Raw genomic sequence first — 57,245 nt, 5'->3', positions numbered from 1 at the left:
GCGTGGAGCGCCGATTGGATCGAATTCCAAAGCCCCGCGATCTGGCCCGGTCGGCAGGTTTTGCGCTTTGCTGATACCCCACAGCGGTTATCGTACTACGACCAGACGGCCACCATTGAAGCCAGTGACCTGCAAGCCGAGTTGCAATTGCAGCCCGGTGTGGCGTTGGAACTGGAAAAGATGGCGTTAACCGCTGGACCGTGGGCGATCACCGACGACACCGAGGCTCTGGCAGGCGGTGACACGTTAGCTCTTGTGATGGAACAAACGGACAATTCCGAGGCATATGTGATTAGCGCCCTGGCGGACGGCTTCACTCCCGGCGACGATCTGCGAGAGTTGATGCGTTCGGCCACTACGCTGCCGCAGGCGTTTGAGACGCTGGAACTGGACATGACGGTCACCTTCGACAAGGCTTGGGATCGGTCAGCCCTGGAACAGAGCAGGCCCCAACCGGTAAAGATTGATCTGCGGCTGGCCGAGATGAAATGGGGCGCATTGCGCCTGTTCGCAGCCGGAGAGTTGGACGTTGATCCGCAAGGGATTCCTACTGGCGAGATCGCGATCCGGGCCGAGAACTGGCGGGACATGATAGCCATGGCCAATGCCGCAGGTGCTCTGCCTGATCAGGCCGTAGACACTGTGACGAAGGCGCTGAACTTTATGGCGGGTCTGGGCGGCAATCCGAATGCACTGGATCTGCAACTCAATCTCCGCGATGGATTTGTGGCGCTAGGCCCGTTGCCTATTGGCCCCGCACCACGCCTGATCCTGCGTTAACGGCAGTATGGCCCGCGTCGGTGTCGTGCCGTGTCCAGATGGAAATGATCCCGGTGATACCGATCCGCATTTGGCCCCAACACCGTGCCGAACGGGCCGCACGCTCCACGCCATACCTTGGTCAGTTGACGCTTTGACGGATTCTTGCGCCAGCCGTTCAGGACTGTCACGACCTCTCCATCCGCCATTTTAAAGCCCGAGATATCAATCGCCCGGCCTTTGCCGTGCTCTGAAATACGTGCGCCCTTTTGGTTATTGCGAGTGCGGCAGGCATAGTGGGCCGCGACCTTCATCTCGACCACCGGGCCACGTCGTTTGAACGTGGGCTTGACCGTCTTGTCGACCCATTTGTTGAGCGCAATTGCGGTGCCACAATCCATCGTCGACGGACGGCTGAGCACCACACCTGAAACCGAGGTAACCTGCACTGCATCCTTGATCCCGCATGCCTTGATCCTACCCGGTACGTTGCCCACAGGTTTACCCTGTATGTCGATATCTCCGCAGACCGAACCTTTGCGCAGCTTGCGTTTCTTGAACAGCGCCTCTTGCTCCAATGCTTTCGGCCGCAAGTAGGGCATCAGAGAGGTATCAGGTCCCAGCAACGGCAACTCTGATGGACGTGCGGCGAATGCCATTACTTGCGGCGATACCGGGCGCAACTCGGGCCGGATCTCTGCATTGGGCACCGGCGCAACGAACGCCAACATGGGCGCTGCTGAGGGTCGCGCAACAGGAACCAGTGACTGTTCCAGAGGGGCAGCATTGGACAGAGTGGCACCAAAGGCCACGCATCCAATCATCAGTGCCCTCCAGCCGTGCCTCATGGGTTCGCTTTCCCCCGCCCGAAATCGGGTGCGTCCGTATCCTGCCCCGCGTCGATGATGCCACGCCGGATCGCACGCGTACGGGTGAAGTAGTCAAACAGATGCTCGCCATCACCAGTACGGATGGCGCGTTGCAGGGCGAACAGTTCTTCGGTGAAGCGACCCAGAATTTCCAGCGTCGCGTCTTTGTTGGTCAGGAACACGTCGCGCCACATGGTCGGATCCGAGGCAGCAATGCGGGTAAAGTCCCGGAATCCGGCGGCGGAATACTTGATAACCTCGCTATCGGTCACCCGGCGTAGGTCGTCTGCCACCCCGACCATCGTGTAAGCGATCAGGTGCGGCGCATGTGAAGTGACAGCCAGAACCAAATCGTGGTGATCCGCATCCATCTCATCCACGTTCGAGCCCATGCCCTCCCAAAGCGCGCGCAGGCGGGCAATTGCATCCGGATCAGAGCCTTCGACCGGGACCAACAGGCACCAGCGGTTGTCAAACAGCTCGGCAAAGCCTGAGTCAGGACCGGAATGTTCGGTCCCCGCCAGCGGGTGCGCGGGTATGAAATGCACACCTTCGGGAATATGCGGGGACACAGCTTGGATAACATGCCGCTTAACCGAACCCACATCGGTGACCGTTGCCCTAGGTTTCAACGCCGACGCGATATCTGCGGCCACGGCCCCCATCGCGCCCACGGGAACACAAAGTACGACGAGGTCAGCGCCCTCGACTGCCTCTTTCGCGGTGTCACAGACGCGGTCGCACAGACCAATCCGGCGGGCAGTGTCGCGGGTCGCCTCGGAGCGGGCATAGCCTGTGACCTCACCCGCAAGGCCCGAGCGTTTAATGGCCCAGAACATGGACGAAGCGATCAGGCCCAGCCCAATCAGCGCGACGCGGTCGTATATCTGGGTCATGTCGCACCCCCTTTGAACGCGGTGATGGCCACAACGACACGGCGACAGGCCTCTTCATCACCCACGGTGATCCGCAGGGCGTTTGGCAGGTTGTAGCCCGCCACACGGCGCACAATCAAACCCTGGGTCTTCAGGTAGTCATCACAGGCCTCGGCCTCGGCCTGATCGGCAAAGCGGGCGAGGATGAAATTGGTGCAGGACGCATCCGACGGCACGCCGATCTTGGCCAGTTCTTCTGACAGCCATACCCGTAGGCGGGCGTTTTCAGCCTGACAGAAAGACAAGAAATCTACATCTTTCACTGCAGCCTCTGCTGCCGCCAAAGCGGTCAGAGACAGGTTGAACGGTTGGCGCACGCGATTCAACACATCGATGATCGACTGCGCCGCATAGCCCCAGCCGACCCGCATCCCGCCCAAACCGTATACCTTGGAAAACGTCCGGGTCATGATCACGTTCTCGAACCGATCCACCAGCGATGCACCGCCGTCGAATCCGTCGACGAACTCGGCATAAGCCCCGTCGATCACCATCAGGCACGTCTGCGGCAGAGCCTCGGCCAGCCGCACCAGTTCCGCCTCGGGGATCATGGTCGAGGTCGGATTGCCCGGATTGGTCACAAACACGATCCGGGTCTGCGCGGTCACCGCGGCAAGGATGTTGTCGACTTCGACGTGTCGGTCCCGCTCGGGCACCATCACAGGCGTCGCGCCAGCCATGCGGGCGATGATCGGGTACATTGAAAACCCGTGCTCGGTATAGATGACCTCATCACCAGGCCCTGCATAGGCCTGAGCGATGAATTGCAGCACTTCGTCACTGCCCACGCCGCAAATGATCCGCTCAGGGCTCAACCCGTGGCGGCCCCCAATCGCCGCGCGCAAGCTGGCGTGGTCAGTGCTGGGATAGCGATGCAAGGTTTCGGCACTGTCGCGCACCGCCTCAATCGCCTTGGGGCTGGGGCCGAACGGGTTTTCGTTCGAGCTGAGTTTGATCACATGCTCGACCCCGGCCACATGCGACTGGCCGCCCTGATAGAGCGCGATGTCCATAATGCCGGGTTGAGGGGTGATCTTGTTCATAAGAGGCTCCGTTGATTGGGGCCTCTCATACCTGTCTCAACGCGTTGAGAAAAGCGGCAATTCCGTTACGCCGCTTTGAAGCGGGCCGTCGCCGGGTCCGCGCTGTAGAATGGCACGAATTCCTCGGTTCGGCGTGACAGGTCGTTGACGCTGTCGATGATGAACTGAACGGTCTCCTCGCTCATCAGATATGAGAAGTTCAGACGCACCCAGCCGGGTTTCTTCATCTCTTCCCCCGCAGACAGTGCCGCGTGCAATTCATCCGACGTTGCGCGATCGATGCCCAGCAAACGATGTGCATACGGCCCGGCGCAGGCACAACCGCCTCGCGCCTGAATGCCATAGATGTCACTGAGCATCCGTGTGAAAAGTTGCTGATGCACCGGCTGGCCGGAATTGTCCCGTACGAGAAAGGAATAGATCGGCAGGCGATGTGGATTGTCAGTGCCCAATAGAGTCAGGTTGGGGTTGTCGCCCCACCCCTGCAGCGCCATGTGATTGTACTTGGCCTCCAGGCGGGCAATTTCGTCGGTGCCTACGACATCTTTGATGATAAATGCCAGCGCTGCACGGATATCACCGATCACATTGGGGGTGCCGGCCTCTTCCCGCGTCGCCAGATCCTCGCTGTAATCGTGCCGCCAGGGCGAGACAAAACTGACCGTGCCGCCGCCGGGCCAACTGGGGCATGTACGCTTCACCGCATTCTGGTTGACGATCAAAACGCCCGACGCGCCCGGCCCACCCGGAAACTTGTGCGGAGACACAACGATCGCATCCTTGCGGGCGTCCTCCGGCCCCATATCCATTGGCAAGTAAGGCCCGCCACCCGCGTAATCCCAGACTGAAACCGCCCGATGCGCCTTGAGCAATCGCGCGATCGGGTCCGGGTCCGTTATGATGCCTGTCACATTGGATGCCGCTGAAAAGGAACCGATGATCAAATCGGACGCAGCATGGTCCACCAACATCCGCTCTAGCACGACAAGATCAACACCACCCTCGGGCGCCTCGGGAATTTCGATCACACGCGCCTTGCTTTCCCGCCACGGCAGGATGTTCGAATGATGCTCATACGGCCCGATCAAAACAACCGGCCGGTCAGCGGCATCCACACCTAACAAGCTGACCAGCCGGTTCAAACCCGCAGTGGCGCCAGACCCGGTAAAGATCACCGCGTCCTCTCCCCTCGCACCAACGATGCGGGCAATCTCAGCGCGCGCCTCGCCGCGCAGACGCGTCATGTAAGAACCGCAATAGGAGGCCTCGGTGTGGCTGTTGGCATAGAAGGGCAGCACCTGTTCGGCGACAAAATCCTCAACCTGCCGCAGCGCACGGCCCGAGGCGACGTAATCCGCGTAAACCAGCGGTACGTCCCCGTGCAGACCCGGGATCAGAACATTCTCTCCGATCAACCCCTCGCGCAGGCTTGAATTGCGAGTGGTGGTTTGGATGTCTGCGCGAAATTTGGACAGGGTCATGGCGAAGGCTCCGTATTGCCCATCCAATATGATTGATTACCAATGCATAAACTTTACTTTTCTTTGCTGTTTTTTGCCAAATATTGTGTCATATGACTTAGTATGTCAGAAAAATTAGATCAAATTGACACGCACATCCTGAAAGAGCTTCAAAAAGACGCCACCCTGTCACAACGCGAGCTGGCGGACCGGGTTGGTTTGTCCCAGAATGCCTGCTGGCGGCGGCTAAAAGCGTTGAACGACAACGGCGTGCTGCTCGGCTCTACAGCACGGATCGAACGGGAAAAGCTTGGGCTAAGCCTTGTGGTCTTTGTCATGCTGCGGACCCGGCATCATTCGGCCGAATGGTTGCAGGCCTTCCGCAGCCACGTTCTGACGATCCCCGAGGTAGTGGATTTTCATAGGATCGGTGGCGACTATGACTATCAGCTGAAAGTGGTCACGCAGGACATGGCGTCATACGACAAGGTCTATCAGCGCCTGATCGAAAAGGTCGAGCTGGACAGTGTCACATCCTATTTCGCAATGGAGGCGATCGCCGAGGGGCGGCCTTTGCCTCTCTGATCAACTCTCCATCTGGCCAAAAATACCTCGGGGGAGTCGCGGCCTGCCGCGATGGGGCAGCATCCCCCTATAAACAAAAAAAGACCGCGCCAGATGGCGCGGTCTTTCGGAATTCGATGCAGGCGAAGATTAGTTTTTCGCGTAGAATTCGACGACCAGGTTCGGTTCCATCATGACCGGGTAAGGCACATCGCTCAGGCCCGGTGCGCGAACGAAGGTCGCGGTCATTTTCGAATGGTCGGCGTCGATGTAGTCAGGCACATCACGCTCGGCCAGTGCAACAGCTTCCAGAACAACAGCCAGTTGCTTGGACTTATCACGTACTTCGATCACGTCACCTTCTTTGACGCGGTAGCTGGGGATGTTGACCCGCTTGCCGTTCACTTTGACGTGGCCGTGGTTCACGAACTGACGTGCAGCGAAGACGGTCGGTACGAACTTTGCGCGGTAAACAACAGCGTCCAGGCGGCGCTCCAGCAGACCGATCAGGTTTTCACCGGTGTCGCCTTTTACACGCTCGGCTTCGGCGTAGATGCGGCGGAACTGCTTCTCGGTCAGGTCGCCATAGTAACCTTTCAGCTTCTGCTTGGCGCGAAGCTGCAGACCGAAGTCCGACAGTTTGCCCTTGCGGCGCTGACCGTGCTGGCCGGGGCCATATTCACGACGGTTGATCGGGGATTTCGGACGACCCCAGATGTTTTCGCCCATCCGGCGGTCGATTTTGTACTTGGCAGACGTGCGTTTGGTCACGGCTGATCTCCTTCTTTAGGTCGAAGCCCGAATGGGCCACTATGAAGGGCGTTGTCCTCTTGAGGTTTCCCCCATGACAGGCATCCCCTTGCGGGGGCCACCAACACCAATGAAGCCGCGCTTATATCCGCGAAAACAGCAGAGTCAACACACCGTACAGCTTTGCTTTGGTATTTCCGTCAAAAGTTGATGAGCAGTTGAAGCGTCAGTCGGTCCTACGTCCGGCAGAGACCACCCGCCGTTGACCCTGATCGCCCAACTCCAACTGTGTTCGAGGCGGAAACGCGACAACCGTGTCACCCATTCCAGCCACTTCGCCACTTTTGGAATCAGTTTCAGTGTATTCGCTGACCCAAAACTCTTGATCCCGCGCCGGACAGTCGCCTTCGAAAACCAGAACTGGAGCGAACTCACCACTAACTTGGAGCAAACTTGCCGTGAAGGTTTGCGCGCCGTTGGTCAACACAAGCACACCGCTCGCTGCATCCGGATAAATCTGATCCAGTTCTTCATGACCCAGTGTCAAAGTCGTGCTTTCAAGAGGGCTTCCGGCGCGTTCCAGCGCCTGCTCTCTCGATTCGATCAGAAACCGTACTTGCCCTCGCCAAGACCAGGCCGCTCCGACGCGAAGAAAAGACTGAGGCGCCGCCTCCAATCCGTCAATTTCCGTTTGACCCCATTTTATGGCTACACGACCGCTTTTTCCGGCTCTCATTTTACCGCCTGCACCTTCAACCCATCACTGCTAACTGCGACCGTCATATCAACGTAAAATAAGGCGGAAAAGAGACGTTAATGCAGCGTTCACGGAAATGTTGCTCAAGAGATTCAACTATTCCCGTCTGGCGGGTACTATCCCAGCCAAACTAAACCCAGAACTGCAAGATTACGTCATTGACACCTATCCACACTTGGAATGACCGCAGCTGCGGCAAGTCATGCACCCTTCGATCATCACCATGTCGAACTGGCCACAGGACGGGCAGGCTTTGCCGCGCGGTGCGTCCATATTGACTACCTGCGCTTGCGGATCGGACTTCAACCCCATGCCTTCGCCTTCCAGAAATCCGATATTGATCAGGTGTTGTTCGATCACGCCTCCAATCGCGGCGAGAATTGAAGGAATGTACTTACCTTGCACCCATGCTCCACCACGCGGATCAAATACGGCTTTAAGCTCCTCGACCACAAAGGACACATCTCCGCCCCGACGGAATACGGCAGAAATCATCCGCGTCAGCGCCAGCGTCCAAGCATAGTGCTCCATGTTTTTCGAGTTGATGAACACCTCGAATGGACGGCGGCGACCACCAATGACAATGTCGTTGATGGTCAGATAGATCGCGTGCTCGCTGTCGGGCCATTTCAGCTTATAGGTCGAGCCTTCAAGCGATTGAGGACGGTCGAGCGGTTCGGACATGTAAACCACCTCACCCCCATCGACCTCATGCGGGGCGGTGGCGCTTTCGCCGGGTGCTTTGTCGTCGCTTTCGGAGACGGTCAGCACCGATCCGGTCACATCATTGGGGCGATAGGTCGTGCAACCCTTACAGCCCTGATCCCAGGCTTGCATGTAAACGTCCTTAAAGGCGTCAAAGCTGATATCTTCGGGACAGTTGATCGTCTTAGAGATTGAGCTGTCGATCCATTTTTGCGCCGCCGCCTGCATTTTGACGTGATCGGACGGAGACAAGGTCTGCGCGTTGACGAAATAATCCGGTAGGTCCTTTTCGCCAAATTTGTCGCGCCACATTTGCACGGCGTAGTCGACGACCTCTTCCTCGGTCCGCGAGCCATCCTTCTGCAGCACCTTACGCGTATAGGCATAGGCGAAGACCGGCTCAATCCCCGAGGATACGTTTCCGGCGTAGAGAGAGATCGTTCCGGTCGGCGCAATCGAGGTCAGCAGCGCGTTGCGGATGCCGTGTTCGCGAATTGCATCGCGCACGTCTTCATCCATCTGCTGCATCGTGCCGCTCGCCAGATACTTCTCGGCATCAAACAAGGGGAATGCGCCTTTTTCCTTCGCCAAGTCGACCGACGCCAGATACGCGGCGCGGGCGATCGCGTGCAACCAGCGCTCGGTCTGACGCGCCGCCTCGTCCGAACCATAGCGCAGGCCCAGCATCAACAGAGCGTCCGCCAGTCCTGTCACACCCAGTCCGATACGGCGCTTAGCTTGAGCTTCGGCGGCCTGCTCGGGCAGCGGGAATTTCGACGCATCCACCACGTTGTCCATCATCCGAACGGCCGTCGCGACCAATTCCTGCATGGCCGCCTCGTCCAGGTGGGCTTTCTTTTCGAATGGCTCAGCCACCAGACGCGCCAGATTAATCGAACCCAACAAACACGCACCATAAGGCGGCAGGGGTTGCTCACCACAGGGGTTTGTCGCAGCAATGGTTTCAACATAGCTGAGGTTGTTGGCCAGATTGATCCGGTCGATGAAAATCACGCCCGGCTCGGCATAATCATAGGTGGCCTGCATGATCTTGTTCCAAAGATCACGCGCCTGAACGGTGTGATAGACCTTATCGTCGAAGACCAACTCCCACGGTCCGTCAGCCTTGACCGCTTCCATGAAGGGGTCGGTAACCAGCACCGACATATTGAACATCCGCAGCCGCGCCGGGTCGGATTTGGCAGTAATGAATTGTTCGATATCCGGATGGTCACACCGCATCGTCGCCATCATAGCCCCGCGACGCGAGCCTGCGGACATGATGGTGCGGCACATCGCATCCCACACATCCATGAAGCTCAAAGGTCCCGAGGCATCGGCGGCCACCCCATGCACATCCGCGCCGCGAGGACGGATGGTCGAGAAATCATACCCAATACCCCCACCCTGCTGCATGGTCAGCGCAGCCTCTTTCAGCATGTCAAAGATACCGCCCATGCTGTCCGGCACGGTCCCCATGACAAAACAGTTGAACAGGGTCACCTGCCGCGCAGTGCCCGCACCAGCCGTGATACGTCCCGCAGGCAGGTATTTGAAATCCTCGAGCGCTTCATAAAATTTTTCTTCCCAAAGCGCCTGGTCTTTCTCGACCCTCGCCAGATCGCGGGCGATGCGCCGCCAGCTGTCCTCGACCGTTTGGTCGATGGGCGTGCCATCCGCCTTTTTGAAACGGTATTTCATGTCCCAGATCTGCTCGGCGATGGGGGCGGCAAAGCGGCTCATTGGTGATTCCCTGTTCTGAAAGAGGTATCCAGACTACCCTAAATCACATCTAGACCACAACACCTTGATGACAACCGATACCAAGCTACAATATAAAGATAGGCCTCGGGACGACTCTGTGGGGAAACTGTGGATAAGTACGTAAACCTCATAAAACTTTCCGTCGGATCGGAAAGCGTCGACACGCTGATCGCGTGGCAGGACAGCCGAAAACCGCTCTATGAGGACGGTTGCCCGCGCCATGTCACACGCATGTGGCCGAAACGCGAAGCCGAGATTCTGAACGGCGGATCAATCTATTGGGTGATCAAGGGCGTGATCCAATGCCGACAGCGCATTCTGCGGCTAGACGAGGTGCGTGGAGAAGACGGCATCCGCCGCTGCGCCATCGTTCTGGACCCAGAGGTTCACCGCACCCAGAACGCTCTGAAACGCCCGTTCCAGGGGTGGCGATATCTGAAGCCCGAGGATACGCCCGCCGACCTGCCCAAAGGACGCGAGCAGGACGATGCCCTGCCCGACGATCTGAATCGCGCGCTGGCCGAGATTGGCGTGCTTTAACTCAAGCGGTCCAGCAAATCAGACAAAACTGCTTTGTCTGCTTCGTCGTATTTCGCAACCCGGCTCCGCCATAGTGTCGCCTGTGATTGCAGGATCAACCCGTCCGACAGAATCTTCAGGTGGTTTGCCCGCAGGGTTTCTCCGGTCGAAGTGATATCGGCAATCGCCTCTGCCGTTTCGTTCATCACAGTGCCCTCGGTTGCACCCTGACTGTCGACCAGAGTGTAATCGGCCACGCCCGCATCGGTCAGGAACTCACGCACCAGACGGTGATACTTGGTTGCAATCCGCAACCGGTGGCCGTGGGTCTTGCGAAAAGCAGCCGCAGCCGCATCCAGATCATCCAGCGAGTCCACGTCGACCCAGCAGGCCGGAGTGGCAATTATCAGGTCGGCCTTTCCGAAACCCAACTGCGAAATCTCTTCCACCTGCTGTTCCCAGCGTGGCAGTTTTTCCTGCACGAGGTCGATCCCGGTGACACCCAGATGAATGCGCCCAGCGGCCAGTTCACGCGGGATTTCTCCGGCAGACAGCAGGATCAGCGAGACTCCGTCGATCCCTTCAACCTTTCCGGCATACTCTCTGTCCGAACCGCTGCGCGACAAAGTGATGCCGCGTTTTTCGAACCAACCGAAGGTTTTCTCCATCAACCGGCCCTTGGAGGGCACGCCCAGTTTCAGGCTCATTGTGCGGCCTCCTCGATTTCCAGCATCAGGTCGGGGCGTAAAACACCACCCACCGCAGGGATCTCAGCACCATTGCCCAATTGCCGGGTCAGCGCGTCATAGCGCCCACCGGTGGCAATCGGAGGCAGATCAGGGCGACCCTCGGCATAAAAACCAAAGACGAATCCGTCATAGTACTCCATTGAGGTTCGGCCATAAGCGGCCTCGAAATCCAGCCGCTCCACGTCGACGCCACGCGCCTGCAACGAGGCCACTCGCTCCTCAAGCCGATCCAATGCCGGGGTGATCTGCGGCAAATCAACCGCCACATCCCGCAACTGTTCCAGCGCGAAAGGCATCGTTTCGCGTACGTTGAGGAGCGTTTCCAGCCCGGCCAGTTCGTTGTCGGAAATCGGCGGTGTATCGCGATCTTCGCGCAGGGCTTCGATCCGAGCTTCAATCTCAGATGCGCGGCGTTTGCCGATCATGGGGGCATCCACGTTCAGGGGGTCTTTGCCATCCAGCAACGTGTCGCGCCCCTCGGGACCGGGTTTGCGACCGGCAAAACGCTCCAGCAATATGCGGAAACGACGCGGGCGCCACAGGTGACGCATCAGCGCCGCTTTTCGGCGATCCGTAGTCTTCAGACCCTGAACCGCAGCGGTCAGAATCCCGATATCGCCGGTTGCTGCGCGCAGCGGCAGGCCACGCAGTTGCAGCGCAAAGAGCGAAAACACCTCGGCATCAGCGCCAGAGGGATCGTCGCGGTCAAAAACCTCATACCCGACCTGAATATACTCGTTGGAACGTTCGGGATCGTGTTCCTGGCGTCGGAAGACCTCACCGGAATAGGTATATCGTGCCGGCTCGGCGCCTTCGGACATGTGCATCTGCACAACGGGCAGAGTGAAATCCGGGCGCAGCATCTGCTCACCACGCAGCGCGTCCGAGGTCACATAGGCGCGGGCACGGATATCCTCTCCATAGAGATCCAGCAGCGTTTCTGCCGATTGCAGCAGCGGCGGATCGACAACCTGCGCACCTGCGGCCTCGAACCGGACGCGCATCATCGCGGCGCGGGCCTGTATCTGGGAACGGTTGGGCATGGCTCAGTCCTGACTGTCCAGAATTTCGCGCACCTTGGCGACCAGATCGCCGCGCGGCACTTCGAACTGGCTGGGGCGTTCTTTCCATTCCTCCAGCGTGGCGCTTTCGGCGATCTTTGCGCCAAGGATCAGGTCCTTGATCTGCACAATCCCATTGGCCTTTTCATCGCCGCCCTCGATCACCGCAATCGGTGAGTTCCGCTTGTCCGCATATTTCAACTGATTGCCAAAGTTCTTGGGGTTGCCCAGATAGACCTCGGCCCGGATGCCCGCATTGCGTAGTTCGGCCACCATCGCCTGATAGTCGGCCATCCGGTCACGATCCATGACGGTAACAACCACAGGGCCTGTCGCTTGAGCGGCGATCCGGCCCTTTTCGCGCAGAGCGGCCAGCAGGCGGTCAACCCCAATGGAGATGCCGGTCGCGGGCACTTCCTGCCCGGTGAAGCGTTTGACCAGATCGTCATAGCGCCCACCGCCCGAGACTGACCCGAACTGCCGCTTGCGGCCTTTCTCGTCAAAAATCTCAAAGGTCAGTTCAGCCTCATAAACCGGCCCGGTGTAGTAACCCAAACCACGAACGACCGAGGGGTCGATCTCAATCCGGTCCGCGCCGTAACCACCCGCATCCAGCAGCGCACCAATCTGTTCCAGCTCTGCAATCCCGTCCGCACCGATCTTGCTGTTACCAACTGCAGCGCGCAAGTTGGCCAACGTCCCGGCGGTATCCGCAGCCTTGGACGTCAGGAACGCGATAACCGGCTCGGCCTGATCATCGCTCAGGCCCACACCGTCGATGAACGCACCCGACGCATCCAAACGACCACTGGTCAGAAGCTCACGCACACCGGCTTCGCCGACCTTGTCGAACTTATCTATGGTCCGCAGAACGTTGTCGCGGGCGGTTACATCCTCGCCCAAGCCCATCGCCTCCAGCACACCGTTCAGAACCTTGCGGTTGTTTACGCGCACCAGATAGTCGCCGCGGGGGATGCCCACGGTTTCCAACGTATCCGACAGCATCGCGCAGATCTCGGCATCGGCGGCCATCGAGGCCGTACCGACCGTATCCGCATCACATTGATAGAACTGGCGATACCGCCCCGGCCCCGGCTTTTCGTTCCGCCAGACCGGACCCATCGCATAGCGACGATAAGGCGTTGGTAGATCGTTGCGATGCTGCGCATAGACGCGGGCCAAAGGCGCGGTCAGATCATAGCGCAGCGCCATCCAATCGCCATTGCCGCCTTCGTCGAATTCCTGCCATGCGAACACCCCCTCATTGGGGCGGTCCACATCGGGAAGGAACTTGCCCAGCGCCTCGACAGTTTCTACTGCGCTGCTTTCCAAGGCATCAAACCCGTAACGATGATAAACGCCCGCGATCGTCCGCAGCATCTCGGTGCGCTGCGTGACTTCCTCGCCGAAATAGTCACGGAACCCTTTCGGCGTAATTGCCTTGGGGCGGGGCTGTTTCTTGGGCTTGGCCATGTGGGGCGTCCTTGGGAGTATCCTTGTTCCGCGCGCGGTCTATCCCATGCCCCGCATCTGGGCAAGGCGCGCTTTCGCTGGCCTTGGCGTCACAGGGTCGCTATGACCGGCACAGAAGGAGACCCCCATGCAGCATCTGGAAGAACAGATCGCCCATCTGACCCGCACGGTCGAAGAACTGAACGCGGTCGTCACCCGCCAGCAGTCCGAGATCGACCGCCTGACACGCCGCGTCGAGATGCTACTGCAGCGCGAGGCCGAACGGGCGCAGGAAGGATCAGGCGGGGTTGTGTTCGGAGACGAACGCCCGCCGCATTATTGAGGTTTGGCCAATGGTAAATGACGTGGACGGCGACCTCTGCGCGTGGATTTCCACAACAGTGAATAATATCAATGCCATACAAGCTGTACTCCGCAAGGAGTACAGCGACTGGCGCTTGAGGCAAACTCCAGAAGTGGTCGAATGGTCCAAGAGGATGGTCAGCGAGTCGGATCTCGGCTGGAAGCGCGGAGAAATCCTGACCAATGAGCAGGTCGGCGACCTTTGGTATTTCAACACACATCCCGAATATTCCCCACCTCCGTTTATCAGTGGAGGCGGCTACCCTCTGGTTTCCGAGTCCGCAAAGGCTGTTCTTGAACGGTTCGATCTGGGAGAAACAGTGTTTCACTCGCTTACACTCATGGACTCAGAAGAAATGCGGCTATCAACAACCGAGCCTTATTTCTTGCTGAATGTGGGCAACAAACGGTCGATGGGCAACTATGAGGCGCTGGGTCCAGAGGGCGGGATCAACACACCTCTCGTTAGTGTCGCCGAAGGGGTTGTCTATTTACCTAATCACCACAAGGAAGACCAACTTGTCATAGCCCCAGAAGCCCTCAACGGCCCGGATATCTGGCTGGACCCGAAAGTCCCTAAACTGCTGTTCCTGTCCGACCGCCTCGTCACTGGCCTAAAATCCACCGGGATGGACAAAGGTTGGGGGCTGGTCCGCTGCGCGGTGGGCATGCTGTAACGCGACCAACCCGCACCCCATCACAACCCCAGCGTCGTTTTCACCGCATTGTCGACCACGCCGCCCAGCAAGGCATCCTTATCCGCGGCGCATCCCTCTGACAGAGCCGCAATGAAGGCTTCGCGCAGCTGGGCTTTTTCCTCGTCCGTGGTCGCATGGTCTTCGATGTTGACCTGACGATTATAGAGCGACAGGGCTGTCATCTTCCCAACAACCTCCACAACAAAGGCTTCGTCCCCATCCGCCTCTTCGGCGATCGAGGCGCAGGTATAATGCATCACAGGCAATGCGTCCTGTACCATCTGTTCAGCCGCGTCATCGGCCATCACTACGCAAGGAGCCGCCAGGACTGCGGCGCAAACGGACATTCTGAGTCTAAAATACCGCATCACCATCACTTCCAGTTGTGACCAATTATGGCACCGGCTACGCCGCCGATCGCAGCACCCTTGCCGTCACCGATCAGCGCGCCGACACCAGCCCCGATCAAAGCGCCTTCAATCGTCTGCTTTTTCTTTTTGTCGTCCTTGTCATCCGCCCATCCGGCAGATGCCAAAGCCAACGACGTCGTTACCGCAATGGCCAGAGTTTTGAATCCAATAGTTGAAATTGCCATAGCTGTGCCCTCCTGTGACACGCCCTAAAACTGGGCATGCACTCAGCCTAGCGATGCAAAAACTCTGTGGCAACAAATGGGAGGGTCAGATTTCCTCGACCAGGGTCACGCCATCCAGGGACTTTATCGCGCCCTTGATCTGCGGGTTGATCGGGAAGTCCTGACCCAGATCCATCTCGACATCGCCCGGCAGGCCAGGATCCAGCAGACAAACGTAAATCGGCCCTTTCGAGGCCCGTTTGGCCGCTCCGGCGGCATCCTCAAGCACCTTGGCGACCGTCGGCAGCACTTCGGGCACATCCACGAAGATGCGCAAACCTGTCGCGCCCGCCTCGGCCACGACTGAATCCACAGGTCCCACCGAGCGGGCCAGCAGTTTCAACTGGTCCGACTCCATCGTTGCCTCGGCAGACAGAACCACCTGCGCGCCGGTTTCCAAAAATTCACGCGATTTCTCCAGCGTTTCCGAAAACAGCGTGACTTCATACGCTCCGGACGGGTCGGACAATTGCGCAAAGGCAAAACGGTTGCCCTTGGCCGATTTCCGTTCCTGCCGCCCCGAGACAACACCGGCCATCTTGGCGATGAACGGACCCGAGCGCGCCTTTTCCGTCACCTCATCCAGCGTCATGACTTTCTTGCGCTTCAACGCAGGCATGTAGTCATCCAGTGGGTGGCCAGAAAGATAGAAGCCTATGGCTTTGAATTCTTCGCTCAGGCGTTCGGCGGGTAGCCAGTCGGGCGTGGGCGACAAACGGGGTTCGGGCAGATCATCCCCTGCCTCACCAAACAGCGACACCTGGTTCGAGTTCTTCTGGTCGTGGATCGCCGCAGAATATTGCACCAAAGGATCAAGGCTTTCGAACACGCGGCGGCGGTTCTTGTCGAGCTGATCAAACGCCCCGGCACGGGCCAGCATTTCCAGCGGGCGCTTGCCGACCTTCTTCAGGTCGACACGACGAGCAAAATCAAAGAGGTTTACGAACGGCTTATCCCCGCGCCCCTCAACCACAAGGTTCATCGCCTCGGCGCCCACGTTTTTCAGCGCGCCCAGCGCATAGACCAACTCGCCGTTCACAACGTCGAAGGTTGCCAGTGAACGGTTCACACAAGGCGGCACATAGGGCAATTCAAGTCCCTTGCGCACCTCTTCGAAATAGACGGCCAGCTTGTCAGTCAGGTGGATATCGCAGTTCATGACGCCAGCCATAAACTCAACCGGGTGGTTCGCCTTCAGCCAACCGGTTTGATAGCTGACAACCGCATAAGCAGCCGCGTGGGATTTGTTGAAGCCGTAGTTGGCGAATTTCTCCAGCAAGTCGAAGACTTCGCTGGCCTTCCTGGCATCTACGCCATTCTCGCCCGCGCCCTTTTCGAATTTGGGGCGCTCGGCGTCCATCGCCTCTTTGATCTTCTTACCCATCGCGCGGCGCAGCAGGTCAGCGCCACCAAGGCTGTACCCAGCCATCACCTGCGCGATCTGCATCACCTGTTCCTGATAGACGATGATGCCCTGCGTTTCCTCAAGGATATGGTCGATCAGAGGGTGGACCGAGGTGATTTTGCGCAACCCGTTCTTGACCTCGCAATAGGTCGGGATGTTTTCCATCGGGCCGGGGCGATAGAGCGCCACGAGGGCAACGATATCCTCGATACACGTCGGCTTCATCCGCTTGAGCGCATCCATCATGCCCGACGATTCCACCTGGAACACGGCCACGGTCTTGGCCGCCGAGTAGAGTTTATACGTCGCCTCATCATCCAGCGGGATGGCGTTGATCTGATTTTCGGCCCCGTCAGCGGGTTCATAAAGCTCGGTGCCATCCGCCGCGATATGAAGCGACCTGCCGGATTTGAAAATAAGGTCCATCGCGTTCTGGATAACGGTCAGGGTCTTTAGGCCGAGAAAGTCGAACTTGACCAGCCCAGCCTGCTCCACCCACTTCATATTGAACTGGGTTGCAGGCATGTCGGAACGAGGGTCCTGATACAGCGGAACCAGCGCATCCAACGGACGATCCCCGATCACAACCCCCGCTGCATGGGTTGACGCGTTCCGCAGCAACCCCTCAACCTGTTGGCCGTAGGTTAACAGACGATCGACGACCTCCTCATTGCGGGCCTCTTCGCGCAGACGTGGCTCATCTTTCAGCGCCTTTTCGATGGAGACGGGTTTCACACCCTCCACCGGGATCATCTTGGACAGACGGTCCACCTGCCCGTATGGCATCTGCAGAACGCGCCCAATATCGCGCACCGCGGCCTTCGACAGCAAGGCACCGAAGGTGATGATCTGCCCCACCTTATCGCGGCCGTATTTCTGTTGCACGTAGCGGATCACCTCTTCGCGGCGATCCATGCAGAAGTCGATATCGAAGTCAGGCATCGAGACCCGCTCGGGGTTCAGGAACCGTTCGAACAGCAGCGAATAGCGTAGCGGGTCAAGGTCGGTGATCGTCAGAGCGTAGGCCACCAGCGAGCCCGCACCCGAACCCCGCCCCGGCCCCACTGGAATGTCGTGGTCCTTAGCCCATTGGATAAAGTCGGCAACGATCAGGAAATAGCCGGGGAAGCCCATACCTTCGATGATGCCCAGCTCGAAATCCAACCGTTCCTGATATTCCTCCGGCGTCACCGCATGCGGGATCACGGCCAGTCGTTTCTGCAAACCCTCATTGGCGATCCGGCGCAGTTCGGCGACCTCATCATCCGCAAATTTCGGCAGAATCGGATCACGGCGATAGGCCATGAAAGCGCAGCGCTTGGCGATCTCGACTGTGTTCTCGATAGCCTCAGGCAGGTCCGCGAACAGGGTCGCCATCTCTTGCTGCGACTTGAAGAAATGTTGCGCGGTCAGGCGGCGGCGGCCATCCTGCTGGTCAACATAGGCACCCTCGGCGATACAGATCAGCGCGTCGTGGGCCTCATACATATCAGAGGTCGGGAAATAGACGTCATTGGTTGCAACCAGCGGCAGGTTCTTGGCGTAGGCCATCTCGACATGGCCGCGTTCGGTCAGGCGTTCCGCCTCGGGTTGACCGCCCTCACCCGGATGGCGTTGCAATTCGACATAGAGGCGGTCTGGGAACATCCCTACCAGCCGATCTACCAGAGCCTCCGCCGCCGGGCGTTGCCCCTGCTGCAAAAGCATCCCAACCGGTCCATCCGGCCCGCCGGTCAGGCAGATTAGGCCGTCCGATCGGTCCGCAAGTTCTTCCAGTGTGACCTGCGGTAGCTGCCCACCTTTGTCGACGTAAAGGCAGGAACTGAGCTTCATCAGGTTCTCGTACCCCACTTCGGACTGCGCCAGCAAAACAAGCGGCGCGGGCATTTTGGGCTTTTCTCCCGGTTGCGCCTTTACATAGGTCAGGTCGACCTGACAGCCCATGATCGGCTGCACCCCGGCCCCGCTGGCGGTCACGGAAAATTCCAAGGCCGAGAACATGCTGTTGGTGTCGGTAACGGCGACGGCGGGCATCTCCATCTTCTCACAAAGACCCGGCAGCTTTTTCAGCCGCACGGCGCCTTCCAGCAAAGAATATTCGGTATGAACGCGGAGGTGAATGAATCGAGGAGTACTGCTCATGCCGCCTACGCTATCTCAGCCAGCAGCGCGGCAAAAGCGGGAACCGACGCTTTTGGATGCTTAAAAAATCAGCTTTGATTATTCGGTTTTTCCAGAAGGTGCTTCGGGGTCGACGGCCAAGCGCCAGAAGAAAACTGTTTAATTTCAATTGTCTGAGCGCTATTATGAACCGGTGTTTTCGCGCCATTCGGATGTAATGATACATCATGTAGGCAGTTTTTCTTGCCAGAGAACCCGCCCAGTTTCTAACATCTGAAGGCAAGCTATTCGCCCGCCACTCTTTCTACGTCGCATCGAAGGAGGGCCACAGGGGCGCAACTAGGTAAGGCGACGGGTTTCTCGAATGAACATCACGTTTCTTCTGAACGGAGAGACAGTAGAGCTGGAGGGTGTGGATCCGACAGCGACCCTACTGGACTGGCTGCGCGAAGATCGTGGACTGTCCGGCACCAAAGAAGGCTGTAACGAGGGCGATTGCGGGGCCTGTACCGTTATGGTGACCGATGACGGCGGGGCCAAAGCCCTGAACTCCTGCATCTTGTTCCTGCCGCAATTGCATGGCAAGGCCGTCCGCACCGTCGAAGGGGCAAGTGGCCCGAATGGCGAAGCGCATCCTGTGCAACAAGCCATGGTTGACCTGCACGGTTCGCAATGCGGTTTCTGCACCCCCGGTTTTGTGATGTCGATGGTGGCCAGTCATGCCAATGGTGCCAGGGACCATGACACCCAGCTTGCGGGCAACCTATGTCGTTGTACCGGCTACGCACCGATTATCCGTGCGGCAAAAGCCGCCGAAGAACAGCCTGTGCCTGCTTGGGTGAAAGACAAGCCGATCGCCGCACAGGCCTCGCCGATGTTGCCCGACTCTTCCGACGAACTGGCCAAATTGTACGCGAAGTACCCCAAAGCTACTCTGATCGCAGGAGCAACCGATGTAGGTCTATGGGTTACAAAGCAGCTGCGCGACCTCGACCCGGTGATTTTCCTAAACCGTTGCGACGACTTGAAAGAGATCACGATCACCGATGACGAACTCCGTTTCGGTGCCATGGTTGATATGAACCGCATGGGAGAAGCGCTAACCGACCTCCATCCCTCATACGCAGAAATGATCCGCCGCTATGCCAGCGTTCAGGTGCGCCATGCGGCCACGGTCGGCGGCAACATCGCCAACGGCTCGCCCATCGGAGACAATCCGCCCGCGCTAATCGCGTTGGACGCGACCTTGCACTTGCGCAAAGGCGACGCGCGGCGGTCTATCCCGCTTGAAGATTTCTTCATCGACTACGGCAAGCAAGACCGCGCACCCGGCGAATTCGTCGAGGCCGTCAGTTTCCCGCGTCAGGCAGACCGGCTAAAGGCATACAAGCTCAGCAAACGCTTCGATCAGGATATCTCGGCCGTCTGCGGATGTTTCAACATCACGATCTCGAATGGCACCGTTTCTCAGGCACGCATCGCCTTTGGCGGCATGGCAGGTATCCCGAAACGGGCTTCAAACGTTGAGGCCGCTCTGAACGGCAAACCATGGACACGCGAGACCGTTGATGCAGCACTGCCAGCTTTTGCAGACGACTTCACCCCAATGACGGACATGCGCGCCTCGGCCACGTACCGGTTGGAGACGGCCAAAGCGATGCTGGAACGCTACTTCTTTGAGGATCAGGGCGAGGTCACCAACGTGCTGGAGGTGTCAGCATGAGCGTGACCAAACCCCTACCCCACGACGCAGCACCCCTGCATGTGTCAGGCACTGCCCGCTATGTCGACGACATCCCGACGCCAAAAGGCACGTTGCATCTGGCCTTCGGCCTGAGCCCGATTGCCAAAGGCAAGATCAACGAGATGGACTTGTCGGCTGTGAAGGCCGCCGAAGGCGTCGTCATGGTAATGACCGCGGACGACCTGCCCTTTGCTAACGATGTCTCGCCCTCGATCCATGACGAGCCACTGCTGTCCGACGGCACGGTTCACTATATCGGCCAGCCCGTGTTTTTGGTTGTCGCCACCAGTCATCTGGCCGCACGCAAAGCAGTGCGTCTGGGCAAGATCGACTACGTCGAAGAGACTCCGATCCTGACGGTCGAAGAGGCGCTCGCCGCTGACAGCCGGTTCGAGGACGGCCCCCGCATCTATGCCAAGGGCGACGCGGACGCTGCGATCAAGAGTTCGGCCCATGTTATCGAAGGTACGTTCGAGCTTGGCGGGCAGGAGCATTTCTATCTGGAAGGTCAGGCCGCACTGGCTGTGCCGAACGAAGGTGCGGACATGTTAGTGCACAGCTCGACTCAGCACCCAACTGAAATTCAGCACAAGGTGGCGGATGCTTTGGGCGTTCCCATGCACGCCGTACGGGTCGAAACCCGCCGGATGGGCGGCGGCTTTGGCGGTAAGGAAAGCCAAGGTAACGCTCTGGCAGTCAGCTGCGCCATCGCTGCGCGTGCAACCGGCAAGGCCTGCAAGATGCGCTATGACCGCGACGATGACATGATCATCACCGGCAAGCGCCATGCATTCCGCATTTCATACAAGGCCGGTTTCGACGAAAACGGCCACATTCAGGGCGTCTCGTTCCACCAGTACGCGATCTGCGGTTGGGCGCAGGACCTGTCCCTGCCTGTGGCGGACCGCGCAATGCTGCATTCGGACAATGCCTATCTGCTGCCAAACGCACGGATAGAAAGCCACCGGCTTAAGACCAATACCCAATCCGCCACTGCCTATCGCGGTTTTGGCGGCCCGCAGGGTATGGTCGGTATCGAACGTGTGATGGACCATGCAGCCTACGAACTGGGATTGGACCCAGTCGAGCTGCGCCGCCGCAATTACTATGAACCCGCGCATAAAGTTGCCGAGGCTGAACCGGCAGAGAAGCCGCTGGGCCACCCTGATCCGCATGAAGACCTCACCAGCCGGGGCGCGGTTGAGACCGGCAACGCCCCTGTGCGCCCCTTGCCCGCAGGTGGCAATACCACCCCTTACGGCATGGAGGTCAGCGATTTCGAACTGCACGGCATGACCGAAGCACTCCTGAAATCGAGCGATTATGCCGCGCGCAAGGCGGCGATCAAAATATGGAATGCCGAGAACAAAGTGGTCAAGAAAGGCATCGCCTTCTCTCCGGTCAAGTTCGGCATTTCCTTCACGCTGACCCACCTCAATCAGGCGGGTGCGCTGGTGCATGTGTATCAGGACGGCTCGGTCCACCTGAACCACGGTGGCACCGAGATGGGCCAGGGTCTGTTCCAGAAGGTTGCGCAGGTTGCGGCCTCTCGCTTTGGTATCCCGCTGGAGATGGTGAAGATCACCGCGACCGATACGGCCAAGGTGCCGAATACATCGGCCACTGCGGCGTCCTCTGGCAGTGATCTGAACGGCATGGCGGTGAAAGCCGCTTGCGACACGATCCGCGACCGGATGGCCGACTATTTGGCCGAACGGCACCAGGCCGACCCGTCGTCCGTCACTTTCTCGGATGGCCATGTCTCGGTCGGAGAAGAACGATACACATTCGCCGAGGCCGCCGCGCTGGCCTATCAGGGCCGGATCAGCCTGTCGGCCACAGGGTTCTATAAGACTCCCAAGATCGAATGGGATCGGATCAAAGGCCGGGGCCGTCCTTTCTTCTATTTCGCCTATGGCGTATCGATCACCGAAGTCGCCGTAGATACCCTGACCGGCGAGAACCGTATCCTGCGCACAGATATCCTGCACGATGCAGGTGCCTCGCTGAACCCGGCGCTGGATATCGGGCAAGTCGAAGGTGGTTACGTGCAAGGCGCAGGCTGGCTGACGACCGAAGAATTGGTTTGGGACGGCAAAGGTAATCTGCTTACACACGCGCCCTCGACCTACAAGATTCCCGCGTGTTCGGACCGGCCCGACATCTTCAACGTCGCGCTCTGGGACGGCGAGAACCGAGAGGACACGATCTATCGCTCGAAAGCGGTGGGCGAGCCGCCCTTCATGCTGGGCATCTCGGCATGGCTCGCCCTGTCTAATGCCGTGGCGGCCTGTGGCGACAGCTATCCGGCGCTGGATGCACCCGCCACAGCCGAGGAAATCTGGAACGGCATCCAAAGGGTAAAGGGAGGAACCTGATGGGATTTGATCGAGAGGCTTTGAGGGAGGCGGTCAAAACCCACGGTAAAGTCACCCGGGTGGTCATCGCTGCGATCAAGGGGTCGTCCCCGCGCGAGGTCGGCGCGGCGATGATGGTTTGGAAGGACGGGCAAAGCGGCACAATTGGAGGCGGCACGCTGGAATATCAGGCGGCTGAGGCCGCGCGATCTCAGACCATGCCATCCCGCCTGACACATCACGCTCTTGGACCTGACATGGGGCAGTGCTGCGGCGGCGCGGTCTCGCTATTTAGCGAGGTCTATGACCAAAAAGCCATCGACGCGCTGGACGATACCCTCATCGCACGTCCGACTGCCGGCGAAGATATGCCCCTGTCAGTCAAACGCCTGCTGGCAGCCGCGCGTGGTCAGGGCATCGCGCCCGAACCGCAACTGGTCGACGGCTGGATGGTAGAGCCGGTGCATAAACCTACCCGCAACTTGTGGATCTGGGGCGCGGGCCATGTTGGTCGCGCATTGGTGGATGTTCTCTCTCCGCTGCCCGATTTTGCAATCACCTGGGTCGATACTGGTCCTGCACGGTTTCCGAATTCGGTTCCAGCCGGCGTGACAACAGTTCCAACCGCCAAGCCGGCCGAACTGGTACGCCATGCTCCACCCGATGCCGAGCATCTTGTGCTTACTTATTCACACAATCTGGATTTAGAACTGTGCAACCGGCTGCTTTCGCACGATTTCCGCTTTGCTGGCCTGATCGGCTCGGCTACGAAATGGGCGCGATTCCGGTCGCGGCTGGCGGCCTTTGGGTATTCTCCCGAACGGATTAGCCGGATCACCTGTCCAATCGGCGATCCGTCGCTGGGCAAACACCCGCAGATGATCGCCGTTGGCGTCGCCGCGCATCTCTTGCGCCCGGCCCGGCAGAACGACTTGAAGAAGGACCTGAGCGCGTGACCACTCCACTACTAAGCTTGCAAGGGCTGACCAAAGCCTATCCCGGCGTCGTGGCCAATGATCAGGTGTCCTTTGACATTGGCGAAGGCGAAGTTCACGCCCTGCTGGGCGAAAACGGCGCGGGGAAATCCACGCTGGTGAAAATGATTTACGGGCTGGTGAAACCCGACAGCGGCACGATGTTGCTGCGCGGCCAGTCCTTTGCACCACCCGAACCGCGCGCCGCGCGGGCTGATGGGATCGCAATGGTTTTCCAACACTTCTCGCTGTTCGACGCGCTGAACGTGGCCGAGAACATCGCTTTGGGGATGGAGAACCCGCCCCCGATGGGTGATTTGGCCTCGCGCATTCGGGAAGTGTCCGAGACCTACGGCCTGCCGCTGGATCCTTTTCGAACAGTCGGTGATCTGTCTGCCGGTGAGCGCCAACGGGTCGAGATCATTAGATGCCTGTTGCAGGACCCCAAGCTGTTGATCATGGACGAGCCGACCTCGGTTCTGACACCGCAAGAAGTCGATATCCTATTTGAAACGCTGAATAAATTACGGTCCGAGGGCACCTCGATCCTGTATATCTCGCACAAACTGGAAGAAATCCGAACCCTCTGCGACCATGCTACGATCCTGCGCCTGGGCAAGAATGTTGGCGAATGCGTGCCCGCCGAGACCTCGGCACGGGACATGGCTGAGATGATGGTGGGCTCGACCCTGCAAACGCCAGAACGTTCGGGCCGTGAGTTCGGTGAGGTCGCTCTAGATGTCAGTGGTCTGTCGGTACCGTCGCCATCGGAATTCGGGACTGCCTTAAAGAACGTCCACATGGCCGTCCGCAAGGGCGAGGTTCTGGGCATCGGAGGCGTGGCAGGGAATGGTCAGGACGAATTGCTGGGCGTTTTGTCAGGCGAAATTCCGACGGCTGCGGACGCGATCAAGTTCAACGGCCAAGCGATTGGCAAACTCGGCCCGACAGCGCGCCGCAAGCTTGGCGTGCTGACCGCGCCCGAGGAACGGTTGGGCCATGCTGCGGCCCCCGATATGAGCCTGACCGAAAACGCGTTGCTGACCGGTTCGGTCCGCGAAGGGTTGGAAAACAACGGCTTTCTAAAATGGTCGGAAACCAAAAACTTTGCCGAGAAGATCATCAGCGCATTCGACGTCCGCACACCAGGGCCTGAGAATGCTGCACGGTCGCTGTCGGGTGGCAACCTGCAGAAATTCGTGATTGGACGCGAGGTGCTGCAGAATCCGGATGTTCTGGTGGTCAACCAGCCCACATGGGGCGTCGATGCGGCTGCGGCGGCCTCGATCCGGCAGGCTATTCTGGATCTTGCGGCCAAGGGAACTGCGGTCGTCTGCATCAGCCAGGACTTGGACGAGTTGATGGAAATCTCGGACAGTTTTGCGGCCCTGAACGAAGGGCGGCTAAGTGCGCCGCGCCCAACCATTGGCCTGACGGTTGACGAGATCGGTCTGATGATGGGCGGCGCCCATGGCATGGAGGTGGCGCATGTGTAATCCGTCGCGTCGCCTTCGGCGAAAGTGTTTACAAAAAGATGAAGACCTTGGGGGGATGAGCAGATGATTGTGTTGGAGAAACGGCCGCAGCCGTCCAAGGCGTGGTCTTATGCGACCCCTTTGGTCGCAGTTGTGGCTACGATGGTATTTGGCGGCATCTTGTTCGCCATTTTGGGCAAAAACCCGGTTGAAGCTATCGGCACCATCTTCTGGGAGCCCCTGTTCGGTGAGTTCGCCTTCTATTACCGCCCGCAACTGCTGGTGAAGGGCGCGCCGTTGGTGCTGATCGCAATCGGTCTGTCCCTGGGTTTTCGCGCTGGCATCTGGAACATCGGTGCCGAAGGGCAGTACATTATGGGGGCCATTTTCGGTGCGGGTGCCGGTCTGGCCTTCTATCCTCTGGATGCATGGTACATCTTTCCGATCATGGTCATCGCTGGAGCATTCGGCGGTTGGCTCTGGGCCATGATCCCTGCCTTTCTGAAGGTGCGCTTCGGCACCAACGAAATCCTTGTGTCGCTGATGCTGGTCTACGTGGCCGAGCAAATGCTGGCCTCGGTTTCGCTGGGCCTGTTGAAGAACCCCGAAGGGTTCGGCTTTCCCGGCTCGCGCAACCTGCAGTCCTATGAAAGCGCGCATAATGCCGAGCTGATCGCAGGATCGGGGATGCACTGGGGTGTGGTGACGGCGCTGATTGCTGTGATCTTTGCTTATGTGCTGCTAAATCGGCACATGCTGGGCTTCCACATCCGACTGACCGGCGAAGCGCCACGTGCAGCGAAATTTGCTGGTGTGAACCCGGCGCGGCTGATCCTGTTCTGTCTGGGCCTGTCCGGTGCATTGGCCGGTCTGGCCGGGATGTTCGAAGTCTCCGGCCCTTCGGGCGTGGTCAGCATCGACTTTAACGTGGGTTACGGCTTTACCGCGATCATCGTGGCCTTCTTGGGGCGCCTGCATCCAGTGGGTATCCTGCTGGCCGGTGGCCTGATGGCGCTGACCTACATCGGCGGTGAAATCGCTCAGTCTCAACTCGGCCTGCCTGCCGCAGCCATTCAGGTATTTCAGGGAATGTTGCTGTTCTTCCTGCTGGCTTTCGATCTTCTGACAAACTACCGCATCCGAGCGGCCCGTAGCGAGGTGGCGTGACCCATGGACCTAGGTGAAATTAACCCCGTATTGTTGCTCGCCTCGCTTATGGTGGCTGCAACGCCCCTGCTTCTGGCCGCGATCGGTGAACTGGTCGTCGAAAAGGCAGGTGTTTTGAACCTTGGTGTTGAAGGCATGATGATCGTCGGCGCGATCAGCGGATTCGCGATCTCGGTCGAAACAGGCTCACCCTGGCTGGGCTTTGTCGCAGCGGCCATTGGTGGTGCAGTTCTGTCCCTGCTGTTTGTGCTGCTGACACAGTTTGCGTTGGCCAACCAAGTCGCCAGTGGCCTTGCCCTAACCCTGTTTGGTTTAGGCTTCAGCGCCCTTCTGGGCCAAAGCTATGTAGGGATCAAACCACCCAGCATGGGTGACATCCACATCCCAGTGATCAGCGATATCCCGGTCATCGGTCCGATCCTGTTCCAGCATGATCCTATCCTCTATGTCGGCATCGCTTTGACGGCAGCGGTCTGGGCCACGCTGAAATACACCCGTGTTGGTCTGATCCTGCGTGCGGTAGGTGAAAACCACGATGCGGCGCACGCCCTTGGCTACAAAGTCATCAAGATCCGCATCATGGCAATCCTGTTTGGCGGTGCGTGTGCCGGCCTAGGCGGAGCTTATATCAGCCTGATCCGCGTGCCGCAGTGGACCGAGGGCATGACCGCCGGTGTCGGCTGGATCGCTCTGGCTCTGGTGGTGTTCGCCAGCTGGAAGCCATGGCGTGCCTTGCTGGGTGCCTATTTGTTCGGCGGTATCACCGTGTTGCAGCTTAATTTGCAGGCGGCGGGCGTTGCCATTCCTGTCGAGTATCTGGCAATGTCGCCCTATATCATCACGATCCTTGTGCTTGTGATCCTTTCGGCCGACAAGAGCAGCGCACCTGCCTCACTGGGCCGGACCTTCCATGCCTCGCACTAGACGAGGCCAACTGAACCAACTTGGGGAGTAACACATGAAATTCACTACACTTTTGGCAAGTGCCGCCATGGCACTGGGTCTGGCCTCGGGGGCCATGGCCGAAGACAAGACCAAAGTCGGTTTCGTCTATGTCGGCCCTGTGGGCGACGGCGGCTGGACCTATGAGCACAACAAGGGCCGTCTGGCGGTTGAAGAGCATTTTGGCGACAAGGTCGAAACCGTCTTCGTTGAGTCCGTTCCCGAAGGCCCAGACGCCGAGCGGGTGATGACCCAGATGGCGCTGGAAGGCGCTGACCTGATCTTCACCACTTCGTTCGGTTACATGGACCCGACCATCAACGTGGCCAAGAAATTCCCGAACGTGAAGTTCGAGCACGCGACCGGCTACAAGACCGCTGACAACGTCTCGGTCTATTCGGCCCGTTTTTACGAAGGTCGTGCCGTTCAGGGCCACATCGCGGGCAAGATGACCGAGTCTGACATCATCGGCTATATCGGTTCGTACCCGATCCCCGAAGTGATCCGCGGCATCAACTCGGCTTACGTCCACGCCAAAAAAGTGAACCCGGATGTCGAGTTCAAGATCGTCTGGGCCTACACTTGGTTCGATCCGGCGAAAGAAGCTGACGCCGCCACCGTCCTGATCGAACAGGGCGCCGACGTGATCCTGCAGCACACCGACTCGACCGCGCCGCAAGCAGCCGCGCAAGAGGCGGGCAACGTGATCACCTTTGGTCAGGCATCGGACATGAGCGAGTACGCACCGCACCCGCGCGTATCGTCGATCATCGACAACTGGGCGCCCTACTACATCGCGCGCACTCAGGCCGTCATGGACGGCTCGTGGGCAACCGTGAACACTTGGGACGGAATCGCCGAGGGCATGGTTGAGATCGGTGAGATTTCTGACTCCGTTCCGGCCGATGTGAAAGAAGAAGCACTGGCGCTTAAGGCCGCTATGGCCGCAGGTGAGTATCACCCCTTCACCGGTCCGCTGAAAAAGCAAGACGGCAGCGACTGGTTGGCTGAGGGCGAGACCGCCGATGACGGCACGCTGGCGGGCATGAACTTCTATGTCGAAGGGCTGGAAGGCGAAATTCCGCAATAAACCTATCTGCATAGGCACTGAAGGGCTGGCCGTTTGGCTGGCCCTTTTTAGTTGCGCGGGGGCACACCCTCAGCCTTGACGAACAAAGCCAGGCGGGCCCTGATAGGATCAGCTGTCCACGGATCGGAACAATAAAATGCAGACCAAGGCACAAGACCGCAGTCGCTGGTGGATCCTTGGCGCGATGGGGGCGATCCTTGGGGTCATTCTGCTGGATGAAACGGTGGTCAGCGTTGCGTTGCCTACCATCCGGGATGAACTGCATCTCTCGCGGCTGGATGCGCATTGGGTAGTGAATATCTACCTGCTTGTGCTGGCTTGTTTCGCCGGGGCGGCAGGGCGTCTGGGTGACATTCTGGGCGTCCGAATACTTCTGAGTGCGGGCCTGCTGATCTTTGGTCTGTCCTCGGCGCTTGGAGGATTTGCAGAGGACGGTTTCGCACTGCTGACCGCCCGCGCGGTTCAAGGCATCGGCGCTGCCCTGATCTTTCCCTTGTCGATGGTGATACTGATCCAATCCTTTGACGAAAAGGAACGCGGCCTTGCCTTAGGTCTCTATGGCGGGATCGGTACGGTTTTTTTGTCATTGGGACCGCTGGTCGGAGGAGTGCTGACCGAATTTCTGTCCTGGCGCTGGATTTTTTGGGTCAACCCGCCAGTCGTGCTGGCTGTCGCCGCGATTACCTGGACCTTTTGGCGTGACCCGCCACACCTTTCGGAGCGTGGGTTCGACTGGAAGGGGCTTGTGCTGCTGGTGCCCGGCTTGGCCGCGCTGGTTTTTGGGATCATGGAAGGTCCGGACCGAGGTTGGGTCCAACCCGAAGTGCTTGCGGCGTTAATCGCAGGCCTTGCGGCGCTCACGCTATTTGTCCGGATTGAGCGACGCATCCCAACGCCCTTGATCGCGGTGACTCTGTTTGCCAACCCCGGCTTTGCGGCGGCAAACATGATCCTGTTTACTGCGCAGTTCGGCAAGATCGCTTTATTTGTATTCGGGGCGTCCTACTTTCAAACCAAGCTTGGCTTTTCCCCGCTGGCCGCCGGAGCCGCACTATTGCCTATCGCATTCCCGCAAATCTTCGTGGCGCCGATGGCGGGCAAGGTCGCCGACAAGTTCGGAACACGCGGTCCATCGCTGACGGGCACAGCACTGGGGACAGTCGCCATCCTGTTGATTGCGCTGGGAATGCATCAGGACGTCACGGCGCTGATTTATACGGGTTACATCCTGTGGGGATGCTGCGTGCCGTTTCTGTTCGTTCCGCCCCGGCGCGCCATTATGTCCTCCGTATCACAAGATCTGCACGGTCAGGCAAGCGGGATATCCATGACGTTTCAACTGTTGGGCGGCACGGTCGGCATGGCGCTTGGAAGTTCAGTCTTTGCGATAACCAACTCCTACCCTCTGGTCTTTTGCTTCGTCGCGGGTTTCGCAGCCTGCGTTCTGGCTTATTCTTTCGCCTCGCTAGCTGAGGCTAGACCATCTGGCCGCGCCTCTGGCTGAAGCACGGCCGAAGCCCCATTTAGTGGCCGGTCAGAACCAGTGTATTCACCGGCATCAGGATCAATCGCAGGCGCAGGCCGGCCGCGTGGACAACACCAATCGTGTCGATCACATGCAGGGCCGCAGACTGCCAAAATCCCAGATCCTCATGCTCAAGCCGCTCATGATTGTCGGTATAGACATTGGCCAGACAGTTGCTGCCCGGCGGAATGTCATCCGCCATGTTTTTGTACAGCGGCTCCATATAGACCAAGATCGAGCCCGGCACATTATTGGCCTGCACATCCCGCAACTCGTCCGAGGGGCGAATTTGGCCAGATGGGATCACGTCCTGCACCTCGACCACAACCATCGGGATCACTGTGAAGGGCTTGGTCATGCAGCCCAACTCTCCGATCATGCCGGGCTTGATGACCTGCGCCGACATCTGGTTGAACGCGGCCTGGAACCGATTGTGGCCCGAAGATGAGGGCACCAGAATACCCGCCGGGCGCAGCAGAGGGCTGACATAGTCGCCAACCTGGAGGCCAAACTGTTCAATCCGACCGGTGACGCCGGCGTTGATCACTGTCTTGTCCAACTCGGTCAGAGCGGCGTCCAGTTGCGCATTGGCGCTGGCCAGTTGGGCGGGGATCAGTTCCTCGATCTGTTGTATGACGGCTGCGCGTTGGGACTCAGCGGCCCGCAATTGAGCCTCGCGTTCAGCGACCAGATTTTCCAACCGGTCGATCTCGGCCAGCCGCACAGCGCTGGACCCTTCGTCGCGCAGTGTGGTGTTGCGCTCCAGGTCTTCCAGAGACTGATCCAGCGCGGCTCGCGCACCGGCGATTCCAGCCTCAGCTTCTGCCAAATCGGTCTCGGCCACTTTCAGCGAGGCCTGAACCTGTGCGATCTCGGCATGGGCCGCTTCGACCATGGCGGTTTGGGTGAAATCTTCGATCCGGAAGATCGGCTGCCCGGCAGCAACCTGCTGGTTGTTGGTGACATAGACCTCGGACACGCGCCCGCCCAGTTGAGGCAGGATGGTCACGGTGCGAAAATATGAGGCTGCCGTCTTGCTGGCCGGATGGAAGTAGAACAGCGTGGTGATCACGGTCAGCGCCAGAATGGCACAGGTTGTCAGGCCCCAGCGCAGTTCATACCACATAGTAAACAGCGTGATCTCATGCCCGATCCGCTTACCCTGCACATAACGGCGGAACAGATAGTCAGGCAGCACTGTCACCAGAGCGCACATCAATGTCTCAAGCATGTCTTACTGCTCCTGTTGCGCGGTAGGTTCGGTGGGTGGCGTTGGAGTGGGTTCGTCCGGTCGGGGGTTGCCCAAAGATCGGATCGCGTCAGCAATAGCCCTCAGCGGCGCGGCCACGTCGGGGAACTGGAACCCAGCCACCAGAATGGCAGCAACCCAGAACAACCCATTGTGGGTAAACAGCGCCAAAAGGGCCAGAATGCCGACCAGCTGGAACTGAGGATGGTTGGATTCATGTGCGATTTTTTCGGGGATCGAATGCAGGGTGAAATATCCGACCCCGATCAGAATGATCACCACAACGGTAAAAACAAACATGAACGTCAAAAGAAAATCACTGCCGTCCGCTTGGGTCACGTAGGACGGAATATGCCCTGTGGCCATCGGGTGTAAATCTGCGGTGCTCACCCTGCCCTCCTGTTTATGCTTGTTCCTCTTTGGATGGGTTGATGCGTAAATTCAAGCCTGCTTAAAGTTGCCGACAGAGTTCCGGCACTTTCGCCTGGCCGGCATTCGCGGCCCGGGCGCCCGATCGAATGAGGCTACATGATTGATTTTCTTATCATAGGCGGAGGCATCGCAGGCCTAAGCGCCGGAGCACGCCTGTCACACCACGGGCACGTGACCTTACTTGAGGCGGAAGATGCCCTTGGCTATCACACGTCGGGCCGATCGGCTGCCCTGTTCGAGGAAAACTATGGTCCGCCCTCTGTGGTGGCACTGAACAGGGCGAGCGCAACGTATCTGCATAGCGCGAATGGTGGGTATTTAACACCACGCGGTATTTTGCTGGTCGGTCACAAGGACCAACGCGCTGCCTTTGAAAAGGACGCCGCCGAGTTAAACATGCAGATCATATCTAGGGATGAGGCACTGGTCCGGGTGCCGATCTTGAACCCGGATAAAGTTGCCCATGCAGCCCTTAGCAACTCTGCGTTCGACATCGACACGGACAGGTTGCTACAGGATTTTGCCCGGGTTATTCGCAAAAATGGCGGCAAGATCGTGACCAAAGCCAATGTCTCTGCCATCCACAAGGGCAAGTACTGGACCGTCGACGCCGGACAGACTTTTGAAGCCCACACTCTGATCAATGCTGCCGGAGCCTGGGTAGATGAGATCGCCTCACTGGCCGGGATCGCTCCGATCGGCATCACACCGAAACGCAGGTCAATGGCGCGCCTGCCTGCGCCGGGCGGGCATGATGTAAGCGACTGGCCGATGCTGTTTGGCGTGGGAGAGGCGTGGTATGCTAAGCCGGATGCGGGCAAGCTTCTGGTATCGCCGTCCGAGGCCGATCCGGTCCCGCCGCAGGACGCCTATGCCGACGATATGGTGTTGGCCGAAGGTTTGGCCCGATACGAAGAGATGGTCACCGAACCCGTCACCCGGGTCGAGACAAACTGGGCCGGGCTGCGCAGCTTTGTCTCCGACGGAACGCTGGTTCTTGGACCCGATCCGGCCGATCCTTCTTTTGTCTGGTCAGCGGGTCAGGGCGGATACGGGTTCCAGACTTCTCCCGCGGCGTCGCAACTGGTTGCGGATTTGACAATCGGCACGGCCTCCGAACTGGATGCCGAAACCATTGCTGCCCTCAGCCCGGAAAGGTTGCGCTGATGAGCAAACGAACGCTTCCCTCCAACGCCAGTGTGGTCAGCCAAGGTCAGGACGGACGACTTGTCGCGCCTGCGGCAACACGTAATGCCGACGCGCTGTGTGACTTGCTGAAACACTGGGCACCCAGTACGGGCAAGGCGCTGGAGATCGCCAGCGGCACCGGCCAGCATGTTAGCGCGTTCGCCCGGTCCCTGCCCGATCTGAACTGGCAACCGACTGAGGTAGAAGCGGAGCGGCGGGCCAGCATTGACGCCTATACAACTGATCTGCCCAACGTCGCAGACGCGGTCACGCTGGATGCCACGGTACGAGGATGGCACGAGGGGTTCACAGGTCAGAACCTGATCGTGCTGATCAACTTGGTACATCTGATCAGCTGGCCAGAGGCGCAGGTGCTGATATCCGAAGCCGCACGGGCGCTGGCCCCCCAAGGGCGGTTTATCCTCTACGGGCCATTCAAACGACTAGGTCAGCTAACAAGCGACGGCGACCAGAGGTTCCATAACGCGCTTGTCCAGCAAGACCCCGAGATCGGCTATAAGGATGACAGAGACATCTCCAACTGGATGGCAGCTCAGAGTCTGAGCGTCCTCAAAATCGTCGAGATGCCAGCAAACAATCTGGCCTTTATCGCGGAAAAATCTGGCACCTGATCAAGATCAAGGCCCTGCTTAACGCGCCACAACATATTCCATTTATCTAATGTTAAATGGAATGATGACATGAGCTGGCAGAACAAGATCAAAGAAACGCGCAATGGTCTGCGCAACCTCAACGGTGCGATACCCGACGCTACCCGAGCATTCGGTGCACTTAGCGCTGCGGTCAAACAAGGGGGAACGCTGGACTACAAAACCAAGGAGTTCATTGCTCTGGGCATGTCCATAGCGATCCGATGTGAACCATGCATCACTTTGCACACCGAAGCCTTGGTCAAAGCGGGCGCAACGCGAGAGGAGTTTTCCGATGTGTTGGCAATGGCCGTTCAGATGGGCGGCGGCCCGTCGATGATGTATGCTGCAAAAGCGTTGGAGTGTTTTGACGAATTGCAAACCTGACGTCCCCCAAACGAACTGAGTTTTAATGGGTCGGGTTAGATTTTAATCTTCTCGACCCTTTTTTGCATTCAGATTAGAGCTCTGATTTCAATTGTTTGCCATAGTCAAAGCGGCGCGGCTGTAAGCTTCGCGGGCGCCAATCTAGTGTTCAATCGTGACTTTTTCGCGCGTTTTTGCTAGGCTATCCAAAGGGGTGTAGCCGCGATGAAAGCCATATTAGCTATACTGTTAACCTTGTTACCCGCACAGTCGATGGCCCAGGAAGATCCGATCAGGGGCCGATTTCATTGCGGCGTTCTGGCCAACCGATTTGTCCCCACGAATAACAAAGTGACGAAGCCAAAGGTCAAAGTCCCTAAGGGTTTTACGCCTGGAACTACCCTGATTGTTGATTACACGCTTGACCCAACAAGCGGCCTGACGATCTACCTCGGGGAACCGAACCGAGCGAATGTTCTGATCGAGGAACCATTTCCCGAAAGTAGCTTTAAGGGGATATCCAAGATTACCCATAAGGCTGAATACCGCTCAACATTCAGCGAATTCTCCCTTGGCAAGTATTCGGTGAACTACAAAGGTAACGACCAGTTGAACATCAAAAGGTCCTGCAGCACCGGGTGGTCTGGCCACTATGTCCAGACCTATGTCAGCGGGCATTTCACTCAAGTGGTTTCGCTAAGTTGTCGCCCGTTGGTAAATGCCACGGAAGACTTGCTCGACCGTCTGAAGCTGTACAACTAGGGTACTTCTACAAGCCATGTCTGGCGCAATATTTCTGATGAAGGAAAGAAAAAGGCCCCGGCTTTCGCTGGGGCCTTTTCAAATTAGCCGTCCTTGCGGATGACTTCATTCTTCGGATCGTAGGGGCTGTCGCAGGTGACAACCGCATCCCACAGCTTGTCCTGAATTTTGACTTGCAGCTTGGTGCCTTCGACCGCCAGCTCGGGCTTCACGTAACCCATGCCGATGGATTTTTCGAAGGCCACCGAGTAGCCGCCCGAGGTCAGACGACCGACGCGCTCACCTTCCGGCGTGTACAGCGCCTCGCGGCCCCACGGATCGGCATCGTCCGGTCCGTCGATCAGCAGGGTGCAGCATTTCACGCGCACACCGGTCTCTTCCAGCTTGGCCTTGCCGTAGAAGTCTTTCGACAGGTCGACAAAGCGCGGCAGGTCGGCTTCCAGCGGGGTCGCATCGCGGCCCAGTTCGGTGCCGAAGGCGCGATAGGATTTTTCCTGACGCAGCCAGTTCTGAGCGCGCGCACCAACCAGTTTCATACCATGCTTCTCACCGGCTTTTTCCAGCAGGTCGAACAGGTAGTTCTGCATCTCGATCGGGTGGTGCAGTTCCCAGCCCAGCTCACCAGTATAGGCCACACGGATCGCGTTCACGGGGCACATGCCCAGTTCAATCTGACGGGCCGACAGCCACGGGAAGCGCTTGTTGGACAGTGCGGTTTCCGGATCGGCGTCCTTGATGACCTCTTTCAGGACGTCACGCGACTTGGGACCGGCGATGGCGAAAACGCCCCACTGGGTGGTCACGTCCTGGATCTCGATATAGCCGAACTCCTCCATCTTGTCCTCGGCCGCCTTACGCAGATAGTCGGCGTCATACTCGGTCCAGGCACCGGCCGAGACGATGTAGTAGTTGTTCTCGCCATTGCGGACGATGGTGTATTCGGTGCGGGTGGTGCCGTGCGACGTCAGCGCGTAGGTCAGGTTGATACGACCGACTTTGGGCAGCTTGTTGCACGTAAACCAATCCAGGAACTGAGTCGCACCGGGGCCTTTGACGACATGCTTGGTGAAGGCCGACGCGTCGATCAGGCCAACGCCTTCGCGGATCGCTTTGGCTTCTTCGACGGCGTACTGCCACCAATTACCACGACGGAAGGAACGGCTTTCCTCGTCGAAGTTTTCGGGCGCATCAACCGGGCCAAAGTAGTTCGGGCGCTCCCAACCGTTCACCCAGCCGAACTGTGCGCCACGCGCCTTCTGGCGATCGTACGCCGGAACAGTCCGCAGCGGACGGCAAGCTGCGCGCTCTTCGTCAGGGTGGTGCAGGATGTAGACGTGCTCATAGCACTCTTCGTTCTTGCGGGCTGCGAACTCGGTGGTCATCCAGTTCGACGAGTAGCGTTTGGGGTCCAACGAGGCCATGTCGATCTCGGCTTCGCCATCAACCATCATCTGCGCGAGGTAGTAGCCGGTGCCGCCTGCGGCGGTGATACCGAAGCTGAAACCCTCGGCCAGCCACATGTTGCGCAGACCCGGAGCCGGACCAACCAGCGGGTTGCCATCGGGGGTGTAGCAGATTGGACCGTTGAAATCGTCTTTCAGACCGGATTCAGCGCAGGACGGTACGCGTTCAGCCATCGCCATGTACTGATCTGCAATCCGGTCCAGATCCAACGGGAACAGGTCCGCGCGGAAGCTGTCCGGCACGCCATGTTCGAACCGCGCGGGTGCGCCATGTTCGTAGATACCCAGAATCCAGCCGCCACGTTCTTCACGCGCATAGGATTCGTTGTCGGCGTCACGCACAACAGGGTGTTCAGGGTTGCCGGCCTCACGCCATTTGACCAGCTCGGGGTCTTTGTCCATGACGATGAATGTGTGCTCGACAGGAATGGCGGGCATCTTGATACCCAGCATCTTGGCGGTGCGCTGCGCGTGGTTGCCGGATGCAGTCACGACATGCTCGGCGGTGATCACAACCTGCTCATCGCTTTCTACAAGGTTACCGCCCTTTTCCACCATCTTGGTGCAGGTGACTTCCCAGTGGGTGCCGTTCCAGTGGAAGGCGTCGGCCTGCATCTTGCGGACGATATCGACGCCACGCTGACGGGCGCCCTTGGCCATCGCCTGAGTCACGTCGGCGGGGTTAATATAGCCGTCCTCGGTGTGGTAGATCGCGCCCTTCAAGTCCGAGGTTTCGATCAGCGGCCAGCGTTCCTTGATCTGCTCAGGCGTCAGCCATTCATACGCAACGTCACAGGTTTCGGCTGTGGACGCGTAGAGCATGTACTCATCCATACGCTCTTGCGTTTGCGCCATACGCAGGTTGCCAACCACGGCAAAACCCGCGTTCAGACCGGTCTCTTCCTCAAGCGTCTTGTAGAAATCGACCGAGTACTTGTGGATGTGAGTCGTCGCATAGGACATGTTGAACAACGGCAGCAGACCCGCTGCGTGCCAGGTGGATCCGGACGTCAGTTCGTCCCGTTCGATCAACATCACATCGTCCCAGCCTGCTTTGGCCAGGTGATAGGCAATCGAGGTCCCGACGGCGCCGCCGCCAACGACCAGTGCTTTGACTTGGGTTTTCATAACCGGGCGTCTCCCCTTGAATTCAGTTGACACCATATGGCGCATTTGAAGCGCCCGGCGCGACATTCATCCGACCAGTGATATGAGAAAAACGACCAGACGTCGCATACAGACAGCGGAATCCGTGTTTTTGGCCTATTGCCCAGAGGCAGAGCACCGCTTACCGCTGCCAATCTTGGCGCACGAAGCCCCCAAGCCGCCCTTGTATACGCGCACCGGCTTCGCAGACTTGCCGCCGCCTGCGTCTTTTGACCCAACGCCTATGGCAGAGAGACCGCCAAAAGCAGGCAGTTTGTCCTTCAGGTTGGCGAAAAATCCAGAACTCTCGGCTTGGCTTGTATCTTCAACGTCCTCGGCCTCCTGCAAAGCTGCCTGTCGTTGAGCCGAATCCAGCAACAGTTGCAGCGCCCGACCATAGCCGATCTGCAAGACGTCCTGATTTTCGAAAACCTCGCCGCCGGTGATGTCCATCAATCCTTCGCTGTTTAACCCCGCGGATGTCACCATATTCACAATCACCGCCGTGACGTCCAAATTGCTGAGTTTATCGCTGGTCGTCTTTTCCTGAACCGCCACCATCTCAGAGTACAGACGGTTCATCTTGTCGGCGACTGCCGGCTGCTGGTTGAACGCGATCGAATTTCCCTGCCCTACGACAGGAGACGGAAAAGTCAGCAACGCGTTGAGCGCCGCATAGTCGACCGCCTCCAAAAGCTCGTGGATTGTGGAATCGTCTGCATTGGTGTGCATTCGGATCACCACTTCTTCATCGATTCCGATCCGGCCAATGATTTTGCGATATGGAAAATCTCCGGTTGGGTCCAGAGTGTCCTGATTAACCTCCATGAAGGCAACGCCGTCGATCACGGCAAACCCTTCTTTGAACGACACTTGGGCCAGGAAACTCTGCTGCCGCGACAGGGCAATGCCTGCCAACGTATTCCGCACCGATTCCGGTTTCAGGCTGATGTCAATCCAGGCGATTTCCTCTCCCTTGGCGTAGACCATGCCCGTTTCGCCCAGCTTGCGCAGCATCGCGTCTTCGCCACCGCTAGACAATCGCGCCAGTTCTGCCGGGCTCGCAATGGAACTGATCAAAGGGGTCGGGCCATAGCCTGCAAGTACCGCTTTGACGGCAGCGTTGTCATTAGCTGCCAGTTCATACCGCGCCCATCCTTCGCCGGTCGCAGGCAGAAAGGATTTTGCCCCGGCTTTCCAGCGCTTTTTGCGGTCTCGCTCGGCGGCTTTGGCATCGCGCACTTCCTGCTGGTTCGCGAAACGCGCTTTGATTGTGTCGACATACCCACCAGCGGACAACGTGTCTTCGTGTTTTTTGTCCTGCTGATAGTAGTCCAGGCCGGTGATGACCAAGACCACCATCAGCACCAATCCAAAGATACGTAATGCGTTCATCTAAATTTCCGAAATCAATCACCCGCAGATTAACGGTAGATAAACGGAAATTAGGGCAGTCATGTGACATTCACGGTAAAAATTTGCGGGATTCTAGGGCTCCATGCCGGGTAAAATCTTGCCGGGATTCATAATGTTGTCAGGATCCAGAGCCTTTTTGATCGCCCCCATATAGGAAACCGCAGGGCCAAGCTCCTTGACCAGATAGGGCCGCTTGCCTTGCCCGATACCATGCTCACCTGTGCATGTCCCTTCCATCGAAATCGCCAGATCGTTCAACCACCCAACAAATCCGTCCGCGCGGGCGACTTCCTCGGCATTGTCCATGTCGATCAGCAGCAGAGTATGGAAATTCCCGTCCCCGACATGCCCGACAATAGGTGCCATCAGGCCAAGCTCTTTCGTCTTAGCTTGCGTCGCGGTCACACATTCCGCCAAGCGTGAGATCGGAACGCACACATCTGTGGAAATCCCTCGGGCTCCGGGGCGCAGTTGAAGGCTGGCCCAATACATATCATGGCGGGCTTGCCACAGTTTGTTGCGTTCTTCCGTTGTCGAAGTCGCTGCGAAATCTGAACCGCCGAACTCTTCTGCAATCTGGCCAAAAGTCTCGGCCTGCTCGACAGCACCGGTTTCCGAGCCGTGAAATTCCAGCAACAACAGTGGCGTTTCCGGCAAGGTGAGGCCGGAATACGCGTTAGCGGCCTTCACTGACAACTCGTCCAACAGTTCGATCCTGGCTACGGGCACTCCATATTGGATCGTCATCATCACGGCCTGACAGGCTGCATCAACCGTCGGAAAGGAACACCGGGCTGAGGTGATCGCCTCGGGGATACCCTGCAATCGCAGCGTGAGTTCGGTGATGATGCCCAACGTGCCTTCCGCCCCAATCATGAGGCGAGTCAGGTCATACCCGGCCGAGGACTTCCGCGCCCTATGCCCGGTGCGAATGATCTGACCGTCCGGCATCACCGCTTCAAGACTGAGGATATTGTCCTTCATCGTGCCATAGCGCACCGCGTTGGTGCCAGACGCCCGAGTCGCAGCCATCCCGCCCAATGAGGCGTTGGCACCCGGGTCGATGGGGAAAAACAGGCCTTGATCACGCAGATGCGTGTTCAGGTCTTCGCGCGTCACGCCGGGTTGCACGACACAGTCCAGATCACCGGCATGCACGGCCAGAACCTTGTCCATCTGTGTCAAATCTACCGAAATCCCACCCGCAGGGGCGTTTACGTGGCCTTCCAGCGAGGTGCCGGTGCCAAAGGCGATCACGGGTACTTTGTGCTGGGCGCAGGTTTGGACGATCTCAGAAACTTCCTCGGTCGAATGGGGAAAAACCACCGCGTCAGGAGCTTGATTGTCTATCCAGGTCGTGGTGTGCCCATGCTGTTCCCTAACCGCCTGACCAGTTTGCAAACGGTCACCGAATTTCTGCTTGAGGATACCGACAACCGTCTCAATACCGGCCTCGTTTCTCGGTAACGCAACTGCCTGCACCATCTGGTTTACCTCTTACTCGCCCAGCGCGATGCCTTCGCGGCGCGGATCGGCGCCTCCGATCAGAACGTCGCCTATCTCAATCGCATGCAGGCCCGAGGTCAGGTCGCGCGCGTTGACCTCGAACCCCAGCTCGATCAGCGGGTCCGAGAACCCTTCCGCCGCCGTGCCCTGCTCCACATCGTAAGTACCGAACCGATTGACCAGATGCGGCAGCGACAGCGCCTGTTGCACGTCTAAATCCCAATCGGCCCAGGCGATGATCGACTTGGCGACATAACCGATAATGTGGCTCCCACCGGGCGAGCCTATCGCCAACACCGGCGCTCCGTCCTGCATCACAATCGTCGGGCTCATGGACGAGCGCGGGCGCTTGCCCGGCTCCAACCGGTTGGCAATCGGAACGCCACCGCTGTGAGTTTTGAACGAGAAATCCGTCAGTTCGTTGTTCAATAGGAAACCGTTGGTCATCAGCCGCGAACCGAAGCCGTTTTCGATCGTCGTGGTCATAGACAGCACGTTGCCGTATTGGTCCACAATCGAGATGTGCGAGGTCGAGGGCAGCTCTAGCGAGATATCATTCGCCCAATTCGACGCATGGTCGAATTCCGGGTTACCCGGCGTGACCTCGGTCAGTGCCCCCTCACCACCCAGCAACTGTCCACGCTCCGACAGGTAGTCAGGATCGACCAAACCCTGCGTGGGCATCGGAACAAAATCGTGATCGGCCATGTAACGGCCGCGATCCGCAAAGGCCAAACGCGAGGCATCGCCAATCAGACGCCAGGCATTTGCATCCTCTGGTCCCATCGCCGCCAGATCAAATCCATCCAACATGCCCAGAATCTGCCCGACTGTCAGCGCGCCAGAAGATGGCGGCCCCATGCCGCAGACCTCATAGGTCCGGTAGGTCGCACAGACCGGTTCGCGTTCGATCACCTGATACAGAGCCAGATCGACACCGGACAAAACGCCGGGATTGCCTGGCGCGCTACGCACGGTACTCACAATACCGGCGGCGATCTCGCCACCATAGAACCCGGCCGATCCTTCACGGGCCAGAATTCGTAGCGTTTCAGCATAGTCCGGGTTCATAAGCCGCTGACCTTGCTGCAAGGGCTCGCCACCGGGCAGGAAATACTCAGCCGTTACCGGAAAACGTGAAAGCCGTTCGGCATCTGCTTCGACAAGCGTGGCCAGACGCGGTGAGACGAGGAATCCTTCATCGGCCAACACGATGCCGTCCTGAAACAAGCTCGGCCACGGGCTGCGGCCCCAACGCCTGTGGGCCTCTTCCAGCAGAGCCGGCGTACCAGGCGTGCCGACGGAAAGCCCTCCGACAACGGCGTCGTAGAAATTCAGCGGTTCGCCATTTTCATCATGGAAATGACGGTGGTTCGCCTCCAGCGGGGCGGTCTCGCGCCCGTCCAGCGTTGTCAGCTTACCGGTCGCAGCGTCATACCAGACCAGAAACGCGCCACCGCCAAGGCCCGAGGATTGCGGCTCGACCAGCCCCAGAACAACCTGCACCGCGACCATCGCATCCGCGGCTGAGCCTCCGGCCCGCAGCACTTTGGCCCCGGCCTCAACAGCCAGCGGGTTCGCCGCAGCAACCATCCAGTTCTCAGACGTGACTGGCTGACCAGCCAATTTGGCCTCAAGCGAAGCAATCACCTCTTCGGTCAGGCCTTGAACCTGCCCGTCCGACGCACCCTCAGGCGCCACCGCATCAGCTGTTTCCTGCGCAACAGACGCCCCTCCAAAGGTCAGCGCCGCCAAAAACAATCCCGAAATCAGATTTCGTCTCATCGCGTCCTCCTGAAAACTGTTCTTGCGGCGCGGATGCGTCACAACATGGATGGCACAACCTGATCCGGCGGGCGATGCCCGTCCTCGAAGGTCTTGATATTGATGATAACTTTTTCGCCCATCTCGATCCGGCCTTCCAGCGTAGCCGAGCCCATGTGGGGCAACAGAACAACGTTCGGCAATTGCCGTAAACGCGGGTTCACTTGGGTGCCGTGTTCATAAACGTCCAACCCAGCACCCGCGATATCACCCGACCGGATCAGGCGCGTCAGCGCGTTTTCGTCGATTACCTCACCCCGGGATGTATTGATCACGACCGCTGACGGCTTGAGCAGTTTCAGCCGCCGCGCATTCATCAGGTGGAAGGTTGACGGAGTCGATGGGCAATGAATGGAAACGACATCCATCCGGGCCACCATCTGATCGAGGCTTTCCCAATAGGTCGCCTCCAGATCTTCCTCTATTTCAGGGCGCAGCCGACGACGGTTGTGGTAATGAACCTGCATCCCAAATGCGCGGGCACGGCGGGCCACAGCTTGGCCGATTCGCCCCATACCCAAAATGCCAAGACGTCGACCACCGATCCGCCCCCCCAGCAGCGCCGTCGGCGCCCAGCCGGTCCAGTCGCCCCTTTGCATCACGCCGACACCTTCGGGAAAGCGTCGCGTAACCGCGAGAATTAAGGCCATCGTCATATCGGCGGTATCATCAGTCAGAACTCCGGGCGTGTTCGACACCAGAATGCCCCGCTGCCGCGCCGTGGCAACGTCAATATTGTCGACACCAGCCCCGTAATTGGCGATCAGGCGCAGCTTTTCACCGGCCTGCCCCAACAATCCGCCGTCAATCGTATCGGTTACTGTCGGCACAAGCACATCCGCGCTTTGCACGGCAGCAACCAGTTCTTCCCGTGTCATGGGGGTGTCATCGTCTCGCAGCTGCACATCGAACAATTCGCACAGTCTGGTTTCAACTGCCTCGGGCAACCGTCGCGTAACGACAACACTCAGACGTTCTCTTGGCACCTTCGTCCTCCCATCGCTTTGCAAACCTTCGCGCGCCATGGCATCGTGGCTCAGGATAAGGCGGGGCACAAGAACCCCAATCGCATTGAGACGACCTTTTTTCTAAACCAGATCAACGGGCATAAGAGCAGGCAGTCAGTGAGTGGTTTTCTAACGGTTAAATGCCGCCTTCTGGTGGTTTCGTCCGTATTTCTATTGGTGTTGGGCAGTCTGGCCGCCAGCGCACAGGAAAAGCGTGGCCCGGTCACCAACCTGCCCTTGCCTCGCTACGTCTCGATGAAGGCCGCCGAGGGCAACGTCCGCCGGGGTCCGTCGCTGACGCATCGAATCGACTGGGTATTCAAACGGCGCGGCATGCCGCTGCAAATCACAGCCGAATACGGCAACTGGCGCAAAGTTCAGGACCGCGATGGTGCGGGAGGGTGGGTTCATTACGCTCTACTGTCCGGCGTTCGCACCGTACTGATCGAATCCGAGTTGCTGCCTGTCTACACCAGCCCCGATTCCAATTCACAAATCGCAGCACAATTCGAATCCGGAGTCGTAGCCCGATTGGGCAGTTGTAACGTGGATTGGTGTCATATCTCGGCTGGCGGCTATCGCGGCTGGGCTCAAAAGTCGAACCTTTGGGGCGTCGATATATCGGAAATCCGTGAGTAGCACGATCACCCCGCCGTCCACAGGGCTTCGCCATACTTGTCTATCAGTTCAGGAGCCATTCACGGCGCCATCGAACTTTGTTTCTCGCTCAATAATAAGTTGCCAATCTAAGTCACCGCCCGCACGCGTCCTATCGAAGACACGACAATACGCTCAGCTGTCCGACAGAGTTGGGTCCGCGCGGGGCTAGCCGGTGGGCCATTCTCTGTTAAATGCCGCCCCGAACAATCGTACTTCAATCGAAGCACAGAGCACTTCCCAGGTGTAGAAAATAAAATTTGCTCCAAGCCGATTTTTTAGCCGAAAAGCTCTTGAACCCTCCAACCAACAATCGTAGATAGCGCCTCACCGTTGGGGTGTAGCCAAGTGGTAAGGCAGCGGTTTTTGGTACCGTGTATCGTAGGTTCGAATCCTACCACCCCAGCCAGTTCATCGGAACATGGAATAGCGACAGGCTCTTGGGGCTAAACCCTCCGAGAAATGCCCCCGTTTATGCCCCAGCCACCCGGACCACCCGCTAACAACTATAGCGGGTTCTACGGGGGTGCCCCTCCCACTTTGCGGGAGGAGCGGGTTAGCTGGTTTGAAGTCAAGATTTCTGCATAGCCACAGGACTATAGCATATCCCAGTCGACCCCGTTCGCCCGCCGGTCACGCTCATCCTCAAGGTTATCACGGCGGTCACCGATGGTCAGATGGCGGGGATTGATACAGCGACGGTTATGACAGCGATGCCGGATTACCTGATCGCGGGTGGCGGCAAGCCGGTGGGTGATGCAATAAACGAACCTGTATGCTCGATCTTGCTGCCCCCGGAATCGTAGCTTTCTCGGCCCAACTGTTGGCGTGAGCAAACAACCGTTCCGGTCTTCTTCGGTGTCATTCAGCAATTCCTGTACTTTTTGACGACACTCTTCGTAGTGGTTAGCAAGTAAATTTTCGTACCATGCCTGTAACTGTCCACGTTCGCGGAAAACTGGAGCCCTCATTCAATGATCTCCACTTCATCTTCAGCCGGGTTAACAGGTTCGTCGTAGCCGTTAGGTCCAAGTACGCGACCGTTCGACACCCGATAGTCAGGATGAACCCAAAAAACTCGGGCATAGTCGACACCGCCCCACTTCACGCTTTCTGACATCCTGCCCAATTCGTTCATGAAGTGAGTAATTCTGTTAGGGTTGGCTTTTAGCGTTTCGGCAAAAATGCGACGCAACTCACTTTGCGGAACCGCGTATACCCTTTTCTTGGCAATTATCTCTGCCAGTTCCTGCTGTGGAACCTCACCCGAAGCGGCGTGCAGTCGTCTCATGATAGGAGTATCTACGGCAGCTATGTTGATGAAGCGAGGATTGAAGCCGTTGGATTGCTGACGAGCCATCAATGCCTCATAAAGACGAGCGATATTCGCCGGTTCGCCCAGGTAGGCATAGTAGCGGGTCATGAAGGACTGAAAGTCCTGATGGTCTGGGCCGGAAGCGTGGCCTGAGTGATTTGCTTCGATCACGTAAAATCGCCGGTCGTCTGGCTCGATCCAGTGTGGCGGGTGGTTAGTTGTCATCAGATAAACGCTGACACTGCGTACTTCCGTCACCTCCTTTCCTTTGCCCTCTACAGCAACTCTGGGTTCCGTTATGAACGACTTGACCGCATTGCCCGCATCGGTTCCCGGTTTCAGTTTGGCCTCTTCACATGCGATGAATTTCTTCGACATCAGTGTTTGGTTGAAACGGGATGTCAGCTTGGAGATACCATTGATACCGATGGAGTTGCTCTGTCCGAAGAGCTTGGCAAGGGTCAATGCAATCGAACTCTTGCCAGTACCCTTGGTTTGAGAATACAGCAGGACGGAAAATCCAGGCTTGCTGTCTTCGTTCTGGAGGCTCCAAGACAACCAATCGAGATAGAAAACTTGGTCGCTGTAGTGTGGAAACATGCGTTTCAAGAGTTCAGCAAATAAACCGTAGTCAGCCTTATCCACCCCCATATTTCTGTACTCAGGGCGAGACCACGAATGGATTCGTTGCTGACCCATCGAACCAGACAAGCCCATCTGAATTAGATGCGTAGCATTCAATGCGGTGGCTCCAGACCGCGACAGTTTGCGACTTGTCCGAGTGAACCTCCTCTACGGCAAATTGATACACCTCACGCCAAAGATCGTTGTCTAGTTCGATTTCAGGAAACTTCTCCCTTATTTGTAGAATGGCCACTCGACGTAGGTCGGTCGCGGACATGGCGGAAGTTGGATTCTTTATCGGAAAGAAGCGACCTTCCTTTCTGACATAGTTTTCCGCCAGAAATCGACACAGTTTTTCTTTTGGGTCCGAGGCATGGACAGTCTCAGATTGCTCCAGAGTCGTGTCTTCCGGTTTTGTCCTTTTTCGCCGTTTGCGCTGCGGTTGGTTTGGGACTGGAGCATTGTTTTCCACCCCCGTCGTCGAGGACGTGTCATGAAGTTTGGAGATCATATCCACCTACTTGCCCTTAAGGCATTGAAATTTATGGAAGATGTCCAGGCCGCGGCTCGTCACGAAGATGCTAGTGTGAAGTAAGCGAGCGCATTTGTTATGCGGTTAATGGATAGTGCCCTCAGTCCAAATCCCTGATAGACACCCTAGAGCGGAGCTCAGTAGCTAGGCAGTTCATGACTAGCAGTAGGTAGCGAAGCGTCTTGTCGTGAAACGAGTTCGACGCAAGGTAAGCCGATAACGTCGGTAAAGGCAAAGTAGTAGATTTTTTCTGCAGGTCAACACCCCCCGCCACCCGCGATCAGGTAATCCGGCATCGCTGTCATAACCGTCGCTGTATTAATCCCCGCCATCTGACCGTCGGTGACCGCCGTGATAACCTTCAGGATGAGCGTGATCGGCAGGCGAACGGGGTCGATTGGGATATACTATAGCCCTGTGGCTATGCAGAAATCTCGACTTCAAACCAGCTAACCCGCTCCTCCCGCAACGTGGGAGGGGCACCCCCGCAGAACCCGCTATAGTTGTTAGCGGGTGGTCCGGGTGCCGGGGGCATAAACGGGGGCATTTCTCGGAGGGTTAAGGCGTGATTGACCGAGCACATCACCGCAACAAGTTACTGAGGAGGATTTGAAATCAATTCACGTCGGTGCTTAGAGACAGCTCGATACTGCGACTATGAGCAGCCTGCGCAGTCCTTAGAATTAGCGGGAAAACCCCTTTCTCAAGGGACATCAACTCCTGCAGGCCGGCTTCAGTTGTTCCATTTGGGGACGTAACCTGATTTCGAAGTTCGGCAGGTGAGTTTGGGCTGAGGCGCATCAAATCGCCGCTACCTGAAATCATCGCAGATGCTAGTTTGGCGGAAACTTCTTGAGCCAAACCCAATTCTCTCCCGGCTTCTGCCAATGCTTCTGCCATCGCGAACACATAGGCCGGACCGCTTCCGGAAATCGCTGTTACTGCGTGAAGCATATCCTCATCATCGAGGACCACGGTCTCGCCAACTGCCCGCATCAGTTGTATTGCAAGTTCCATGTGACTTGCCGTCGTACAGACATTGCCGACAAGAGCGGTGATACCAGAACCAACCGATGCAGGTGTGTTTGGCATTGTGCGTACAATTGGCGTCTGCGTACCCAGCAACTCTTCATAGGTCGAAATCAAAGTGCCAGCGGCGACCGATACGAAAAGAGTTTGCCCGGACCCAAGTGAATTCAGATCCGACAAAGCAGAGGTCATGACCTGAGGCTTCGTCGCAATTACCGCAACAGCAGGCGGTTCTTCTGGTTGTTGGTTTAGTCGCAGGCCGCGTCGCGTAAGGCGCTGTAGCCAGTTAGACGGACGCGGGTCCAGGACAATGATCTTTTCCGCGTCCAGCCCGGCATTGAGCCAGCCGTTCAACAATGCGGAGCCCATCTTACCGCACCCCAAAAGCAATAAGCCGCGATCGCCTACATCCAGACGGCTCTGACTTTCTGGGTCCACAACCTGCGCCATACAATCAGCTCGCAACCTTCAGCGTGCTTCGTTGCACAAGCTCTTTGTAAAGCTCGCGCAGGCGACGGGTCATCGGCCCTGCACCGTCATGCTCTCCGATCTTCTTCCCATCTATTGACGCAACGGGTGTTTGCGCGCCGAATGTACCGGTCAGAAAGGCCTCGTCGGCTCCGTACGCTTCATAGAGCGAGTAGTTCTTCTCGAATACCGGTATGTCGTTAGCCCGGCACAGGTCTATGACCTTTTGGCGGGTCACCCCATTCATGCAGTAATCGCCTGTGGAGGTCCAAACCTCACCGCGGCGTACAATGAAAAAGTTGCACGCATTCGTCGTGTTCACAAATCCATGTGGGTCTAGCATCAGGGCTTCGTCGGCGCCAGCCTGTTCTGCCTGTAGGCATGCGATGACGCAATTCAGCTTCGAGTGGCTGTTATACTTGGCGTCTTGGCTCATTGGCAGGCCGCGCACCTGTGGAACGGTGGCCAGTCGAATGCCCCGGCTTGTGAGGCTGTCTACCGGTTTCGAGTGCTCCACGATTGCAACCACCGTGGGCCCAGAACGAGATAACCCCGGATGCTGAAACGGTTTGTCCTTTGGTCCGCGGGTCACCATGAACCGGCAATGCGCGTCAGTCGTTATCCCGTTAGCTTTAGCCGTGTCATTGAGCGCTTGCAGCACCTCATCTTTGGTCATGCCAACATCAATTGAAACGGCTTTGCAGCTGTTGAAAAACCGATCCATGTGTTCGTCAAAAAACGCCCATGTCCCGTTATAGAGCCTTAAACCTTCCCACATTCCATCGCCCAGCATGAAGCCGGAGTCATAGACGGACACCATCGCTTCGCTTCGCGGCACGATCTTGCCGTTGAGAAAGATCTTGATGTCTCGATTGCGCGCGTCTTCCTGCGCGTCATGAGTGGAATGGCTCAGGGTTTGCTCGCTCATGTTATTACTCGTAGGTGGGCGTTACGTCGAAAGGGTGCAGAGGCGACGGCGACCGCCGCCTCGGATGTGAGTTTAGTTTATCAGCCCGACTTCGCGGAAATAGCGCTCCGCCCCGGGATGCATTGGTGCGGACAACCCATTAACCACCATTTCCTCTTTCTTGAGGTTTGCAAAAGCCGGGTGGAATGACTTGAAAGCATCAAAGTTGTCAAAAACCGCCTTGACCATCACGTAGACAGTTTCCTCCGGCACGTTTGAGGAGGTCACGAATGTGGACGGAAGGCCGAAAGATGGCACGTCGCCATCTACACCGCGGTAGAGGCCACCGGGGATGGTTACGTTCCCATAGTAGGGCTTGCTCTCGACCAGCGTCTGCACTGCGTCACCTTCAACAGGAATGATGTTGATATCGCAGGTTGTGGCGGCTTCCAGCACGTTGGCCACCGGGTTTCCTGCAACCATCAGAAACGCTTCGATAGTGTTATCGCACAGCGCCGAAGACTGTTCGGCGGATTTCAGTTCGGTCACCAATCCAAAGTGATCCATATCCCAGCCCATCGCGTCCACGAGAACTTCGGCTGTTCCACGTGTTCCGGACCCGGGGTTGCCCAAATTGATGGTCCGACCGCCGAGGTCATCCAGGGACACAATTCCCGTATCTTTGCGTGCGGCAATGATGACCGTGTCAGGATGCAGCGAGAACAGGCTGCGGAGTTCAGCGTCTGGTCCATCCTCTTCGAACAGGCTGGTCCCGTTCAGGGCGTGGAACTGCCAATCCGACTGAACAATTCCCATCTCCAACTCGCCTTCGCGCATGGTGCGCAAGTTGTATACTGATCCACCCGTGCTCTCGACCGAGCAACGAATGCCATGTTCCTTGCGTTGCTGATTGACCAGCCGGCAGATGCCGCCACCGACAGCATAGTAAATACCGGTTACGCCGCCGGTGCCGATTGTCAGAAACTCTTCCGCTTTCGCCGGGGCGCCTGCCAAAAGCGCGGCCGCGCCAAACGCCGCAAGCCCGGTATGTATTCTCTTTTTGAGGATGCCGGTCGACAACATGAATAACTCCCTTTTCACCTGTTGCGTCATCCCGGTTTCAGACCGGGTGATCATCTCTTGCCGATGGAGTGGGCAATCGCAGCCAAGGTTCGGAGCTTTTCGAATCCCCACCTGCCATGACGATACAGCGGTATCTTGAAATTGTCGACAATTATTATTATTGTCGACAATTTTCAAATGGCCAATTACCTTGATAACGATCTGTCGCAGTCGGCCAAAGGAGTGAAATAGGCAGTTCAGTTGCAATCATTTTTCTGGCTATCTTGGCCTAGCAACGTAACCTCGCCTTCCATCCATTAGATGTTCCATCAACGGGTTCGACATGACACGACAAGCATCCTCCGCGGAGAAATCCGGCGATACCTTGAAAGACAGAACGCTGGAGCGTCTACAGAAACTGATCCTGACCGGAGACCTGGAGCCCGGAGCTAAACTGCTTGAAACCCAGGTTGCCGCTCAGCTGGATGTCAGCCGCGCCACATTGCGCGAAGCGATGGTTCAACTGAGTGAGATTGGGCTTCTTGTTTACATCCCCTTCCGCGGAACTTTCCTTCGCACACTCGATCCGATTGATCTGGACGAAATCTACTCGTTCCGAACGGGACTCGAGAAGATGGCGTTTCAGTTCTGCTGGGACAAGCGTGACCTGGTCAGCCTCGCCGACCTTCAGATGCGCAACAATCGACTATGCGATTGCATCTCGGACAACGATCCCTACGGCGCGATCATGGCCGAAATGCACCTCCACTCATGGTGCTACGAGCTTTCGGGGCATACCCTTCTGCTGCAAAGCTGGGAACGTCTGAAACCCAACCTCCAGTTCTACTTTGCCATGCATCAGAAGGCACATGGGCGGGGCGGCCCGCTCCAGGAATCTCACGACACTTACATCGAGCTTGCCAATGGGGACAGCTTGGATGACATGCTGATTCACCTTGAAGATCACATGCGGCAAGGGCTTGAAAACACGATGAAGTTCCTAAACGAAAGAAACGCATCGTAAGGTGCGTCAATGTCTCTTGAGTCGTGAACGGATACTGCCCGCTAAGCTTTCACATAGTAAGCGGTTTATTGATTGCCGGGTTGCTGATCATGCGCATCGTCGCGAAAGTGACGACGGCAATGCCTCGCGAAACCGCAGGATATGTCACACTCCAGACACGGTTGGCGCGACGGATCAGCAATTGGTCAAGCATGCGCTGGCACAAAACCCACCAACATAAGGAGCCCTACCCGATGCGCCGGAACCGTTGGAGGTGGAATCCATCGAGGAATTTTGAGCGGCATGGCCCACACAGAAATCGATACGCCCTGAGGGCTTCACTGGAGCCAACACAGATGCGTGCCGCGTTGGTTTATTCCAGCGACACCCACAGGACTTGAGCGTCCTCCTCACTGGTAGACACGCAGCCGTGCCCCATGCTGCTATCGTAGTAAAGCGAGTCCCCTGCCTTCATCGGTAGTGGACGATAGTGTTCCGATACAAAGATCAGTTCACCACTTAACACATACATGAATTCTTCACCCGAGTGGCGAACCCATGGGTCAAACTCGGAAATATCTCGCGCCCGGATCGTGGCAACATAAGGCAGCATGCGTTTGCTTGTCAGGTCAGAGCACAACAATTCGTGCAGATAGGTTGCCGTTTCACGAAACTCACCCTGCCCCTTAGCTGTGAAGTCGCGACGACCAGTAATGCCGGTTTGACCCGACTGTAGAAACAACTGCGGCGGCTTTAAATCCAGCGCCTGGGTCAGCCGCCGTACGATCTCGAAGCTGGGTTTGGTTTGGTTGTTTTCGATCTTAGACAAGGTGGAACGCCCAATTCCTGCCGCCCGACCGGCCTCCTCCAGAGTCCAGCCCTTTTCCCGTCGTGCATCGCGGATGGAACGCCCGAGCGCCGCGCCTTCATCCTGCTCCTCAGGGTTAGAGGCTTCATTTCTTTGATCTTCACCCATGAAAAACTCCCTTTCCTTCCAAGCATACAAATTCCCCGCAACGCACGCAACTTTGCGAATGTGAGAAAAATGTTGCTTTGGCGACCATTTTTCCACTATAGGAAACAAAGTTTCGAACGGGAGATTCGAAAAGGAGGACACCATGTTTAAAACGACACTTACCGAAGCTGATCCGACAATCGCTGCATCGATTGCCCGCGAAGGGGCACGTCAGGCAGAACAAATTGAGCTGATCGCATCGGAGAACATCGTTTCACAGGCCGTGATTGATGCACAGGGCTCGGTCCTCACCAACAAATACGCCGAAGGCTATCCCGGTCGCCGTTACTATGGCGGGTGTGAGTATGTGGATGAGGTAGAACAGGAAGCCATCGACCGGTTGAAGCAGTTGTTTGGCTGCGAATTTGCTAACGTCCAGCCACATTCCGGTGCGCAAGCAAACGGAGCCGTCAAACTGGCACTGCTGCAACCCGGTGACACGATCCTTGGCATGTCGCTGGACGCAGGTGGCCACCTGACCCATGGCGCGAAACCTGCACAATCTGGTAAATGGTTCCGTCCTATTCAGTACGGACTGACCGAGGCAGGCCTGATCGACTATGATCAAGTTGAAGCACTGGCCAAGGCCGAAAAGCCCAAGCTGATCATTGCCGGCGCGTCGGCTTATTCGCAAAAAATCGACTTCGCCCGCTTCCGCGCCATCGCAGATGAGGTTGGCGCCTGGTTGCTGGCGGACATGGCGCACATCGCCGGTCTGGTTGCAACTGGTCTGCACCCCTCGCCCATTGGTCACGCGCATGTGGTGACGTCGACCACCCACAAGACGCTGCGCGGCCCGCGTGGCGGCATCATCCTGACCAATGACGAAGCACTAGCGAAAAAGATCAACTCGGCTGTGTTCCCCGGCTTGCAAGGCGGCCCGCTAATGCATGTGATCGCAGGTAAAGCGGTTGCATTCGGCGAAGCTCTGAAGCCCGAGTTCAAAGAATACATGCAGCGTGTGGTCGACAGCGCCTCGGCTCTGGCCGACGTGATGATGGCACGCGGTTGCGACATCGTCTCGGGCGGAACCGAGAACCACCTGATGCTGGTGGATCTGCGCCCCGTTGGCGTGACCGGTAAAGATGCCGAAGCTGCTCTGGAGCGTGCAGGATTCACCTGTAACAAGAACAGCGTGCCGGGCGACCCGGAAAAACCCACAGTGACCAGCGGCATCCGACTGGGCACAGCTGCCGGGTGCAGCCGTGGCTTTGGACCGGAAGAGTTCAGGCAGATCGGCAATCTGATCGGTGATGTTTTGGACGCGCTGGCAAAGAACCAGATCGGTGATGAGGCCGTCGAAAAAGCCACCCGCGAAAAAGTTCACGCACTCTGCGCAAGCCACCCGATTTACTGAAAGAACAAAAATGACCTACGACCTGATTGTCATCGGAGGCGGACCGGGCGGCTACGTTGCCGCAATCCGCGCGGCTCAGTTAGGACTGAAAGTGGCCTGCGTCGAAGGACGCGGGGCGCTTGGCGGAACCTGTCTGAACGTGGGATGTATCCCCTCCAAAGCGTTGCTGACCTCCTCGGCCAAATATGCCGAACTTGCACATCTCTCCTCCCATGGCATTGCGGTCGAGGGGGCCAGCATCGACGTGCCCTCTATGATGGGGCGCAAAGATAAGATCGTAGGCGATTTGACCAAGGGTATCGCGTTTCTGTTCAAGAAGAACGGCGTTGACCTGATCGAAGGCTGGGCCAGCATTCCTGCAACTGGACAGATCAAGGTCGGCGACGACATTCACGAGACCAAGAATATTCTGATCGCCGCCGGTTCGGAACCGACCTCGTTGCCGGGGATCGAGATCGATGAGCAGGACGTCCTCAGTTCGACCGGTGCGATCGCACTGGAGAGCGTGCCGGAGCATCTGGTCGTAATTGGCGCGGGTGTGATCGGCTTGGAACTGGGTCAGGTCTGGGCGCGACTAGGCGCTAAGGTCACTGTTGTCGAGTATCTGGATCGCGTGCTGCCAGGCATTGATGGCGAGATCGCCAAGCTGGCGCAGCGTGCTTTGTCGAAACGTGGTTTGAAGTTCCAACTGGGTCGAGCGCTGAAATCGGTCAGCAAGACCGACGCAGGCCTATCTCTGACCGTAGATCGCGTGGGCAAAGACAAGGAAGAGGTAATCGAGGCCGATAAGGTCCTGATCGCCGTCGGCCGCCGCCCTGTTACGCGTGGGCTTGGCTTGGAAGAGCTGGGCGTCACTGTAAGCCAGCGCGGCTTTATTGAAGTCGACGGCACTTTCCAGACCTCGGTTCCTGGCATCTACGCCATTGGCGACTGTGTGCCCGGCCCGATGTTGGCGCATAAAGCTGAAGAGGACGGTGTTGCCTGTGTCGAAATGCTGGCCGGTCAGGCCGGTCACGTCGATTACAACACGGTTCCGGGCGTGGTCTACACCGATCCCGAGGTCGCCTCAGTTGGTTTGACTGAAGAGGAACTGAAGGAAGCAGGCACCGAATATTCGGTTGGCAAGTTCGCCTTCATGGCCAACTCGCGCGCGCGCTCGACCGGAGAAACCGACGGTGCAGTCAAAGTGCTGGCTGATCCGAACGGAAAAATCCTTGGCGCGCATATCTGCGGCGCCCACGGCGGTGATCTGATCGCCGAACTGGTTCTGGCAATGACCAAGGGCGCCACCGTCGCCGAAGTCGCCTCCACCTGTCATGCACATCCGGCCATGGGTGAGGCGGTCAAAGAGGCCTGCCTTGACGCCATGGGCCGCGCGATCCACGCCTAAGAGGGAACCGCCAGATGACCATCCAGCTTCGCCCCCGCCACCCTGAAAAGGCCAAGAAGGCTGACAGTGTCATCCCCCGCAAGCCAAAGTGGATTCGAAAGAAAAAGGGTGACAGCGTTGAGTATTACGAAACGCGTCGCCTGATGCGCGACCACGATCTGGCTACTGTGTGCGAAGAGGCCGCCTGCCCCAATATCGGTGAGTGCTGGTCCAAACGCCACGCCACCATGATGATCATGGGTGAGATCTGCACCCGCGGCTGTTCCTTCTGCAACGTCGCCACAGGCCGTCCCGATGCGCTGGACGCGTTTGAGCCGGGCCGGGTTGCAGCGGCAGTCAAAAAGCTGGGACTGCGCCATGTAGTGATCACCTCGGTCGATCGCGATGATCTGGCCGATGGTGGGGCTGAGCATATCGCGCAAACGATCCGCGCCGTTCGCCACCAGAACCCCGGCACCACTGTCGAGGTGCTGACCCCAGACTTTTTGGGCAAAGGCGATGCGGCGGATATCGTGTTCGAGGCTGCACCGGATGTTTTCAACCACAATTTGGAAACCGTGCCCCACCTGTACCCAACGGTCCGTCCCGGCGCGCGCTACTATACATCGCTGCGATTGCTGGACGACGCAAAACGCGCAAACCCCGGAATTTTCAGTAAATCTGGTCTTATGGTAGGGTTAGGAGAAACACTAGACGACGTGCGTCAGGTGATGGATGACCTACGTGCGGCCAATGTCGATTTTCTGACGGTCGGCCAGTATTTGCAGCCGACCCCGAAACACCACCCTATCGACCGTTTCTGGTCGCCGGAGGAGTTCGCCCAGCTGGAACAGATCGCCCGTTCCAAAGGCTTTCTGCACGTGTCAGCCACACCGCTGACCCGTTCGTCGTTCCACGCGGACGAAGATTTCGCTGCTCTTAAGCAGGCCCGCAAGCGGGCCATCGCAGACGGGGCATAAACCTAACGCAAATGGGAGGGAAACCATGGAAGCGTTAAATTCAATCGTAGGGGCCATCAATGGCGTCGTGTGGGGGCCGCTGATGCTGGTTCTCATTCTTGGCGTCGGCTTCTTCTTGCAGGTCGGCCTGAAATTCATGCCGATCCTGCGCATTGGCACGGGCTTTAGCCTGCTGTTCAAAGGCCGTGAAGGTCAGGGCGAAGGGCAGATCAGCCCGTTCAACGCGCTTATGACTTCGCTGTCGGCGACCATCGGTACAGGTAACATCGCCGGTGTGGCCACTGCTGTCTTCCTGGGCGGTCCGGGCGCATTGTTCTGGATGTGGATGACCGCCCTGGTGGGCATGGCCACCAAATATGCCGAAGCCGTCTGCGCGGTGAAGTATCGCGAGAAAGACGAGCTGGGTAACTATGTCGGCGGTCCGATGTACTACATCAAGAACGGCCTCGGTGCGAAATGGGCCTGGTTGGGCGTCGCATTCGCGCTGTTCGGCGCAATCGCAGCCTTCGGCATCGGCAACGGCGTACAGGCCAACGGTGTGGCTCAGGTTCTGGAATCGAACTTCGGCGTGAACACCTCGGTCACCGGCGTAGTTCTGATGGTTCTGACTGCAGCCGTTATTCTGGGTGGCATCACCCGCATCGGTGCGGTTGCCGGTAAACTGGTTCCGTTCATGGCGATTGCCTACATCATCGCCGGTCTGCTGGTTCTGCTGATCAACATCGGCAACATCGGTCACGCACTGTCGCTGGTTTTCACCTACGCGTTCACCCCCTCGGCCGCCGAAGGTGGTTTCGCGGGTGCAGCCGTCTGGGCCGCTATCCGTTTCGGTGTGGCACGTGGCGTCTTCTCGAACGAAGCCGGTCTGGGTTCGGCCCCGATCGCACACGCCGCAGCCGAGACCAAAGGTCCGGTCAACCAGGGCCTGATCGCGATGCTGGGCACGTTCATCGACACCATCATCGTCTGCTCGATCACCGGTCTGGCAATCATCTCCTCCGGTGCATGGACTTCGGGTGAATCAGGCGCGGCGCTGACCTCTCTGGCCTTCGCAAACTCGCTGCCGGGCGGTGGTCACCTGATCGCAATCGCTCTGTCGATCTTTGCCTTCACCACAATCCTGGGCTGGTCGTTCTACGGCGAGAAATGCGTCGAATTCCTGCTGGGCGTCAAATCCCTGATGCCGTACCGCATCCTGTGGATCGTCGCGATCTATTTCGGCGCAACCGCAGATCTGGGCTTCATCTGGCTGCTGGCGGATACGCTGAACGCCATGATGGCTATCCCGAACCTGATCGCCCTGGCGCTGCTGAGCCCGATCGTCTTCAAACTGACGAAAGAGTTCTTCGCCTCGGGCGGCCAATCGGAAGAGCCCGGCGGCTCTCCTGCCGAATAACTTTGGCCTGAAAAACCGGAGGGCCATCCCGGCCCTCCGCCTTTGAAAACAGAATTCCATATCTCGAGGAGAGACGTGATGGCCACGAAAATCCTGCTGCCTATTGATCACACCGACGACCGCTCTTGGAAGAACGCCCTGCCGCTCGCGCTTGAACAGGCTAAGTTTTATGGCGCGGAACTGCACGCGGTTGCCGTCATCCCCGAGATCATCCAGTTGCCGAACCTACCCGCCAACTATGGCGAAGGCGCCAAAGAGCATGTGCGCAACGCAGTTCAAGCCATTCTGGATCACGGAAATGCCTCCGACGTGGCGATCCACGTCGAAGAAGGCAGCGTCTACCGCGAAATCCTGAAGCTGGCCTACAAGGACGGCTTTGACCTGATCGTCATGGCATCGACCAAAGGCGATTTCCCGAATTATGAGATTGGCCCGAACCTGGCCCGCGTCGTGCGTAATGCGCATTGCACCGTGACAGTTGTTCGCGACCAATCCCGCTGATCGAAAGGTTTCTAAAATGACCGAAGTTAAGCGCACGCCTTTGCATTCGTTGCATGTTGAGTTGGGCGGTAAGATGGTTGATTTTGCTGGATGGGAGATGCCTGTTCAGTATCCGCTGGGGATTATGGGTGAGCATAAG

The 57,245-nt window shown here is 57.9% G+C and carries 53 protein-coding genes, 1 tRNA gene and 1 pseudogene (1 of these 55 running past the window's edge); 28 read left to right on the top strand and 27 right to left on the bottom strand.

What is annotated here, in order from left to right; translation table 11 throughout:
* Positions 1 to 780: the 3' portion of a DUF2125 domain-containing protein gene (locus ABLN94_RS03320; RefSeq protein WP_352989131.1), read on the top strand. 222 nt of this gene lie to the left of the window's left edge; the window shows 780 of its 1,002 coding nt (coding positions 223-1,002); its start codon lies off the left edge, out of view; the stop codon is at positions 778 to 780.
* Here ABLN94_RS03320 and ABLN94_RS03315 read toward each other — a convergent pair.
* From ABLN94_RS03315 to ABLN94_RS03300, 4 genes are all read right to left on the bottom strand, one after another.
* The gene (locus ABLN94_RS03315) at positions 777 to 1,583 is read right to left on the bottom strand and encodes an extensin family protein (RefSeq protein ID WP_352989128.1); all 807 of its coding nucleotides are present in this window, start codon (positions 1,581 to 1,583) and stop codon (positions 777 to 779) included. The two genes, ABLN94_RS03320 and ABLN94_RS03315, sit on opposite strands and share 4 nt — an antisense overlap.
* Positions 1,584 to 1,603: 20 nt before the next feature.
* Positions 1,604 to 2,524, bottom strand: coding sequence for a prephenate/arogenate dehydrogenase family protein (locus ABLN94_RS03310; RefSeq protein ID WP_352989125.1), 921 nt, complete (start codon positions 2,522 to 2,524; stop codon positions 1,604 to 1,606).
* A complete protein-coding gene (gene hisC, locus ABLN94_RS03305; RefSeq protein ID WP_352989123.1) occupies positions 2,521 to 3,606 on the bottom strand; it encodes a histidinol-phosphate transaminase in 1,086 nt (361 codons plus the stop codon). The genes ABLN94_RS03310 and hisC overlap by 4 nt, the downstream gene beginning before the upstream one ends.
* Before the next feature lie 65 nt (positions 3,607 to 3,671).
* The gene (locus tag ABLN94_RS03300; RefSeq protein ID WP_352989121.1) at positions 3,672 to 5,087 is read right to left on the bottom strand and encodes an aminotransferase class V-fold PLP-dependent enzyme; all 1,416 of its coding nucleotides are present in this window, start codon (positions 5,085 to 5,087) and stop codon (positions 3,672 to 3,674) included.
* 102 nt (positions 5,088 to 5,189) lie between these two features.
* On the opposite strand from ABLN94_RS03300, the gene ABLN94_RS03295 reads away from it, so the two are divergent.
* Positions 5,190 to 5,651, top strand: coding sequence for an Lrp/AsnC family transcriptional regulator (locus tag ABLN94_RS03295; protein ID WP_352989119.1), 462 nt, complete (start codon positions 5,190 to 5,192; stop codon positions 5,649 to 5,651).
* A 129-nt stretch (positions 5,652 to 5,780) separates the two neighbouring features.
* Here the strand turns inward: ABLN94_RS03295 and rpsD are convergent, their stop codons facing one another.
* From rpsD to ABLN94_RS03280, 3 genes are all read right to left on the bottom strand, one after another.
* A complete protein-coding gene (gene rpsD / locus ABLN94_RS03290) occupies positions 5,781 to 6,401 on the bottom strand; it encodes a 30S ribosomal protein S4 (RefSeq protein ID WP_170325974.1) in 621 nt (206 codons plus the stop codon).
* Positions 6,402 to 6,606: 205 nt separating this feature from the next.
* Positions 6,607 to 7,116 (bottom strand): hypothetical protein, encoded by a 510-nt coding sequence (locus ABLN94_RS03285; protein WP_352989115.1) that lies wholly within the window; start codon positions 7,114 to 7,116, stop codon positions 6,607 to 6,609.
* A 186-nt stretch (positions 7,117 to 7,302) separates the two neighbouring features.
* Entirely contained in the window at positions 7,303 to 9,585 is a 2,283-nt protein-coding gene (locus ABLN94_RS03280; protein ID WP_352989112.1) for an adenosylcobalamin-dependent ribonucleoside-diphosphate reductase, read from the bottom strand.
* Positions 9,586 to 9,714: 129 nt separating this feature from the next.
* Here ABLN94_RS03280 and ABLN94_RS03275 point away from each other — a divergent pair, with 129 nt between their 5' ends.
* Positions 9,715 to 10,146, top strand: a complete 432-nt coding sequence (locus tag ABLN94_RS03275) for a DUF1489 family protein (protein ID WP_170495742.1) — start codon at positions 9,715 to 9,717, stop codon at positions 10,144 to 10,146.
* On the opposite strand, the gene hisG is transcribed toward ABLN94_RS03275, so the two are convergent.
* From hisG to hisS, 3 genes are read right to left on the bottom strand one after another with little or no spacing between them, the layout of a single operon-like run.
* Positions 10,143 to 10,832, bottom strand: a complete 690-nt coding sequence (gene hisG / locus ABLN94_RS03270) for an ATP phosphoribosyltransferase (RefSeq protein ID WP_352989109.1) — start codon at positions 10,830 to 10,832, stop codon at positions 10,143 to 10,145. The genes ABLN94_RS03275 and hisG overlap by 4 nt on opposite strands.
* On the bottom strand, positions 10,829 to 11,917 hold the full coding sequence (locus ABLN94_RS03265) for an ATP phosphoribosyltransferase regulatory subunit (protein WP_352989106.1): 1,089 nt from the start codon (positions 11,915 to 11,917) through the stop codon (positions 10,829 to 10,831). The genes hisG and ABLN94_RS03265 overlap by 4 nt, the downstream gene beginning before the upstream one ends.
* Before the next feature lie 3 nt (positions 11,918 to 11,920).
* Positions 11,921 to 13,408, bottom strand: a complete 1,488-nt coding sequence (hisS, locus tag ABLN94_RS03260; RefSeq protein ID WP_352989103.1) for a histidine--tRNA ligase — start codon at positions 13,406 to 13,408, stop codon at positions 11,921 to 11,923.
* 127 nt (positions 13,409 to 13,535) lie between these two features.
* On the opposite strand from hisS, the gene ABLN94_RS03255 reads away from it, so the two are divergent.
* Both ABLN94_RS03255 and ABLN94_RS03250 read left to right on the top strand, forming a co-directional pair.
* Positions 13,536 to 13,730 carry a SlyX family protein gene (locus tag ABLN94_RS03255; protein ID WP_352989100.1) on the top strand — a complete coding sequence of 65 codons (195 nt, stop codon included), beginning with the start codon at positions 13,536 to 13,538 and terminating at the stop codon, positions 13,728 to 13,730.
* A gap of 10 nt (positions 13,731 to 13,740) precedes the next feature.
* The gene (locus ABLN94_RS03250) at positions 13,741 to 14,427 is read left to right on the top strand and encodes a hypothetical protein (RefSeq protein WP_352989098.1); all 687 of its coding nucleotides are present in this window, start codon (positions 13,741 to 13,743) and stop codon (positions 14,425 to 14,427) included.
* 20 nt (positions 14,428 to 14,447) lie between these two features.
* Here ABLN94_RS03250 and ABLN94_RS03245 read toward each other — a convergent pair whose 3' ends face one another.
* From ABLN94_RS03245 to dnaE, 3 genes are all read right to left on the bottom strand, one after another.
* The gene (locus ABLN94_RS03245; RefSeq protein ID WP_352989096.1) at positions 14,448 to 14,816 is read right to left on the bottom strand and encodes a hypothetical protein; all 369 of its coding nucleotides are present in this window, start codon (positions 14,814 to 14,816) and stop codon (positions 14,448 to 14,450) included.
* Between the two features lie 5 nt (positions 14,817 to 14,821).
* The gene (locus ABLN94_RS03240; protein ID WP_352989093.1) at positions 14,822 to 15,043 is read right to left on the bottom strand and encodes a YMGG-like glycine zipper-containing protein; all 222 of its coding nucleotides are present in this window, start codon (positions 15,041 to 15,043) and stop codon (positions 14,822 to 14,824) included.
* Between the two features lie 85 nt (positions 15,044 to 15,128).
* The gene (dnaE, locus tag ABLN94_RS03235) at positions 15,129 to 18,629 is read right to left on the bottom strand and encodes a DNA polymerase III subunit alpha (protein ID WP_352989090.1); all 3,501 of its coding nucleotides are present in this window, start codon (positions 18,627 to 18,629) and stop codon (positions 15,129 to 15,131) included.
* 343 nt (positions 18,630 to 18,972) lie between these two features.
* Here dnaE and xdhA point away from each other — a divergent pair, with 343 nt between their 5' ends.
* From xdhA to ABLN94_RS03195, 8 genes are all read left to right on the top strand, one after another.
* On the top strand, positions 18,973 to 20,331 hold the full coding sequence (xdhA, locus tag ABLN94_RS03230) for a xanthine dehydrogenase small subunit (RefSeq protein WP_352989087.1): 1,359 nt from the start codon (positions 18,973 to 18,975) through the stop codon (positions 20,329 to 20,331).
* Positions 20,328 to 22,730 (top strand): xanthine dehydrogenase molybdopterin binding subunit, encoded by a 2,403-nt coding sequence (xdhB, locus tag ABLN94_RS03225; RefSeq protein WP_352989085.1) that lies wholly within the window; start codon positions 20,328 to 20,330, stop codon positions 22,728 to 22,730. Before xdhA ends, xdhB begins: the two co-directional genes overlap by 4 nt.
* Complete coding sequence (xdhC, locus tag ABLN94_RS03220; RefSeq protein WP_352989082.1) at positions 22,730 to 23,665, top strand: xanthine dehydrogenase accessory protein XdhC; 936 nt, start codon at positions 22,730 to 22,732, stop codon at positions 23,663 to 23,665. Before xdhB ends, xdhC begins: the two co-directional genes overlap by 1 nt.
* A complete protein-coding gene (locus tag ABLN94_RS03215) occupies positions 23,662 to 25,179 on the top strand; it encodes an ABC transporter ATP-binding protein (RefSeq protein WP_352989079.1) in 1,518 nt (505 codons plus the stop codon). The genes xdhC and ABLN94_RS03215 overlap by 4 nt, the downstream gene beginning before the upstream one ends.
* A 63-nt stretch (positions 25,180 to 25,242) precedes the next feature.
* Positions 25,243 to 26,325, top strand: coding sequence for an ABC transporter permease (locus tag ABLN94_RS03210; protein WP_352989076.1), 1,083 nt, complete (start codon positions 25,243 to 25,245; stop codon positions 26,323 to 26,325).
* Positions 26,326 to 26,328: 3 nt separating this feature from the next.
* Positions 26,329 to 27,249 carry an ABC transporter permease gene (locus tag ABLN94_RS03205; RefSeq protein ID WP_170495719.1) on the top strand — a complete coding sequence of 307 codons (921 nt, stop codon included), beginning with the start codon at positions 26,329 to 26,331 and terminating at the stop codon, positions 27,247 to 27,249.
* Positions 27,250 to 27,283: 34 nt separating this feature from the next.
* Positions 27,284 to 28,357, top strand: a complete 1,074-nt coding sequence (locus ABLN94_RS03200; protein ID WP_352989072.1) for a BMP family ABC transporter substrate-binding protein — start codon at positions 27,284 to 27,286, stop codon at positions 28,355 to 28,357.
* Between the two features lie 136 nt (positions 28,358 to 28,493).
* Positions 28,494 to 29,861 (top strand): MFS transporter, encoded by a 1,368-nt coding sequence (locus ABLN94_RS03195; RefSeq protein ID WP_352989070.1) that lies wholly within the window; start codon positions 28,494 to 28,496, stop codon positions 29,859 to 29,861.
* Between the two features lie 19 nt (positions 29,862 to 29,880).
* Here the strand turns inward: ABLN94_RS03195 and ABLN94_RS03190 are convergent, their stop codons facing one another.
* Both ABLN94_RS03190 and ABLN94_RS03185 read right to left on the bottom strand, forming a co-directional pair.
* On the bottom strand, positions 29,881 to 31,113 hold the full coding sequence (locus ABLN94_RS03190) for an HlyD family secretion protein (RefSeq protein ID WP_352989069.1): 1,233 nt from the start codon (positions 31,111 to 31,113) through the stop codon (positions 29,881 to 29,883).
* A 3-nt stretch (positions 31,114 to 31,116) separates the two neighbouring features.
* Positions 31,117 to 31,521 carry a hypothetical protein gene (locus ABLN94_RS03185; RefSeq protein ID WP_417750499.1) on the bottom strand — a complete coding sequence of 135 codons (405 nt, stop codon included), beginning with the start codon at positions 31,519 to 31,521 and terminating at the stop codon, positions 31,117 to 31,119.
* 138 nt (positions 31,522 to 31,659) lie between these two features.
* Here ABLN94_RS03185 and ABLN94_RS03180 point away from each other — a divergent pair, with 138 nt between their 5' ends.
* The 4 genes from ABLN94_RS03180 (at position 31,660) to ABLN94_RS03165 (ending at position 34,529) form a co-directional block, all read left to right on the top strand.
* Positions 31,660 to 32,730, top strand: a complete 1,071-nt coding sequence (locus tag ABLN94_RS03180; protein ID WP_352989067.1) for an NAD(P)/FAD-dependent oxidoreductase — start codon at positions 31,660 to 31,662, stop codon at positions 32,728 to 32,730.
* Positions 32,730 to 33,383 carry a DUF938 domain-containing protein gene (locus tag ABLN94_RS03175; RefSeq protein WP_352989065.1) on the top strand — a complete coding sequence of 218 codons (654 nt, stop codon included), beginning with the start codon at positions 32,730 to 32,732 and terminating at the stop codon, positions 33,381 to 33,383. Before ABLN94_RS03180 ends, ABLN94_RS03175 begins: the two co-directional genes overlap by 1 nt.
* 69 nt (positions 33,384 to 33,452) lie before the next feature.
* Positions 33,453 to 33,788 (top strand): carboxymuconolactone decarboxylase family protein, encoded by a 336-nt coding sequence (locus ABLN94_RS03170; RefSeq protein WP_352989063.1) that lies wholly within the window; start codon positions 33,453 to 33,455, stop codon positions 33,786 to 33,788.
* Between the two features lie 204 nt (positions 33,789 to 33,992).
* Complete coding sequence (locus ABLN94_RS03165) at positions 33,993 to 34,529, top strand: hypothetical protein (protein ID WP_352989062.1); 537 nt, start codon at positions 33,993 to 33,995, stop codon at positions 34,527 to 34,529.
* Positions 34,530 to 34,612: 83 nt separating this feature from the next.
* Here the strand turns inward: ABLN94_RS03165 and ABLN94_RS03160 are convergent, their stop codons facing one another.
* The 5 genes from ABLN94_RS03160 to ABLN94_RS03140 form a co-directional block, all read right to left on the bottom strand.
* Positions 34,613 to 37,120, bottom strand: coding sequence for a GcvT family protein (locus ABLN94_RS03160; RefSeq protein WP_352989059.1), 2,508 nt, complete (start codon positions 37,118 to 37,120; stop codon positions 34,613 to 34,615).
* 135 nt (positions 37,121 to 37,255) lie between these two features.
* Positions 37,256 to 38,533, bottom strand: a complete 1,278-nt coding sequence (locus tag ABLN94_RS03155; protein ID WP_352989057.1) for a hypothetical protein — start codon at positions 38,531 to 38,533, stop codon at positions 37,256 to 37,258.
* Positions 38,534 to 38,626: 93 nt separating this feature from the next.
* On the bottom strand, positions 38,627 to 40,039 hold the full coding sequence (locus ABLN94_RS03150; protein WP_352989054.1) for an FAD-binding oxidoreductase: 1,413 nt from the start codon (positions 40,037 to 40,039) through the stop codon (positions 38,627 to 38,629).
* Between the two features lie 12 nt (positions 40,040 to 40,051).
* Positions 40,052 to 41,845 (bottom strand): gamma-glutamyltransferase, encoded by a 1,794-nt coding sequence (ggt, locus tag ABLN94_RS03145; RefSeq protein ID WP_352989051.1) that lies wholly within the window; start codon positions 41,843 to 41,845, stop codon positions 40,052 to 40,054.
* 38 nt (positions 41,846 to 41,883) lie between these two features.
* Positions 41,884 to 42,870, bottom strand: a complete 987-nt coding sequence (locus ABLN94_RS03140) for a 2-hydroxyacid dehydrogenase (RefSeq protein ID WP_170495681.1) — start codon at positions 42,868 to 42,870, stop codon at positions 41,884 to 41,886.
* A 171-nt stretch (positions 42,871 to 43,041) separates the two neighbouring features.
* Between ABLN94_RS03140 and ABLN94_RS03135 the strand changes: the two genes are divergently transcribed.
* Positions 43,042 to 43,530: an SH3 domain-containing protein gene (locus ABLN94_RS03135; protein ID WP_417750501.1), complete on the top strand. Its 489-nt coding sequence runs from the start codon at positions 43,042 to 43,044 to the stop codon at positions 43,528 to 43,530.
* A gap of 352 nt (positions 43,531 to 43,882) precedes the next feature.
* Positions 43,883 to 43,957 (top strand) — tRNA-Gln (locus ABLN94_RS03130).
* Positions 43,958 to 44,144: 187 nt separating this feature from the next.
* Here ABLN94_RS03130 and ABLN94_RS03125 read toward each other — a convergent pair.
* The gene (locus ABLN94_RS03125) at positions 44,145 to 44,270 is read right to left on the bottom strand and encodes a hypothetical protein (protein ID WP_352990150.1); all 126 of its coding nucleotides are present in this window, start codon (positions 44,268 to 44,270) and stop codon (positions 44,145 to 44,147) included.
* Here ABLN94_RS03125 and ABLN94_RS03120 point away from each other — a divergent pair.
* On the top strand, positions 44,226 to 44,354 hold the full coding sequence (locus ABLN94_RS03120; RefSeq protein ID WP_352990171.1) for a hypothetical protein: 129 nt from the start codon (positions 44,226 to 44,228) through the stop codon (positions 44,352 to 44,354). The two genes, ABLN94_RS03125 and ABLN94_RS03120, sit on opposite strands and share 45 nt — an antisense overlap.
* Before the next feature lie 161 nt (positions 44,355 to 44,515).
* Here the strand turns inward: ABLN94_RS03120 and ABLN94_RS03115 are convergent, their stop codons facing one another.
* Positions 44,516 to 45,508, bottom strand: a complete 993-nt coding sequence (locus tag ABLN94_RS03115) for a primase-helicase family protein (protein ID WP_352989047.1) — start codon at positions 45,506 to 45,508, stop codon at positions 44,516 to 44,518.
* A gap of 16 nt (positions 45,509 to 45,524) precedes the next feature.
* Positions 45,525 to 46,004: a hypothetical protein gene (locus ABLN94_RS03110; protein WP_352989045.1), complete on the bottom strand. Its 480-nt coding sequence runs from the start codon at positions 46,002 to 46,004 to the stop codon at positions 45,525 to 45,527.
* Positions 46,005 to 46,306: 302 nt separating this feature from the next.
* Between ABLN94_RS03110 and ABLN94_RS03105 the strand changes: the two genes are divergently transcribed.
* On the top strand, positions 46,307 to 46,432 hold the full coding sequence (locus ABLN94_RS03105) for a hypothetical protein (protein ID WP_352990148.1): 126 nt from the start codon (positions 46,307 to 46,309) through the stop codon (positions 46,430 to 46,432).
* A gap of 202 nt (positions 46,433 to 46,634) precedes the next feature.
* Here the strand turns inward: ABLN94_RS03105 and proC are convergent, their stop codons facing one another.
* From proC to ABLN94_RS03090, 3 genes are all read right to left on the bottom strand, one after another.
* Positions 46,635 to 47,498, bottom strand: a complete 864-nt coding sequence (gene proC, locus ABLN94_RS03100; RefSeq protein ID WP_352989042.1) for a pyrroline-5-carboxylate reductase — start codon at positions 47,496 to 47,498, stop codon at positions 46,635 to 46,637.
* A 4-nt stretch (positions 47,499 to 47,502) separates the two neighbouring features.
* Entirely contained in the window at positions 47,503 to 48,444 is a 942-nt protein-coding gene (locus tag ABLN94_RS03095; RefSeq protein ID WP_352989039.1) for an aminotransferase class IV, read from the bottom strand.
* A gap of 72 nt (positions 48,445 to 48,516) precedes the next feature.
* Positions 48,517 to 49,506 carry a TAXI family TRAP transporter solute-binding subunit gene (locus tag ABLN94_RS03090; RefSeq protein WP_352989036.1) on the bottom strand — a complete coding sequence of 330 codons (990 nt, stop codon included), beginning with the start codon at positions 49,504 to 49,506 and terminating at the stop codon, positions 48,517 to 48,519.
* A 322-nt stretch (positions 49,507 to 49,828) separates the two neighbouring features.
* Between ABLN94_RS03090 and ABLN94_RS03085 the strand changes: the two genes are divergently transcribed.
* Positions 49,829 to 50,509 (top strand): GntR family transcriptional regulator, encoded by a 681-nt coding sequence (locus tag ABLN94_RS03085; protein WP_352989033.1) that lies wholly within the window; start codon positions 49,829 to 49,831, stop codon positions 50,507 to 50,509.
* 352 nt (positions 50,510 to 50,861) lie between these two features.
* Here the strand turns inward: ABLN94_RS03085 and ABLN94_RS03080 are convergent, their stop codons facing one another.
* Complete coding sequence (locus tag ABLN94_RS03080; RefSeq protein WP_170496967.1) at positions 50,862 to 51,464, bottom strand: helix-turn-helix domain-containing protein; 603 nt, start codon at positions 51,462 to 51,464, stop codon at positions 50,862 to 50,864.
* 142 nt (positions 51,465 to 51,606) lie between these two features.
* On the opposite strand from ABLN94_RS03080, the gene glyA reads away from it, so the two are divergent.
* From glyA to gcvT, 6 genes and pseudogenes are all read left to right on the top strand, one after another.
* Positions 51,607 to 52,860 carry a serine hydroxymethyltransferase gene (gene glyA, locus ABLN94_RS03075; RefSeq protein WP_352989030.1) on the top strand — a complete coding sequence of 418 codons (1,254 nt, stop codon included), beginning with the start codon at positions 51,607 to 51,609 and terminating at the stop codon, positions 52,858 to 52,860.
* 10 nt (positions 52,861 to 52,870) lie between these two features.
* Positions 52,871 to 54,250: a dihydrolipoyl dehydrogenase gene (gene lpdA, locus ABLN94_RS03070; RefSeq protein ID WP_352989027.1), complete on the top strand. Its 1,380-nt coding sequence runs from the start codon at positions 52,871 to 52,873 to the stop codon at positions 54,248 to 54,250.
* Between the two features lie 14 nt (positions 54,251 to 54,264).
* Positions 54,265 to 55,209, top strand: a complete 945-nt coding sequence (gene lipA, locus ABLN94_RS03065) for a lipoyl synthase (protein ID WP_352989024.1) — start codon at positions 54,265 to 54,267, stop codon at positions 55,207 to 55,209.
* Between the two features lie 25 nt (positions 55,210 to 55,234).
* Positions 55,235 to 56,605 carry an alanine/glycine:cation symporter family protein gene (locus tag ABLN94_RS03060; protein ID WP_352989021.1) on the top strand — a complete coding sequence of 457 codons (1,371 nt, stop codon included), beginning with the start codon at positions 55,235 to 55,237 and terminating at the stop codon, positions 56,603 to 56,605.
* 78 nt (positions 56,606 to 56,683) lie between these two features.
* Positions 56,684 to 57,106 (top strand): universal stress protein, encoded by a 423-nt coding sequence (locus ABLN94_RS03055; RefSeq protein WP_352989018.1) that lies wholly within the window; start codon positions 56,684 to 56,686, stop codon positions 57,104 to 57,106.
* 16 nt (positions 57,107 to 57,122) lie between these two features.
* Positions 57,123 to 57,245 (top strand): annotated as a pseudogene (gene gcvT, locus ABLN94_RS03050) (glycine cleavage system aminomethyltransferase GcvT); the annotation flags it as partial.

The organism is Ruegeria sp. SCP11 (assembly GCF_040329455.1).
In the GTDB taxonomy this organism is placed as follows: domain Bacteria; phylum Pseudomonadota; class Alphaproteobacteria; order Rhodobacterales; family Rhodobacteraceae; genus Ruegeria; species Ruegeria atlantica_E.
Note: the sequence above shows the minus strand (reverse complement) of the source record. Positions and strands in the feature narration are given on the sequence as shown.

Bases quoted from the DNA above. Each gene is read 5' to 3' on its own strand.
- ABLN94_RS03265 (WP_352989106.1), bottom strand. From the start codon at position 11,917: ATGCCCAACCGTTCCCAGATACAGGCCCGCGCCGCGATGATGCGCGTC.
- ABLN94_RS03165 (WP_352989062.1), top strand. From the start codon at position 33,993: ATGAAAGCCATATTAGCTATACTGTTAACCTTGTTACCCGCACAGTCG.
- ABLN94_RS03310 (WP_352989125.1), bottom strand. From the start codon at position 2,524: ATGACCCAGATATACGACCGCGTCGCGCTGATTGGGCTGGGCCTGATC.
- ABLN94_RS03180 (WP_352989067.1), top strand. From the start codon at position 31,660: ATGATTGATTTTCTTATCATAGGCGGAGGCATCGCAGGCCTAAGCGCC.
- glyA (WP_352989030.1), top strand. From the start codon at position 51,607: ATGTTTAAAACGACACTTACCGAAGCTGATCCGACAATCGCTGCATCG.
- ABLN94_RS03150 (WP_352989054.1), bottom strand. From the start codon at position 40,039: ATGGTGCAGGCAGTTGCGTTACCGAGAAACGAGGCCGGTATTGAGACG.
- hisG (WP_352989109.1), bottom strand. From the start codon at position 10,832: ATGAGCCTGAAACTGGGCGTGCCCTCCAAGGGCCGGTTGATGGAGAAA.
- ABLN94_RS03155 (WP_352989057.1), bottom strand. From the start codon at position 38,533: ATGAACGCATTACGTATCTTTGGATTGGTGCTGATGGTGGTCTTGGTC.
- hisC (WP_352989123.1), bottom strand. From the start codon at position 3,606: ATGAACAAGATCACCCCTCAACCCGGCATTATGGACATCGCGCTCTAT.
- ABLN94_RS03160 (WP_352989059.1), bottom strand. From the start codon at position 37,120: ATGAAAACCCAAGTCAAAGCACTGGTCGTTGGCGGCGGCGCCGTCGGG.
- ABLN94_RS03205 (WP_170495719.1), top strand. From the start codon at position 26,329: ATGGACCTAGGTGAAATTAACCCCGTATTGTTGCTCGCCTCGCTTATG.
- ABLN94_RS03055 (WP_352989018.1), top strand. From the start codon at position 56,684: ATGGCCACGAAAATCCTGCTGCCTATTGATCACACCGACGACCGCTCT.
- ABLN94_RS03080 (WP_170496967.1), bottom strand. From the start codon at position 51,464: ATGGGTGAAGATCAAAGAAATGAAGCCTCTAACCCTGAGGAGCAGGAT.
- hisS (WP_352989103.1), bottom strand. From the start codon at position 13,408: ATGGCCAAGCCCAAGAAACAGCCCCGCCCCAAGGCAATTACGCCGAAA.
- ABLN94_RS03255 (WP_352989100.1), top strand. From the start codon at position 13,536: ATGCAGCATCTGGAAGAACAGATCGCCCATCTGACCCGCACGGTCGAA.
- xdhA (WP_352989087.1), top strand. From the start codon at position 18,973: ATGAACATCACGTTTCTTCTGAACGGAGAGACAGTAGAGCTGGAGGGT.
- ABLN94_RS03250 (WP_352989098.1), top strand. From the start codon at position 13,741: ATGGTAAATGACGTGGACGGCGACCTCTGCGCGTGGATTTCCACAACA.
- dnaE (WP_352989090.1), bottom strand. From the start codon at position 18,629: ATGAGCAGTACTCCTCGATTCATTCACCTCCGCGTTCATACCGAATAT.
- ABLN94_RS03210 (WP_352989076.1), top strand. From the start codon at position 25,243: ATGATTGTGTTGGAGAAACGGCCGCAGCCGTCCAAGGCGTGGTCTTAT.
- xdhB (WP_352989085.1), top strand. From the start codon at position 20,328: ATGAGCGTGACCAAACCCCTACCCCACGACGCAGCACCCCTGCATGTG.
- ABLN94_RS03285 (WP_352989115.1), bottom strand. From the start codon at position 7,116: ATGAGAGCCGGAAAAAGCGGTCGTGTAGCCATAAAATGGGGTCAAACG.
- ABLN94_RS03315 (WP_352989128.1), bottom strand. From the start codon at position 1,583: ATGATTGGATGCGTGGCCTTTGGTGCCACTCTGTCCAATGCTGCCCCT.
- ABLN94_RS03175 (WP_352989065.1), top strand. From the start codon at position 32,730: ATGAGCAAACGAACGCTTCCCTCCAACGCCAGTGTGGTCAGCCAAGGT.
- ABLN94_RS03060 (WP_352989021.1), top strand. From the start codon at position 55,235: ATGGAAGCGTTAAATTCAATCGTAGGGGCCATCAATGGCGTCGTGTGG.
- ABLN94_RS03300 (WP_352989121.1), bottom strand. From the start codon at position 5,087: ATGACCCTGTCCAAATTTCGCGCAGACATCCAAACCACCACTCGCAAT.
- ABLN94_RS03190 (WP_352989069.1), bottom strand. From the start codon at position 31,113: ATGCTTGAGACATTGATGTGCGCTCTGGTGACAGTGCTGCCTGACTAT.
- ABLN94_RS03120 (WP_352990171.1), top strand. From the start codon at position 44,226: ATGGCGGGGATTGATACAGCGACGGTTATGACAGCGATGCCGGATTAC.
- ABLN94_RS03295 (WP_352989119.1), top strand. From the start codon at position 5,190: ATGTCAGAAAAATTAGATCAAATTGACACGCACATCCTGAAAGAGCTT.
- ABLN94_RS03200 (WP_352989072.1), top strand. From the start codon at position 27,284: ATGAAATTCACTACACTTTTGGCAAGTGCCGCCATGGCACTGGGTCTG.
- ggt (WP_352989051.1), bottom strand. From the start codon at position 41,845: ATGAGACGAAATCTGATTTCGGGATTGTTTTTGGCGGCGCTGACCTTT.
- ABLN94_RS03245 (WP_352989096.1), bottom strand. From the start codon at position 14,816: ATGCGGTATTTTAGACTCAGAATGTCCGTTTGCGCCGCAGTCCTGGCG.
- proC (WP_352989042.1), bottom strand. From the start codon at position 47,498: ATGGCGCAGGTTGTGGACCCAGAAAGTCAGAGCCGTCTGGATGTAGGC.
- xdhC (WP_352989082.1), top strand. From the start codon at position 22,730: ATGGGATTTGATCGAGAGGCTTTGAGGGAGGCGGTCAAAACCCACGGT.
- ABLN94_RS03090 (WP_352989036.1), bottom strand. From the start codon at position 49,506: ATGTTGTCGACCGGCATCCTCAAAAAGAGAATACATACCGGGCTTGCG.
- ABLN94_RS03195 (WP_352989070.1), top strand. From the start codon at position 28,494: ATGCAGACCAAGGCACAAGACCGCAGTCGCTGGTGGATCCTTGGCGCG.
- ABLN94_RS03240 (WP_352989093.1), bottom strand. From the start codon at position 15,043: ATGGCAATTTCAACTATTGGATTCAAAACTCTGGCCATTGCGGTAACG.
- ABLN94_RS03085 (WP_352989033.1), top strand. From the start codon at position 49,829: ATGACACGACAAGCATCCTCCGCGGAGAAATCCGGCGATACCTTGAAA.
- ABLN94_RS03170 (WP_352989063.1), top strand. From the start codon at position 33,453: ATGAGCTGGCAGAACAAGATCAAAGAAACGCGCAATGGTCTGCGCAAC.
- ABLN94_RS03280 (WP_352989112.1), bottom strand. From the start codon at position 9,585: ATGAGCCGCTTTGCCGCCCCCATCGCCGAGCAGATCTGGGACATGAAA.
- lipA (WP_352989024.1), top strand. From the start codon at position 54,265: ATGACCATCCAGCTTCGCCCCCGCCACCCTGAAAAGGCCAAGAAGGCT.
- lpdA (WP_352989027.1), top strand. From the start codon at position 52,871: ATGACCTACGACCTGATTGTCATCGGAGGCGGACCGGGCGGCTACGTT.
- ABLN94_RS03095 (WP_352989039.1), bottom strand. From the start codon at position 48,444: ATGAGCGAGCAAACCCTGAGCCATTCCACTCATGACGCGCAGGAAGAC.